Raw genomic sequence first — 57,671 nt, 5'->3', positions numbered from 1 at the left:
TTGTTCGCGAGTTGAAGAATGGTAAACTCATTGTGCAACGTGCGATTGAACCCGGTGCCTTACTTGCTGTTCTGCCTGACGGTAAGGGCGGTTCTACCACCGTTAAATTTGGTAAGAACGGCGCAGCAGCTCCAACCTTTAAGCGTCAACTTGCTGGCAAAGCCACTGCAATTGGTAGGTATGCTGCTGTTTATGCGATCAAGAAGATTGGCTTTTACAGTGATCCGACCTTCTCTAAAGCAACGCGCCTTCACTGGTACACGAAGCAAAGACGACCAAATCGGCCACAGTTTGTTGTCATCGGGTACGCCTGGTCTAAGGCTGGTAGGCTTCGTTACTACGTCCGCGCCGCTAATGGCAAGACTGGATATATCACGGCAAATAGCAAATTCGTCAGCAACACCTACTACAAGTCTCAACCCAAGGCTATCCGTGTCATCGGCAAACACGGCGTCAACGCTTACAACCAGATAACTCTGCACGGTAAGGTTGTCCGCCACTACAAGCGTGGGACTGTACTGACAGTCAAGAAGATTCAGAAGCATAACCTGACAACGCGTTTGGTACTGTCTGATGGCACCTACATCACTGGGAATAAGACACTGGTGATTGCAAAATAGCTTTTGTTGCGTCAAAGTTTATGAGCTCTTTGTCAACGAGTGTTGATAAGGGAATTTAGAGAAGAGAGGTTCAATTCACTTGCGAATTGGACCTCTTTTTTTACCCTGAACTTGACTATAACGTTACGGGATAGTTTAAAATGGTAAGTATGATGAAGAGAACAAAACACAAAGGTGGGCAAGTATGACAACGAGTGAAAAACAACGTGAACATATTAGTGTACGTGGTGGCAACGTCCATAATTTAAAAAATATTGACGTGGATATTCCGTTGAATCAGTTCGTGGCAATCTCCGGTCCCTCGGGCTCCGGGAAGAGTTCGTTGGCCATGGGCATCTTGTACGCAGAGGGGTCGCGGCGGTACCTGGAGGCACTATCCACCTATACCCGACGGCGAATTGGCCAAAGCAAGCGGTCGCAGGTCCAGGAAGTGCGGCACATTCCCTCCGCCATTGCCCTGCGGCAGCGGCCGGGCGTCCCTTCCGAGCGCTCAACGGTGGGCTCCATGAGTGAGCTATTCAACGTCGTGCGCCTCATCTTTTCACGCCTCGGCTCGATGGTGTGTCCCAACGGCCACCGGATTGCGCCCGGCTTGAAAGTCGCCCAGGCCATGGATCTCCCAGGTGGGGCCGACAGCAAGATGGGTATCGTGACATGTCCGGAGTGTGGGGTCGAATTCATGGCGAAATCGGCCGAAGACTTTGCCTTCAATTCCGGCGGTGCTTGCCCCGAATGTCATGGGACGGGGACGGTTCAGACCTTAGACGAGGCGAAGCTGATTGGTGACGAGAGTCTCAGTCTGGCCGAAGGGGTCGTAGCCTCCTGGCATTTGCCTGGCCGAAACTTTATGCCGACGGTGGCGGAAACCTTGGGCGTGCGCATCGACGTGCCCTACAAGGACCTTACCGACCGGGAGAAGGACATTGTCCTCAACGGCGCCAAGAAGCAGTATCCCGTGGACTTCCGGACCTCGACCGGGCGGGTTTTCCATACCGACAACACGCTGTATGAGAACGCCCACGAAGCCGTTTACGATTCCCTGAAGACGGTGAAGAGTGACCGGGCCATCAAGAAGGTCAACGAATTTTTCCACTTCTCCGTGTGCCCGACCTGTCATGGGACGCGGCTGAATCCAGAACTCTTGACGCAACTAGTTGGCGGTAAAAATATTGCCGAAGTGTCTGACCTGACCCTGGGGTCGTTGTCCGAGTGGCAAGCGGCGGCGCAAAAAGAGTTGCCCGCTGAGATGAAGGCGATGGCCGACGTCCTCTTTAAAAATTTAACGGACACGTTGCGGCCATTACTGGAACTGGGGTTGGACTATCTGACCCTATCGCGAAACGGTAATACGCTATCGACCGGGGAGCTCCAACGCCTGCAATTAGCCAAGACCATTCGGACGGAGACGACCGGCGTTTTGTACGTACTGGATGAACCCTCCATTGGGTTGCATCCCGATAACGTTAAGGGGCTTATCCGCATCTTTCGCGAACTGATTGCCCAAGGAAATTCTTTGGTCGTGGTCGACCATGAAGTCGACATCATTTCGGCCGCCGATTGGGTGATTGAGATTGGTCCTGGGTCGGGGGATGCCGGCGGTCAAATCATTGCCGAGGGCACGCCCCGAGACCTAGTGGGGAATCCGCAGTCACTGATTGGGCCCTACATTTCTGGTCAGGCCAAAATCATGCACAACAAGGTGCCTGCTAGTCGAAAGGCCAGCGAGCTCACCACGCAGTTTGAGGTGCAGGATTACTTTAATTTACACGACATCGCCGTGACCATTCCTGGCAACGAGATCACCGCGGTTACCGGGTTCTCCGGTGCCGGCAAGACCAGCTTGATTTTAGACAGCCTGGTGCCGGCTATTCAGGCAGCGAATGCCAAGGCGGCCTTGCCCAAGCAGGTGACGACCCTGAAGACCCATTTGAAAGACGTGGTGTCCGTGGATGCCAAGCCGATCGGGAAAAATGCCCGCTCGACGATTGCCACCTACACCACCATCATGGATAACCTGCGGCGGATGTTTGCCAATCTGCCGGAAGCCAAGGCCAAGAAGTTTGGTCTCGCTTACTTCTCGTACAATAACAAGCAGGGGGCCTGCGAACAGTGTGGCGGCCTGGGCACGATTACCCTGGATATTCAGTATTTGCCGGACATGGAAGAGGTCTGCCCGTACTGCCACGGCGCGCGGTACAAGGACGAGATTCAACAGATTCGCTGGCACGGCTACAACATTGTCGACCTGCTGAACTTATCGGTCCGTGAGGCATTGGACGTCTTTGAAACGGTGCCCAAGATTGAAAAGCAGCTCCAGTTACTGGATGAAATGGGGCTGGGCTACCTACATTTAGGCGAAAGTACGCCGAGCCTGTCCGGTGGGGAAGCCCAACGGTTAAAGCTCATGAGCCACTTGAACAAACGCCAGGGCAAGACGCTGTTTATCTTCGACGAACCCTCTGTCGGCCTGCATCCCCAAGACGTGCAAACGCTACTGGGCGTGATCAACAGCCTGAAGGCCAAGGGCGCCACGATTATCATCATCACGCATGACCTCGACCTGATGACCAACGCCGATTACCTAATCGATCTCGGCCCCAAGGGTGGGCAAGCCGGTGGCCGGTTGATGGCTAGCGGTGAGCCACAACAGCTGATCAAGACGACCAAGAGTCTGACGCTGGATTACCTGAAGGCCCATTTTGAAAAATTCCATTTAGCTAACTAAATCTGTACGACAAAAATACGGTCAGTCCCGCGGGACCAACCGTATTTTTTCGTCGCATAAATTAAAGGAACCAATCCCGCAACCAATCCGTCACGGCCTGCTGGACCTTGCCAGACTGGCTGGCGTCCGCCGTGTCAATTTCGTCGTACAGACTGGCATTGAGCTTCGTCAGGATGCTGGTGAACTGATCCAGCTCGGTATCCGTCAAGGCGTTCAAAAATTCGGGCACCTTGGCCGTTTCCGTGTCCGCGGTGGTGCGGCCCAGGTCCGTCAGGCGGATGATGGTTTTGCGCCGATCCGTCGTGGACTTTTCCTTGGTCACTAGGTCCTTTTTGACCAGTTTGTTGACAAACTCCGCGGTCGATTGCACCGTTAAATTGAGACGCGTCGCCAGCTCTTTTTGTGAGAGGCCGTCGTCTTGCGACAGGGCCAACAGAATCTTGCCTTGCCCCTGAAAGCGCAGTGGGCGCTCGCCCTTGTCCGTGTGGTTGCGGTGGGCTATTTCGTCGGCGGTGTGTCTGACCATGCCGAACTCGATCAGCTTGCCCGCCGCATTTTTTTGTTTTTCTAAATTAGGCATAAGACCGTCCCCCTGTTGCCATTATACCCGACAATGCCGCGAGCAGGCGCAATATTTTTTCGCAAACAGTTGACAAATCCATCAGGGGGCCTTATTATAATTTTAGTCAGGGGGACCTGATTAAAAAGTACACCTAAGAAGGCAATCAATATGACAATTAAAAACGCAATTGAAGTCAGTCATTTAACGAAAAAATTTGGCCAGAAGCTGGCCGTCGATGATGTGTCGTTTAACGTGCGGCAGGGTGAGGTCTTCGGACTGCTCGGACCCAATGGAGCGGGGAAGACCACGACGCTACGCATGCTGACGACGTTACTCAAGGCTGACGCGGGTCAGGTTAAGATCTTTGGTCACGACACGGTCAAGGAGGGGCGGTTGGCCCGGTCGCTGTTTGGGCTGACCGGGCAATACGCCGCGGTCGACGAGGACATTTCCGCGCGGCAGAACCTGATGATTTTCGCCCGGCTCAACGGCCTGTCCCGGCCGGACGCCAAGCAACGCACGACGGAATTACTGCACGAGTTTTCCTTAGAGAATTCCGCGGATAAGGCGCTAAAGGACTTTTCCGGGGGGATGCGGCGCCGGTTGGACCTGGCCGTCAGCCTGATCACGCGGCCGGCCCTGATTTTCCTGGATGAACCCACGACCGGGCTGGATCCGCGGACGCGCACCCAGATGTGGGACACGATTCGCCACCTGGTCCAGCAGGGGTCAACGATCGTGCTGACCACGCAATACCTGGACGAGGCCGACCAGCTGGCCGACAACCTGGCCATCATCGACCACGGCAAGTTGGTGAAAATGGGGACGCCCGCCGAACTCAAGCAACAGATTGGTGGCACGCGCCTGAACTTCACGGTCGACCAGAGCACGCAGGTCGGCGCGGCTGTGAAACTGGTGGCAGCCCAAGTGGCGGATGCCGTGCAGCAGACCGGGCAACAACTGAGCGTGCGGTTAACACAGATGGCCCAGGCGGCCCCCATTTTAACGGCGCTGAACCAAGCTAAAATTACAATCAGCCAGCTGGCCGTTCAGGAACCATCGCTCGACGATGTCTTCTTGAATCTGACCGTCGGCAAGAATTAAGAAAGCGGGTTATTAATATGGATGTACAAACACACAGTGGCAATTTATTCATGAACACAGCGACCATGGCTTACCGGAACCTACTGAAGACCGTGCACAATCCGGATCGATTCATGGATGTGATCATCCAGCCGGTCATGTTCATGCTCATGTTTGGGTATTTATTCGGCGGGGCCATCGCCGGTGGGGTGCAGGCCTACCTGCCGACCATCGTGCCCGGTATCTTGATGCAGACCATGTTGTCGGCGGCTTCCGGGTCGGGCGCGCAAATCAGAGAGGACCTCGACTCCGGCGTCTTTGACCGCTTCAAATCCCTGCCGATGGCCCACGTGGCGCCACTAGCCGGGCAACTCTTTGCCGATAGCCTACGCCTACTGATGGCGACGGTGGCGTCTTTGACCACCGGTTACCTGATGGGTTGGCGGCCAGCCGTCGGGTTCGGTTGGGTCGTTGCCATCGCCGGACTCGCCATCGTGACTGGCTGGGCCTTGTCCTGGCTGTTTGCGCTGTTGGGCCTGCTGGCCAAGAGTGCCGGGGCCGTTCAGAGCGTGTCGTTGATGACGATGCTGGTGCTGTCCTTCATGTCCAACGCCTTCGTTCCCCTGAAGTCGCTGACCAAGCCGCTTCAAGTCATCGCCCACCTGAACCCCGTGACCTACGTGATCACCGCAATTCGCCAAATTCTAGCCACCGGCAGCTGGACGCACGAGGCCCTGTTGGTCTTGGGGGTTGACCTCATCATCGTCGCCATCTTTGCGCCGCTGGCCGTTTGGGCTTATGATCGGAATTGAAGAATCTTGCTAGCAAAAAACGACTAGTCCGAAAATTTCGGGACTAGTCGTTTTGTCGTTGCCATCAGCGTTTAGTAAGCATCCTCACGCATGGATTGCGGCCAGTCCTTGATGGAATGGTGCCGGTCGAATTGGCGGAGACTGTCGATTTCGGCTTGAGTGAGGGTAAAGGTCGTCGCGTCAAAGTTGGATTGAATATGGGCGAGGTTGGTGGATTTGGGGATGGTGACGATACCTTGCTGGGTCAACCAGCGCAGGAGCACCTGGGCCGGGGCTACGTGGTACTTTTCCGCCAGTGCGGTCACGGCGGGGAGGGCCATCATTTCACGGCCAAAGTTTTCCCCCAGTGGCGCCCAGGATTCGTGGACGATGTCGTGGTCCAGCAGGTAGGGATGCATCTTGGCCTGTTGCCAGAAGAGGTGGGTCTCAATCTGGTCGATGACGGGTTTCACTTGCGTGTTGGCCAGCAGGTGATCAATCTGAGCGCTGTTAAAGTTGCTCAACCCAATCGCCCGGACCTTCCCCGCCTGATAGGCTTCCTCCAGGGCGCGGTAGGTCTCCAGACTGTTGGTGGTTGGCCAGTGAATGATGACGAGGTCAAAGTAGTCGTGACCAAAGCGTTGCAGCGAATCGTCTAAGCCCTGAACCGTGGCCGCGTAGCCATCCGTTTGGGTCTTGGTCGTCACGAAAAACTGGTCGCGGGCCAGGTCACTGTGGGCGATAGCGGCGCCGACGCCGGCTTCGGTGCCGTAGACCTGTGCGGTGTCAATGCTGCGGTAACCGATCTGAATAGCCTTGGCGACGTTTTCCTCGGTGATAACCGGGGGCGTTTGGAAGGTCCCGTAGCCCAGGACGGGCATGGTGACGCCGTTGTTGAATGTGATGTTTTCCATGAGAAGCACTCCTTTTAAGCGAATATTTTTTGATTGCCCCTAGATTACACGTAATTCAGCTATAGGTAAAATGCCCAGATTACATAGATGCTATTCGTAAACTGAATACCTGGTGTTTTTGTTCGCCAGTATGAAAAAGCGCTACTCCAGTCTCTTCTATAAGAATAGAGAGCGGGGGTGGCGCCATTTATATCAGGCCGTGGTCGTCGGCATTTTTGCAATTTCAGCGGTCACGGTTTTAACAAATTCCGCCACGGTCGGTGGTAACTGGTGATTCTTCCGGTAAATCAGGGTGTGCTGCGTTTGACTCAGCGGGCTGAACGGCACGAAGGCGAACTGGTCCGCGCTGGTGAAGTCTTGCATGCCATCGATGGAGATATCATAGTAGCCAAACTGCGTGATCAAGGGGAGCACGTTGTTTTCCAGGTTGCGTTCGCCCCGGAGATTCAGGGTGTCCGCGTCAATTTTGAGCCAACTCGACACCTGATTGATGACGATGCTGCGGCGGGCACCTAACAGCGGGAGTCCGGCTAGATCCGCGCCAGTCACGGTCGCGTGGTGGGCGAGCGGCGCATCCTTGGCCATCATGAGGCCCCAGGTCTCGGTCACGGGGATGTGTTGCGTTTCGTACTTCGCCGACTCCACGGGCTCAATCAGAAAGCCAATGTCCAGGTTGCCCTGGTCGATTTGGGTGCGAATAGCGTTGCCATCGGCACTATAGATGGCGAAGGTCACGTTGGGATGTTGGCGCTGAAAGGTTGCGAGCCATTTGGCCACGTAGGCCGAGAGATGGCTTTCCACGCAGCCGATGCGAATTTTGCCCGCCAGACCGGTCTTTTGGGCTTGCAGGTCGCGCTTGGTCTGGTCCAAATAGTCCAGCATGACCTGTGCGCGTTGGGCGAAGAGGCTGCCGGCATCGGTCAGGGTGATGAGCCGTTTTCCCCGGACGAAGAGTTGGGCGCCCACCTCATCCTCGAGCGCCTTTAGCTGGCGGGAAAGACTGGGTTGACTCGTATGTAGGGCTTCGGCGGCATTGGTGATGTTGCCGACTTGGGTCAGCACCAGGAACGCTTGTAGTAAGCGTGTATTCATTGAAAGCCTCCTAGGTATCCGAAAAGTGAATGAAGAACCAGTGAATATTAGCATTTTACATCATTATCGGTTGCTCGTATGCTATTGTCAACGGGCGCAAAATTTTGGCGCCCGATTTGCGTAACCGATGAGGGTTCGAGTGGGAGAGTTTGGTTTTGAGTAGAAACGAAAAGATTCTGGTGACCTTTGCGTTAGTTCTGTCGAACGCCATGGCCGGGCTGGACGGGACGATTGTAAATACGGCCTTGCCCGCCATTATCAGTGATTTTCACGCCATTCAGGATATGGGGTGGATCGTGGCTTGTTTCCTGTTGGGAATGGCCGTGACGACGCCCCTGTGGAGCAAGTTTGGTGAGCGTTACGGAAACAAGGTTGCTTATATCCTGGCAACGGTTATTTTTATGGTCGGGGCGCTGTTCCAGGGTCTCGCGCCCAATATCGCTTGGTTTATTGCCGCCCGGGGCCTGATGGGCATCGGGGCCGGTGGGGTCAACACGATTCCGTTTATTATTTACGCCGAGCTCTTTACGAGTCTGAAACGCCGGGGCCAGGTGATTGGGATTGCCGCTGCCAGCTTCAGTGGGGCCTCCATCATTGGCCCGCTATTGGGCGGCTGGATCGTTGACCAATTCAGCTGGCACTGGGTTTTTTACGTGAATTTGCCGATTGCCGTGCTGTCCATCGTGATTATGCTGGTCTGGTTTAACCTGCCACAGGCCCTGAACAAGGCGGACATTGACTACCTGGGCATCCTGTTGCTGGTCGGCGGCCTCGCTGCCATCTTGGTGGGCGTCCAAGAAATTGGGGTACTGCCCATCGGGTTCACCCTGGTCTTGGTGGGCCTCGGTCTGTTGTTACTAGTCGGGATGGTTTTCGCCGAACGACGGGCCACGGACCCAATCGTTCCCGGTCGGTTGTTTAAAAATGGCCAATTGGTCAGTGACTTTGCGTTGTTTGCCCTACTCTGGGGCGCCTTCGTGGCGTTCAACATCTATGTGCCGATGTGGGCGCAGGGCCTGTTGGGGTTGAGCGCATTGATTGGCGGGATGACGCAGATTCCGGGCGCGTTTGCCAACTTCGGCGGCTCGGAACTGGGGGCCGTGATTCAGCGAAAATTCTGGCGGTACGACATCATTTCCTTGGGAGCGGGGGCGTTTCTGATTGCGTTTATCGGCCTGAGCCTGGCGAACCAGCACACCAGTTATGGTGTCCTGCTGGTGTTGGGCGCGTTTGAGGGCTTCGGCATTGGCCTGAGCTTTAACATCCTACAGGTGGCGGTGCAGTCCGACGCCGAGCCCCGTGACATGCCGATTGCGACCTCCTTCGCGTACCTGGTACGCATCCTGGCCCAGACCTTTATGGCGGCCATCTACGGGGTCATCCTGAATCACGCCTTAGTGACGGGCGTACGCGCCAGCCAGGGGCGGATTACCCTGACCATGATGAACCGCCTGAGTAATTCGCAGACCGTGGGCAGCTTGCCGAAACAGCTGGTACCGAAAATGCGGGCGATTTTCTTTACGGGGCTACACCACATCATGCTGACGGTCTTACTCCTGCTGTTGTTGGTTGCTGGTATCTTAATAGTGCTCTACGCGCGGGGCATTGCGCGTTCGCCTAAGAGCATGTTGCGTTAGCGCTAAAAAATAGAGAAGAAAAACGCGCCTGGAAAATTCCAGACGCGTTTGTTAGGTTAACTTGGCTAGTCAATGGTCTAGTACCGCTGTGTTGGGTGTGGATTGTCTCCCGAAAACAACGTGATCTGTTGCTGGTCATACTGGTCATGTTCAATGATGTCAAGCACCCCTTTGGCAAAGTCAGCATAGGTGATGTAGTCCTGGCGACCGTCGTCAGGGTTTTGGGAACGCGCCGGATGGAAAATGTCGCCGGCAACGTGATAGGTCCCGGTACTGTGGCCAGCGGGATCAAAGTTATACGTCGGCGTCACGTAGGTCCAGTGAACGGTCGTTTCGCCTTGCAAAATGGCCAGTCCTTCGGCATGAACGCTGCACAGATCCTGCATGTAAGCCGGATAATACTGCGGCAATTCCTGGAGGACGTGGGTGCGGGCATCGTTAATGAAGAGCGTACTGGTGGCGCCCACCTTGAGGTAGTGAATCGGGGTGCCCCGCAGTAGGGCGACGATGTGTGCGAGCCCCGCCGCGTGGACAATTTCTGTGGCGGGGGTCCAAGCACCCACGGCGTCCACGATGGCATCGACGCCGACCAGGTCAGCGGGGGCTAGATCAAACAGATCCTTGATAATGACTTGGGGATTCTGCCGCTCGGCATGCTGTCGGTGGGCAATGCCAATGACCTGATGACCGCGCTTGTTAGCGAGATGTAGCACCCGTTCGCCCAGCCGACCATAGGCGCCAATAATCATAATTTTCAAGCGAAGACTTCCTTTGTCTGTTTAGTAAAAGCTGGGTTTCGCACCGTCAGTATTGGGTTCACTGATGCCCACGGATTGATGGATGGCTTGGCTGTCATCCAGAATGAGGCTCGTTAGGTAGGCGGCCACACTCTCACGGGAAACCTCGGTGCCCTTAAAGGCTTGACCTTTTTGCGTCAGTTCGTAGCTCACGACAGGCTTGTCGGAGAACCAAGCTGGCCGGACAATCGTGTACTGGAGGCGACTGGTTTCAATGACCTTGGCACCCGCAGCGTAGGCTGTCAGGGTCGATCCCAGCATTTGCGCGTTCCACTGCCCGTATTTCCCAGGAATCTCGTTGTAAATCCCATTGGCAGAAATCCAAATGATTCGGTCCAGTTGTGCCGCCGTCATGGCCGTCACCACGGCCTGGGCCTGTTGTTTCAAGTTGGCGCCGTACAGGTTGGCATAAACCAGGTCTTGGCCCTGCATGGCAGCGGTCAGTTGCGCGGCATCCTTGACCACGTCGGCCACAACCACGGTGACCCGACTATCGTTGCGAATGTCTGTGGCCAAACGGTCGGGGTGCCGCACCAGTAAGGTGAGTTGGACCCGAGTGTCGTCAAGTAGGTTGCGTGTTACCAGAGTTGCGATGGACCCAGAAGCCCCAAGAATTAAAACTTTTTTCATGATTAAATATCCTCCTAAAATGTCAGCATTTTTACGATTAAAACACCCATGAACATGATTATTAAGCCAATTATTTTAGCGCGGGACAGTCGGGTGACCTGTGAGCCAAACAGCCCGAAATGCTCCACTAAGGCGCTGAAGACTAGCTGGCCAAACAGGGCGAGCACCACGACCTGGCCTGTCCCAATGAGGGGAACCAGCCAGGAGCTGCACAGAACGTACAACGCCCCAATCACGCCGCCGAACCAGATCCACCAGTAACGGGGGCCTTGTTGAAGAGCCAATTTAAGGTTGGCCAGGCGAGCGCGGGTGACCAGGTTTACCAGAATCAGGCAGAGCACGCCGATGCTAAATGAGATAAAGGCGGCGTGAAGCGGCGACTTCAGGACCGTTCCCAGATAACCGTTGATAGCGGTCTGCATGGCCATGAGCATGCCGGCCAGCACGGCGAAAAGTTGATAGAATAGCTGGGAACTACGCTCAGGTTTTGAGGTGGCGGCCTTCAGCAACGGGTCTCGGGGGGCGAAGATGCCGAGTGAGAGCACCACGCCCCCGACAATTAGCAAGAGCCCAATAATTTTGGAGAGGGTCAACGTATTGGTGGGTGAATGAAAGAGGCCAAATTGGTCGATCACCACGCTCATGATGATCTGCCCCATAATGGGCAACACGGTCGTTTGTAGGCTACCGATCTTTTGAAATAGCACGACGTTGCCGGTCAGGGCGATGGCGCCGAAGAGGCCGCCCAGCCAGAGCCAGCCGGGCCCGTGGGTCATCACGGCCCCACTGATCAGGAGTGGTTGGTGGGTTACCCCGCTGAGAATGAGTAAGAACAGCCAGGCTATCAGAAAGGAAAATCCGGATGAGAGGTAGGGCGAGCCGATGAAGCCTCGGAGCTTGGCATTGACCGCTGTTTGCATGGCGAGACCAATACCCATCGCCACTGGAAAAGTTAAGAGTAACACGCAATCACTTCCTTTAATTTTTGAGTCGAGTTCTATCTTACCGGGCGGGATAGCGAAAACCAATTCGACTAACCAATCCAATCAATCGGTTTTTCCGATAGCTCCCGATTCCGGTAGAGTTGCCAACAATCCGGCTCCCGGATGAAGGTGAGCTGGAGGGTGACCGGTGTTGCCTGGTGCGGGTGCTCGGTCAGCCGGGCGGTCAGGTGGACCAGCCCCCGGGTGCCAACTAGCTGGTCCAGCGTTGGCACGGTGAAGTGGTCATAAATTAAGGCCTCGTTTTGAATGGCATCGATCCAATCGTATTTTGCCTGTGGGGGTACCAGTGGTGTGCGGCGTTCGGCCGTGGGGGCGAGGTGGTCGTTGAGCCAACAGATATCCTTGGTTGCCAGGGCAGTGGTGAGATCGTCGCAACAGGTCAATAGCGTGCTTGTTTCGGCTGTCATTACGGTCAACTCCTTTCGTCAATTTACTTACGAGTCCTAGCATAGCGGCTAGGCAACTCGAAACCAATTGCGTCTCACGATTGGACCAATCGGCTAAGACGATGGATAAAAAAAGACCCGCCGGTTAGGGGCGAGTCGGAGGAATTAATCAAATTGGGCTTTTAAAATCTGGGCGAAGGTTTCAATGTAGTAACCGGAATTATCCTTTTTCCAGTAAGCGTAGTAGTGTTGCGTCAGGTCCCGACCGTGGTCGACCAGCTTGAGGACGCGGTTGGCTGTGGCGTTGATCTGTCCGGCGGTGCGGCTATTGACCACGATGTAGCCCTGGCCCGTGGTGGCGAGCATTTGCGCCTCACCAAAGCTAGAGGCAATTTGGAAGGGACTTTGGACGCCCAAGACATCGCGGTAGTAGGCCTGATCCGAGGCGTATTCGTCGGTGCCGGTAATCAGGATGCAGGGCAGGTCGGCGAGCTCGGTGGTGTCGATGACGGTTTGGTCGCTGGCGAAGCTGTGAGGGGCGACCACGACCATGTAGTCGGCAGCGGTCAGAAATTCATTTTCAAATGCCGGCGAGAGCTCGTAGCGTTGGTCGGAAAAATTCAAATCCAGGTGGCCATCACGAATTCGGGTGAACAGCTCGGCGTAGGAGTCACTGTGAATCTGGACTTTGACCTGGGGAAACTGGCGCGAGAACTCGGCGACGGCCTGGAGAAATTCGCGTGACCCAAACTTGCGGAGGTAGCCCAGCTTGAGCGTGTAGGCCTCGGCAGTGTTGGTCGCGATGGCTTGCGTTTGGGTGACGAGCTGGTTGACCTGTTCGAGAAGTACTTGGGCATGTTGATAAAAATAGTCGCCCGCGGCGGTCAGCTCGAAGCTGCGGCCTTTTCGCTGAATCAGGGTGACGCCTAGACTCGTCTGGAGCTCCTTGATCCGTTGGGAGAGGGAGGACTGGGACAGGTGGCATTCGATGGCGGCCTGCGTGTAGCTGTGATTCTTGACAACGGCAATGAAACATTCGATTTGACGAAACACGATACCAGCTCCTTTGACTGGACTTAGTTACTGTTCAGCATACCCGACTGGCAGGGGATTGCCAAGGGGTGTGGGGGTGGCAAGGAGTAGCGAAAAACGGTCAGTCCTGATTGAAAAGGGATTGGCCGTTTTTGCGGGTACCTGATAGGGTGTGAAGATAATTAGGTTAACCTATTTCCCACGCAAAGCCTGGCCATAAACCCAGTAACGGTGTGTGGCGTGGTTGGTGGTCGTCTGGATACGGTACCAGTTATACGGGGTCCCCTGATCGGCCATCAAATCAATTTTGACCTTGCTCCCGGCCTTGAGCTGCGCATGTTTCCAGCTCGTGACCTTGATGTGCGGGTAATCGCTGTTGGGCTGATGATTGGTCAGCTGAAATTGTCGGTAGTTTTGTTTGATGGTCGTCGACCCGTGTGCCTGGTGGTAGCGCACAGCGCCGGTCATGGTGCTGGCGGAGCCGATGACGGGACTTAACCCCAGTGTGGCTAGTCCGACGGTACCTAGAATCGCTGCTGCTTTTTTCATAAAATAAACCCTCCCCAAATTTGTCCCCGTGGAACGCCATTAAATATAGCATAAGTGCGATGCGTTTATGGATACGTGACAGAATGTTTGCCAAATCGTATAGATTCCGTGACGAAAAGGTGCCAAATCATGATTAAGATATTAATACAGGTTGCCAACTAAAAAGCAGTTAAAACGAAAGTCCTGATTTTGAGCCGTTGTGAGCTGAATTAAACGGTGGGGCTATGCTACAATCAACACCAGAAATGATTGTTGGAATCTTGCTAGGCTGGGGGAGTCGGGATGGAGAAAAAACGAATCGTCACGTTGTTTGCTGGATTAGCTATTGGAGCTAGTTTGGGATTAGTTGGACCGTCTGGTGGGTTGTTTACGCCACCAGTAACCGTGCGAGCTGAGCCGCAAGTGACGAAAAACTACAGTGGGACGATGGGAACCAACTGTCAATGGCGGTTGACCAGTGACGATACGGGCCAACATCTGGTTATTGATGGCGGAGACGGGGGAATCTTACCGGATCAAAACTCGGTTTCTGGAGCTAATTATAATGAGGGCGTTATTGTTCAGACACTGTCTAAGGGCCTGCCAGAAAACTTCTGGCTCCAGCTCCAACTGCAGTCAATCGAACTAAAAGGCAAACTTAAAGCACCCCAAGATGCTAGTTTCCTTTTCAGTGGGCTGGGCAAGAACGGCACGTTTACGGGGCTGACCAACCTTGATACGCATGAAACAACGAATATGACGGGGATGTTTAGTAGTGTGCGTGTCCATCAGCTAGACTTGTCTAGCTTAGATACGGGGAATGTGACGAACATGGCCGAAATGTTTCAGTTGTCTGGTCTGACACGCTTAGATTTGTCTAGCCTTGATACAGGACAGGTCACTACTATGAACCATATGTTTGCTGGAACGTCAGTTAAGACCCTTGATCTCAGTCACTTTGATACAGGGAATGTGACGGACATGACCGGAATGTTTCGGTCGTCTGGGCTAACACACTTAGATTTGTCGTATCTTAATACGGACAACGTGACACTGATGCCCGACATGTTTAACCAAATGACGGCATTGAAGGAGTTGAAAATTGGCTTTAACACAGCCAAGGTCACTGATATGGCGAGAATGTTTAATGGTGACAACCAGTTGACAAATTTAGTAATTAATAAGAGCAAATTTAAAACCAGCAACGTTGGTAATATGTCAGACATGTTTAATGGCGATAGCGAGCTACGTTACGTGGATGTGTCCGGTTTTGACACACACCAGGTTCATTTTATGCAGAGAATGTTTGCTGGGATGACGAATCTACAATCTCTAGATTTGAAAAGTTTCAAGACCAAAGAGGTGCAGGACTTTAGTCTGATGTTCAATAAAGACACTAGCCTGAAACGCCTTGATTTAGCGAACTTTGAGACCGACTCGGTCCTCTCAGATCCCACCGATAAGGAGGACGGGCTCAATGGATTAATAGGCATGTTTGAAGGCGACAGCGAGTTGACCAGCTTAGACATTTCTAAATTTAAAGTAACGTTGGATTCTAAGGCAGGCAAATATACTTACACACAAGATATGTTTAAGGATAACGATGCCCTTCGTAGACTGGTTTTGGGTCCCCAGATGCAGTTCTATGCGGAGAATACTTTATCAGCTGTGGGCCTCTTGGGGCATGCGGAGCAAAATCCGCAACTGTCACCCGTACCGATAACGGCCACGTCCACGGGAAAGTGGCAGGCCGTGGGCGCCGGGACCGAGAGTGATCCGCTGGGTGCCAAATATACCAGTGACGGTCTGATTGCGGCCTATACAGGCAATCACCGACCGGCGGGCAGGCAGGTCTACGTTTGGGAACCGGTTAATCGGCCGGTCTATCCCGTCACACCACCGGTCCAGCCGCCACTGCCGCCCGTTAAACCGGCTCCAGAACCCACGCCGGGTGTTGGCAGTAGTCTCACGGGCATTCGCAAACTCGGCCTTTATCGGCAGCCGACGTTTACATCCCGGCAGCGCCTGACCTGGTATAAACGGCAACCTCGAGGCCGGCAACCCCAGCTGGTGGTTATCGGTCAGCGGCTGTCCCGGCATGGACGACCGCGGTATCGGGTCCGCGATGTCAATCATCAGTCACCAACGTATCGGCTGACGGGCTATGTGACCACCCAGCCGGCTTACGTTCAGCCAACCTACTACTCGCCGCGGCAGAGGGCCCGGGTCATCACGGTCATCAATCCGCGTGGAGTCAATCAGTATCGTCGCGCGACTCTAACGGGCAAAGTCCGCCACGTCCGGCAGGGCCAACAACTGCGGGTCAAACGGCTGGTTCGCCATCACCTGACGACCCGGTTTTACCTGACGAACGGCCAGTACGTGACGGCCAATCGTCAACTGGTTCAGACGGGGCGGCAGAGCTATCCCCAGCATATCCGGGCGAAACGGGCGATTGTTCTGTACCGGGACGCCAACTGCCAACAGCGTAAGCGCCGCGTGCCAGCCGGACGGCGGTTAACTGTGCGTGGCTGGGACTTCTCGGATCACGGGACCCGGCGTTACCGCGTGGCTGGCGGGTTTGTCACGGCCAATCCGCGCTTTGTGAAACGCATTTTTAACTAAATCAATCATGACGAAACGTTCTCGACACCACGCCGGGAACGTTTTTTGATTATTTCTGTTCGATAACGGGCAAACGACAAATTGTGACACCGGTGATTGCTATACTTAAATTTGTTAGTTACATAAACATTTATCGTACCTAATAGATGTGCGAAACACGCTAACGGATTTGAAATTAAGGAGGAACACACGATGCGAATGACTCATATTTTTAGCGCACTGATGGTCGCAACCACGATCGGCGCCACGGCGGCGATCACCGGTCCCACCACGGTTCAGGCCCAGGCGGCAAAGACCAGCTTGGCTGCGTTTCCGAAGAGTATCCGGGGAACCTGGTACCACTACGAGGAAAACAATGGGTATTACTATAAAACGGTGACCATCGGGGCCAACAAGATGACGGTGAAGAACTACTTCGATGCCTTTGGTAAGCAGAAGGCCAAATGGATCGGGACGCTACATACGACTAAGGACCAAGAAAACTTTAGAGAAGGCTGGAGCAATAAGAAGCTTCACTGGACCAGCGCCAAGACCGTTAAGGACGGCTATACCAAGGTTGTGGCTTACGGCATGTTTGCGACCAATGGCGGCGGAACTTATAAGGTGATTCACAAGACCTACAAGGGCAAGTCCGTTAAAGTCCTGTACAACAAGGCCGTCGTGAAAAACTGGGGTAAGCAGCTGGGAGACCACTATTACCAAACCAAGGCCCAAGCCAAATTCTTCAATCCAGTTGGTGCGCTACACAAATAAGCGATTCGGAAATAAGGAGGAATACGACAATGAAATTTACCAACATGATGGGCGCAATCGTAGCGTCAGTTAGTTTTGGCGCGGTCTTGACCGTTGCCAATCCCACAGTTGATGCGCAAGCTAGCGCTAAGATGAGTCTGGCTAGCGCGCCGAAGAAGTTTCAGGGAACTTGGTACTATTACCAGAATGGTCATTACAACCGCTACACGATTGCGGCTAAGAAAACTTCGTACCGGAATTTTAAAGGGAAGAAGTGGGATACGGGAACCAACTATATCAAATCTGGTAACCTAAATAAGAATATGAAGAACATCAAAAAGGGACAGCTCGATACCCTGCTGTATATGAGCAAGGGATGGCTACTTGATGAAAATTGGGGAAACCACACGAAGGCCTCTGCGATGGGGACGCCCGGAACGGAAGGCTACAAGATCGTCAGCCGTCATTATAAAGGCAAGACCATCAAATCACTGTATACGAATGCGACGTGGAATGTTGGCAATGGTGAAGTCCATCTGCAACACTACTACAAGACCAAGGGCCAAGCGAAAGCCTTCAACCCAACCGGGGCAAGCGAAGACTTCACTGATTAAGTAGACGTGAACCTGAAAGATGACCAGTCTCCAAGGAGAAATCCTGAGAGCGTGGTCATCTTTTTAATTTGCGCCGGGCCGTGCGTTAACCAATTACGAATGGTAAAATTAGGTTCGTCTAGGAGGAGATTTCATGAACAAAAGATTGTTAGGATTATGTATCGCACTGGTCAGTCTGGGTGGCGGCTTGAGCATCAGTCAACCGGCTTCGGCCAACCAGCAGTATTCGGCGGCTCGGTCACGTTCCGTTCGGTTGATGTGGCGGCGGAGCATGCGCCAGCACAGCTACACGGCAACCACCGGCGCCCGTTACTCGAAGCATCTGGGGCTGCGTTACAGCAATAATGACGTGACGCCGACTGTGGTGTGGACGACGGATGCACACGAAAAACTGTACAACAAGCGTAAGGGGACCACGCCAATTTACTATCACGTCAAATCGGCTGATGGGACGCTGAGTGGGTGGATTTGGCGCGGCTATTTGAAAGCAGCCACGACTGCGACGACGCCAGCAACGACCAAAACTACGACGACGCAACCGACCACAAAGCCAGCGACCAGCACGGATGACCAACTGGCCCTGACGATTGCTAAGAGCCTGGTCGGGGGTGTGAAGCCAGACGCCGCAACCATGGCGCAGGCCAAGCAGGTCGCTTCGCAGCTGGCTGGGCCAACCTACCATTTTTCCCGTTCAACGAGCATTACGCCAGGATTTTTGCGTGGCCCATTGCCTAACTGGTCTGGGGCGTCTGACTATGGTCAATTTAGAAAGCTCTTGGCAGCCAACAATCTGACCTACGGCTTCGGGTATGACAAGACCCTCAGTACGGTGGTCGTCGGTAGCAAGGACGACGTGCTGAACGGCTTGGCATGGGAGACCTGGGTTGAGGATAATATGTTTGACGGCTCCGGGACCGATGGCGTGACGGAACAAAACTTCTACGTTCCCGCCAAGGTCGGGGTCGGTATCAAACAGCTAGCCAATGGGGACTACGCGATGTTTAGTATCGTGCGGGTTCCGGCGTACTATGGCGAAATCGCCTTGTATGATGAATGAGTGATCACCAATTAAATTAGAGTTCAGGATAGGACGTGCTTGCAGTTTGCAGGCACGTCCTTTTAGGTTGCCCTGAGCAACCTAAGGGCCAAAATTCAAGCGACTCTGAACGTCAGAATCTCGACAGGTCATTAGCCGTATATACAGTGAATCGGACACTAAATGCATAAAGTTCATGTTACAGATAATATAAGACGTGATAATAACGATATATTAAGTGTAAACGCCTTGAATGTTTGTTGGGGCGCAACTATACTGTGAGTGCCATCGGGACCCAGTTAACGGTCCTGGCGAGCTTAGTGGCCGAGTTGCCGGGCGCGCGTTAGTCACGAATCGGGGGATGCAGATGACTGGTGGCATAAGGGTTAAACGAATAAACTCGGTGAATTAACGGACAAATCATGACGAATTTGGCCAAGAGGTCTAGGATTCAGGACACTGACCGCCGGATTTTTCGACTATTTTTCAGTAAAAACTTATTTACAGACAGTGTTACTGATTAACAGCAACAATCTCGAATTAATCGGGCGATATACCGTAGATGGGGTTGGAAACGTTTACAGCCACACCTGGTAAGTCAGCATTTAGAGATGATTGATTCGAAACTTACATAAGCACCAAAAAATAAAACTGTTGGGAGGAGGGATTCGATGCTTACCTATCAAGCGGCTTACGCCAAAACAGTCACCAATATTACTGATCGCGTGGTTGACCTACGCAAGACCCTGTTGACGCTGCCTCGTCAGCAACAGCCCGGCACGCGCCACTGGTCCTGGATCTTGGCCCCCACGTGGTCAGCGACGTCGTCTGAGCAAAATCAAGACGGGGAACTCTACGTTGACCTGCAGGTACATTTGGACTATTTAGTCGATTTACTCTTGTTCATCGAACGTGATCAACTCAGCGGACTGTCCGGCGAGATGACCAGTTACTTTGAAAAGCACGACCTGTACTGGTGGCAAAGCGCCCTGAGCCTCGTGGGGAATCCACCGTATTTAGCACCAGAAATAATCGCGCACGACTATTATGTTTTAGCTAATCAAGCACAAAAACGGCACGCGTTGCCGATTCCAGGGGAAATTTAAGCGTGAGCGTTCATTAAAAAGAGAACCTAGTCCGTCGTTGGCTGGAACGACCGCTACCAGGCGAAAAGGAGATCTGGGTCTTGAGACAAAAAATTGCGAATCAAACGGTGAAGAAGCATTTAATTCTGTACAAAGGGCACACTGGGTGGCGGGTGAAGACCCGGCTATTTGGGACGTTACTGGTAAGTCTTTCGGCGGTTGCCATTGCTGAAAGTACGGGCACGATGACCGTACAGGCGGCCACGGAGCCACCAACCACAGCCGTCACACCAGGAGCACCTGTGACTGAGCCGGCAACGACTAAGCCGAAAACCACACCAACGATGAGCACGCCACCAGTGGATACATCAAAGCCACAGGAGCCGACAACGCCTAAGGAACAAGCCCCTGTTAAACCAACCCCACAGAGGGCTGTACGCTATACGGCGGTGACCCCTAATATTGCAGTGAGTCGGACCGATGCCGGGGCGGCAAAGGCCGCGGCTGCGGAAAAGACCTATCCGGTATTGTCTGCGAACAGCGACGTGAGTGTCGGCGCAGATACATCGCAGGTTAATTTAACTGCGGATCAAATTGGGCAACACTTCACGGCAACCGTTGAAAATCGGGGTGGCAGTGATCAGGACGATGATCCGACCGATAATACGACCACACAAACAATTGATTCAGACGGTAGTATTTCACTGACAACCAATGACTACCACAAATACTATTCGTCACCTAATAGGTCAACCAGTATCCAAGGGCATCAGGTAGCCCATGTGTCGTTCGAACATGCGATTGACTTCACACACAACTTTTCTATGACGGGTGCACTGGGAGTTGGGAGTAAAAATAACGGTGGGGCCGATAGTGTGGGCTTCATCTTTGCCCCAGGTAATCCGGAGAAAGCTACGGAAGGTGGTTCTGGTGGACGCTTAGGAATCGCTGGTCTGGATAATGCCTTTGGTTTTGTATTTGATGAGTATAATAATCAGACGGACTTCCGTGATCCTACGGGGAGTCCTTACGTTGGTTGGCGTTATACAGATGGAAGTGGGACTTTACAATCGGCAGGTGACCAAGGTATAGATTGGCGGTATGCTAGCGAGTATAAATTGACGCGTTCCTCTAATCCGGAAAATCCGTTTACGATGAACTATGATGCTACCACACAGATGTTAACGGTTAAGCTAAACAATCTTACACTTTCACGGCATATCGATGATGTTAAAACTGGTTATTCCATTTCAGTAGCTGCTTCTACTGGTGGTAGCATGAACGATTATTCTGCTAAAATTACTAACTTTAGTTATTCGCCAAAAACGATTCCCCTACAGGTTAATCTAGTTGACTCTGCTGATTCTGGCGCTTTACTCGACAAAACCAACGTTAAAGCCATAGCTAACATTGGGGATACGATCTCCATCTTCTCAACGCAGGCTGCGGCTCAACGTGCGGTGGCTGCTGACCCAACCCTTGACCCGTCTTTGATTGCAGTTATCCCGACAGATTCGGCGGGAAATATTTATGTTATTGATGGGAATCAAGTTGTCGCCAACAATAATGGTACGGTTCACTATATTGGTGGCGATGCGTTTAAGAACATCGCGGATGACACCTACTACAGTTATACGGTTACCGATGCAGATAACCAAAACATGACGGTTCCGGTAAGATTGGCATTTAAAGCGACTGTCACGCCAGTTGATTCTGTGACCAGGCAACCCATTGCTGGGTTAAATCCAGTGGAAGTGGTGACCGTTGCGGGGAAACCAGTCTTGGTGTCGATTCCGGGGTACACACCGGCTGAGGTCACGTTAAATACGCCAGGCCCTGGCCAGGTTCTGATTGATGCATCGACTACTGGAACAGCCACGTCGGCACCAGCGGCTAAATCTAATCCAATCGGTCACTACTACACGGCCACTGGCACGACGGTGGACGGTCAGCCAGTTAATGTGCGTGCGACAGTGGGGACCGGTCAGTCGGTAACTGATGGTTTGAACGGGCAGCCGCTTCAAAGCAATGGTGTAAACGTGACTAGTGGTGGTAAGACACCCATCACTAGTGCCGACTACTACTGGTCCCCAGTAGACAATGCCGGTGCGACGGATTCTACAGACGCCAATAGTCCACAAGCTAGTGGGAGCTTACTGTTACCAACGAAAGAGACCCTCACGTACTGGGAGGGCCAAGCCGCTGCGAACCATGCAAAGGCGGAGGACTATAAGAAAGAAGCCAATGACCTTTACGATCAATTTACGGCGTTGGGTGGTTTAACTGCTGATCAAAAGACAGCGGCAGATGCCCTATTTAAGACAATTACCGATGTTTATACTCAGATTTCCGCGACCAACGGGGATGCCAAGACTGCCTTTGAAAGCGCAGCAACTGCCACGATTCCGACGGACATTTGGCAGGACGGTCAAAATGGGTACGCCGCGTTGAAGAAGGTTCAAAACCTACTGGTTAGTTTTAAGGTCAATCTAGACGACCTAACGACGAAAAACCAGGATGCCCAGGATGTATTGGCGACATTTGGCAGTTGGAATCAGGTTTATGGCACGCCACAAGAGTTCCCAAGCGTCCAATTTGGGAAAGATTTTGGCGAGCTTACGGATGAACAAAGAACTAGTTTTAATAATCATCCAGAATACTTTAGCTATGTAAATGTTGATGACCTTGAGACCCCATTGTCTGAACCCAAGGATGTGGGCACGTACGTGATTAACCTAACAGATGCCGGGCGTGCTCACTTAAAGAGTCTGAGCACGAATCCTAATGCGGGGTTATATATTTCTGGGGGCGTTACAATTACGCCCAAAGTGGCGACCGCGACTGTGACTGTGAGTCCGGAAACCGTATACTATGGAGACGTACCGAAATTTTCTGGTAATTTAGGCATTTTAAAGAGTGATGAAACGAAACCTCAATTTCAGCTTAGTCAGGAAGACTTCGAAATCGTCGACGCTGACGGCCAGTTGGTTCAGCCGAAGAACTTGCAGGCTAATGAAAATTACACGATTCGGTATACGACGAAGGCTCAGACTAGGCTAAAGAGCGACCCCAATTATACTTTCACCGAATTTGATACCGCAACACTCACTGTGAACCCACGGAAAATTTATGTGACCGCTGACATTAGAACGAAGACCTATGGTGATAAAGATCCAGCCTTGATCTTGACCAGTGATTCGGCGAATGCCATGGTTAATGGAGATGACATTGCCAAACTTGGGGTGAAATTAGTCCGAGAAAAAGGTGAAAATGCGGGAGATTATGCCATTACTCTGGATCCAACTTCAGCGATTAATCCGAACTACACTGTGATACTTAATCCAGCTTCTACGGCCTTTAGCATTGCGCCCAAGCCAATCAAGGTTCGTGTGGATGATTTAAATATTGTTTATGGCGCGACAACACCCAAACCAACATTTCATATTTCTGGGGGGACCTTGGTCACACCGGACACGCTTGATGCGCTCGGTGTTAAGCTGACGGTGACTGGTACGAGTGCTGGTAAGTATACGATTGCTGCGACTACGGACCCGGGGAATTACGCGGTATCGTTTGATAACGTTGGTACCTTGACCATTGCCCCAGCAAAAGCAAGCGTGACGGTTGCCGATGCTACTATGGTTTACGGTGATGCGTTACCTAATGATTTATCAGCCAAAATTTCCAATCCGACCACGAGCGTTATTAACCAAGATGATTTTGAAATTTGGGATGTTGCGGGGAATCAGAGTGTTCTCGCCGTTGATTTAAAAGCCAATCATGCGTATAAGATTCAGTTAACTCAGTCTGCGCAGAAGCGTTTGATTGATGAAAACCCGAATTACACTTACGCTTACGCGAACTCGTTTGGTACTGGCACACTAACTATTGTTCCCGCCGAGGCGACAATCACCGTGAAGCCAACGACCAGTACGTATGGGGATATTCCTGTTTTGACGGGTATCTCAAACGTTACAGAGCAAGGTCCAATCACCACGGACGCCTTTAAATTTGTAAGTGCTGACGGAGGTGAGGTTAAGCCAGCTGATTTGCAGGCCGGAGAATACACGCTTCAATTAACGCAAGATGCACTGAATAAGCTTGACCCTAACTACACGTTCTCATTGGTTAACGACAAGTTCACGGTCAAGCCTCGGCAAATTACGGTTCAAGTGACAAATCAGGTAAAGGCTGCTGGTGATGATGATCCAGACAATGTGGTGACCCTGACAAGCGGTAGCCTTAAAGAGGGGGATGCATTGACGACTGATGGGCTGAAGCTTACGTATAGCCGACCGGAGAACGAGGCAGTTGGGACTTATTCAATTGATGCCAAGGCGGGCAACCCAAACTACGATGTGACAGTGACCCCAGGAACACTGACTATCTTAGGGGTGACGGTTGATAAGCAAGGGAATAAGACCACGACACAAAAGGACGTAGATGGTAACGTAACTCAGATCACGAAACAGTGGGCTGACAAGAGTACCACGGTCTACAGTTTTGATCCGAAGACCCGGCAAGTGACTATTAGTGAACAGGTCAAGGGGCGGCCGGACAAGACCCAGACGTCAGCCTTGCCCGTAAAGCAAGTGGTCCTCCAAGATGGCAACAATACCTTTACGGAAGTCGACGTGACGGACCCAAACAATCCGCACATCACACACTATCGCGTGAATCCATCAAGCGTCAGCGACCAGCCAACAAAGCCGCAAACGCCAGTTACTACGGATGGTAATACCGTTGATCTAGCGAAATTGGTTGGCGATAATCCATTGTTGACGGACATGCCCCGTGCTGTGGCCCGTAATGGTAAGAAACTAGTTGGTCATGTATCACTTGCGCCAGTGATTAAATCAGTTCGTCCCGGTCGTACGAGCCAGGCTAAGCAGTTGGCAACGGAACAGCGGCGCCTGCACTTAACAAAAGCGAAATCTGGCGTGCATGCTCAGAACCTTGCAGTAACCAGACAGGTTGGCCAGTTACGCCAGCAACAGGTCCGTTTTGACCAGCTGGCGGACCAGGGACAACTCCGAGGAGCATCGACATCGACGGACACGCAACTGGGTAAGCAGGAGAGAACTCAGAAGGCGGGGCAAACCAGCTTGCCACAGACGAGTGAGTCACAGGCCAATGGCTGGCAACTTTTGGGCCTCACACTATTAGGGTGGTTATGCCTGCCGTTTCGGCGTAAGCATCCAATGGAATAACTAGTCAATAGGCATGAATAGAACGGGTCTAATCCTTAGTGATCGTCGTATTGCTTAGGGTGGGGCCCGTTTTATTTTGGTGGTTTCCACTCTCAACTACCAAGCGCTCTCACTTGAACCCACCCCAAAAATCCAGTACGCTTAACGAAAAATAAGCTTTCCAGGAGGGTTTCCCATGAAGCAAATCGTTCCGAGTCTGTGGTTCGCCGACAACAACTGTGACAAGGCCGTGCATTACTATCTCAGTGTCTTTCCCGATTCGACGCTGGACGACGTGACTTACTATCCCGATGCTGACCTCGATGCACATTTCACTGACATGCAGGGGGGAATTTTAAACGCGTCCTTTCATTTAAACGGGCAAAAGTTTTTGGCGCTCGATGGCGGGCCGAGCTTTCGGATCAACGAGGCCATTTCATTTACGATTGAATGCGCTGATCAGGCCGAAATTGATTATTACTGGCAAAAGCTGTCCCACGTGCCCGCAGCCGAACAGTGTGGCTGGGTCAAGGACCGTTTCGGCGTCTCCTGGCAAATCGTTCCGGCAAACATTGGTGAGCTGACCCAGACGCCAGCGCAGGTGCAGGCGCTGATGCAGATGAAGAAGATTGAAATTGCGGTGCTCGAGGCCGCTAAATAGAAGATGTGTCCGCGGTTCAGTCCTGGTACAATGGGATTGAACCGTTTTTTAGTGAGGGCCTGGCCGTCCTAAACCGGATGGTCGCCTATTGTGGTGGCCTCTCAGCGGCGACGGACTTAATCGAGACCTGGCGTCAGGCCTATCCGCGTCGCACGGCCATGCTAGATGAACTCCGCCGGTTTGACGGGTCACCGTCTTAACGACCGACTAGCCAATCCGGTGGTCAGCCCGCTTACATTGGGGGTCGACCACGCACGGCTAAAAGGCCCAACCGACTTCGCTAGGTAGGTCAGCTATTTTGACCTATACTGGTTTCATGGGGGGAAGTAAAATGTCAGAAAACTATACCAATCGCGGTGAATACCGCACTTATAAAATGCTACGCCAGCTTGATAAACGATTCCCGGAGGATAAATTTCATATTTTTGCCAACCTCTACATTGATTCGGACGACAATCGTTTTCCCAACCGGCAAGTGGATCACTTAGTGGTTTGCCGCAAGGGTATTTTCATGCTGGAGACAAAATACTGGACCGGGGCCGTGTACCACAACATCAAGCTCGCTGACCTACTGCGGATGATTGGCGTCGGTAAAGATGGGTCGATGGATGGCCTGTATCTGGTGAAACGACTGCTACCCAAGGAAGTCATGCAGCAGGGGACCGAGAGCTTTACCATGTGCATCAAGAATCCCGATAATATCCAGGTTTATGCGGGCGATGAGAATCCCATCAACCAGGTGATCCTCTCCGGCCTGAGCCTAAACCGGCTGATTCAAAATAAGCTCAATCAATTGGGCATCAAACCCTACATCCACGAATTTGTTTTCTACAATTACGTGAGTGAGGATCCCGATAACAAGGTCATCGATCTGCACAACGTCTTGAACCAACCGTACGACGATGACTACAACAAGTGGGGCGAGGGCTTCTCCAAGCCAGCCCTGTTCCGGAGTTTCTATAGCGAAGTTCACGAAAAACTGCCCGACTGGTTGGGTCTCACCGACGACCAGGTCAATGCGATTGCGCGGTTGATTCATGAGACCGTGGTGCTGGATTAAACGAGAATTTTCAAATATAAAATGATTAAACGTTGAAAAGGTCAGTTCATTTAATGGGCTGACCTTTTCACATCAGAGAAATTCGTGGCCCCTCGCAATTCTTAAAGATTATTTGGTCGCTACTTGGCCCAAAACCTAGTACAATGGGGGTGATTGCCAACGGGTTATTATTAGCGTCAACAAATACTTGTGGGCGTTAATCAATTCCCGTAATGGCGTGCTTTCAAGCCGGCTCAATTTCAGGTGAAAGATGCGGTCAAGAAAGCATATTTGCGTGAAAAATGTTGTCTTGCTTAATTGACTATGGTGGCATAGACTAACCGTATAATAGTAAGTTAAGTTGTAAATTTAAATGATGTCATCGACCAATTGGTCGGGTGACAATTTGTTCTTAGAGGGAGGAGTTTACCTCATGAAGTTGTGGAAGTTAATGATGGCTGGGGTTGTTGCGCTAGGACTAGCTGGCGCAGTCGTCACTGCTGAACCGGCAACGGTGACGGCACAGGCGAGTGATAACATCACGATTGATGGGAAGTTTTCGGATTGGGACAATGCTAATCTAACCGATAGCTACAACGGGTCGACGGCCATGGAAAGTAACGGGCAGTACATTGATGTCTACGTAAAGATGCAAAATGGCCAAGTCCCTGGTTATGGAGATTATAACTTTACGATTGATGGTAAGAATTATTTTGTTTGGTCCGATAATATTCCTGGCAGCGTCGCGAAGGGTGAAAGTAAGGCCGTCACATTTACTGGTGGGACCACAAATGAAGGCCCTCAGTATGGCACGGTTGCGACCGGGTACGTCTCCAACGACGGAGAACATCCTTTGGCAGAGTTTCGAGTTGATTTGAGTAAATTTGGACTGACAGATTCAGCTAATGGTAAAAAGGTTGAAATGACGAACCCCAATATTGGGGGGACAGCGACAACCACCGTTGATGATCTAGGTAGCAAAAAGGTTAGTCCTGATGTAACGGCGACGTCAGGCGTTATCGATGGTAAGGCTGACAGTAGTTCCAAGGCCACCACAACCACCGACAACGATGCGAATAATGATAATGATAACCTCAACATTAAGATTGATGGTAAGTTTGCAGACTGGAAGAACGTCACGTTGACTGAGGGTTACAACGGCTATACGGCCATGGTGACTGATGGCGATAAGGTCTACGTTTATGTCAAAATGAAGTATGGGATGGTTCCTGGCTATGGGGACTACAACTTTGAGTTTAATGGTAAGAAGATTTTTGTTTTCTCGAAGGACATACCATATAATCCGGTTAGCCATGGGAGTGCTACTAAGGTTACTTTCCGGGCAGGTAATTACAATGAAGATACCTCGGATAGCTCCTATGGGACGGTCGGAGACGGTTATGTCTCCAGCGACAGTGAGGGTCATAGCATTGCTGAGTTCCAGATTGACGTCAGCAAGTTAAAGCTCTCCAGCATGACGGGACAAACCATTACCATGTACAACCCTAACATTGGGAAAGAGAAAGTAACCGTTGCTGGTGGGTCCACCGGTCCTTACGTCATTGCCGGTATCGGGGTGCTCATCGCTGGTTTTGGTTACTGGCGACTCAGAAAGTCTGGTAAGCTGAAGCGGCGTCAAAATGATGCTGCCGATAAGTAAACAGCGCAGCAACCGTTTGATAAGTTAACTAATAGGACTGGTATTGATGAGAGTAAGTATTCTACTAGGAATCGTGGTGTGGCTGTACGTACTATCGGTGTTAAAACGAGCTCGGCTATCCGCCTTCTACTTTATTGCGGGGAGTGCCGGACTCTTCTTTATCCTGACATCTATTAGCCGGCCATACTGGGTCTGGTTCTTTACCCATGCAGTGATTCACGGCGTCGCGCTATTTAACGACGTGACCAATTGGTGCACGATTATGTATAAGATGGGCCTGGTTTACATCTCAAATGCGGGTAACTCGGTCATCATGTCAATCGATTATGAATGTTCAGGGATCATTGAGACCTGTGCCTTCATTGCGTTGGTGGCGTTCTTTCCGATGTACAAACGGAAGGAAAAGGTGTTCTACTCGTTGTTTGGCCTGATTTACATCTTTCTCATCAACGTCTTGCGCTTAAGCGTGGTGATTACCTTCGTTCATTTCGGGGGTGGTCAGACGTTCTTTCTGGCCCACTCGATTCTCGGCCGGCTCATCTTTTACGTCTTGATTATTGTCCTGTACTACAACGTGTTTACCTATTCTCAGTTGGCCCAGGGGCTGTATCGAGACTTTGTTGATTGGAGGCATGATAAGCTGTGATGTACTGGATCAATCTAGCACTGACCAGAATGGGATTCTGGATTACGTGGGCGTTAATTCCAATTATCGTGGAAATTATTCCAGCAATTGTTTCGACAATTAAATTAATGCACCTGCATCTCCACCAGCCCAAACTAGTGCCACCAGGAAAATGGCCATGGGTCACAATCATTGTGCCGGTCTACAATTCCGAGGACACTTTATTTGAGTGTATTCGATCCATTAACAATCAGTCGTACCCCAAGAACGCCATGCAGGTTGTTTTGGCCAATAATCAGAGTACGGATGATAGCTTTGGCGCCTATGCCAAGGCCCAAAACACCTTTCCCGAACTGATTTTACGGTATGTCAATACGGACAAAGGCAAGGCCCGGGCGTTAAACACAGCGATTTATGAAAGCATTGGCATCTACGTCATTAACATTGATAGTGACGGGCTGTTAGAAAAAGATGCCGTTAAGAATATGGTGTTAAAATTTGAAAATGATCCCAGTATCGCTGCCATGATGGGGGCAATTCTCCCCAAGTGGCAAATGGTCCAGGGGGTCAAGGGCCTCTGGCACAAGATACTGGCCAAGAACGAGTATTACGAGTACGCCCAGGCCTTTCTGTCAGGACGGACCATTGAGTCGTCCAAGGATCAGCTGTTTACCATGTCGGGGGCGTTCTCTGCGTTTCGACGGGAAGTTCTGATGGAAACCTTCCTCTACGATATTGATAGCATTGGGGAGGACACCGACATGACCTTCCAGATTCGAACCCGGCTGGGCAAGAAGGTGGTCATCTGTGCCGACGCCATTTTCTACGTCGAGCCCATCTCCGGGTTTTCTGAGCTTTACACCCAGCGTCAGCGATGGCAACGGGGGGAGCTCGAGGTTACCGAGAATTATATGACCCAAACTTCCAGTTTGAAACGATTCTTTAACAACTTTTTGGTTCGGCGAATGATTATTGATCACACGTTTGTGTTTCCCCGGATGATCTGGACCTTCGCGAGTATCGTGTTGATTGCCTTTGGGTATTCAACTCTGGTCGTGGGGATGTCTTACCTGCTGATTTACTCGTTGTATGTCTTTGTGGCACTCATCAATTTTGCCAGTGTGGCGATTCTGCTACGAAAATATCCCAGCGAGCAACGTTACTATTTACATCTCTGGTGGGTGACATTGACGCTGCCAGTCTATCAGTTCGTCAACTCGTGGATTCGGTTGGTCGGCATCATTAACGCCATGACCACCAAGGCCACGTGGCGGATGCGGGGAATCAATGAAGAAACGAGCCGATTAGTGGCGGTGCTACGCGATGATGGTAAAACCCTTCGCGAGCAGTACCGGCGGCGTAGGAAAGGAAAATGAGTATGAAACAACGGTCCTATAAAATTAAATCATACGTTAATGCGAGTCACGCGGTCCGGTGGAAGTCCGGAACGGGTAAGAAGCATAATCATACTTGGGAAATCGTCTGTGAGCTTCACGTGTTTGAAGGGATGGTCTCCTTCTTTGATATCGAGAAATCTCTGGGGAAGGCCATCGATGCCTTGTCCGGTCAGTATTTAAATGATTTGCCCGAATTTAAGGTCATCAATCCGACCGTAGAAAATGTCACGGAATACTTGTTTAATGAAATTGATGGCATTTTGCGGCAGAACAACGCGGTTTTGCTGCGAATCGAAGTCAGTGACTCGCCAACTCGGTCATTCTGTATTGATGTGACGGAACGGAAATTCCCGACGGAAGACGAAGTAGCCGCTGAAGTGGCGAAACAGGTAAACGACGATGCGTAGGTTCTATAAGTTCAGTCAAGCAGTGATCAACCTCTTTTGGCGCGTCCTGTTTTTTCTGACACTTTTTTTTGCGGTGACGTCGCCAAACATTATCTTAGGGGACAACAATACCTTTGGGACGAGTACCACGATGTTGACGACGGGCTTGGTGATTGGGTTGGTGGCCGTGGCGGTCGGCATCTATGCCTATCCACGGTTTCGCGCGTGGCTGTACCGTATATTTATTACAGAACGGGTACGGACGGGGACAATTCTCTTACTGATGGTGTTGGTGGGCCAACTGTTCTTCGTCTACTTTGTGCACCCCAATAGTGGGTTTGACTCGGGGATGTTGTTACATACGGCGACGGACCCGACCAGTGTGACGGACCCGGACATCACGTCTTATTTCAGTTTGAACCAAAACAACATGCCCATCATGTTGTTCATGCACTGGATCTCAACGACTTTCAATCAGACTACGTGGGAGTTCTTTGACTTTGTCACGCTGTTTTTCGTTGATTTGTCTGCGGTCCTTAACCTGGTAAGTGTCTGGGTCGTTAAGAAAAAGGCCTTGGGCGCGGCCATGTACATTCACGTCGGTTGGCTCGCCGTCTTTCCAAGTATCATCATGCCTTATACGGATGCCTGGGGACTGCCGCTGGTGTCGTTCTATTTGCTGTGTTACTTTGTCATGCGGAAGTCGTCCATCCATTCATTGATTCGGGCGGCAGCGGCCAATGGTTTTGGCATTAGCGTCATGCTGACGTACTTCATGAAGCCCTCGTCCATCATTCCCGTGATTGCGATTGTGATTATTGAGGTTTTAATGGCGATGGTCAATCATAAACACTTGCACATGGAAGCCCTATTCATTGCCTTTGCCATGGTCCTGTTCGTTGGCCGAAGTGGCTACGAAACTTATCAATACGTGAATCATAAGGTTGAAAATCAAACGTATATTCAGATTGATAAGTCGCGAGGAATTCCCGCGATTCACTTCATGGCCATGGGGGTCTACGGTCAGGGTGGTTACAGTTGGTGGCAAGCCGTTGAAATGACGTTCCTGCCAACCAAGCAGCAGAAGACGGATTACTCCGTGATGATGTTGAAGAAGCGACTGAAGCAATTGGGTCCAGTCGGTTATCTAAAATTTTTGGTAATGAAACAGCGGAATAACACCGCTGACGGGACCTTTGGGTGGTTAAAGGAAGGGCACTTCTTCCTGGAAAATCAAAAGCCCAATAATAAAGGCATAACCAATAAGCTTAAGAACTTTATTTACCTGTACGGGAGGCACATCGCAGACTTCCGGTTTGCAGCCCAGTTGTGGTGGATCACGCTCCTCACAATCATCGCACTGGGCTTTGGGCCGGAGCAGCGGGTCATTCAGATTTTAAAGGTGGCCATGATTGGTGGTTTTGCGTTCCTTCTATTGTTTGAAGGTGGGCGGAGCCGGTACATCATTCAGTACCTGCCGTGCTTGCTATTGCTGGCGACGATTTCCTTCGACCGCGCGGTGGCCAACGTGAACCGGTTACTGAACTGGTACAAAACGAAGTTGGCCGCGGCCATTGCGGCGGATGCTGTTGGTCATGATTAGTGTTTTATCCTATTAGAATCGTTTAAATGGGGACTTGGTCTGTTGAGACTGAGTGCCAACACAAAAGGGATACGTCGTCAGACGTATCCCTTTTGTGTTAACAGACTTTAGATATTATTAGCTACTTCAGTGCCCTAACCAATCGTGGATTAGCGGTAATGTACCCACCGGCAACCCGGTAACGTAACGTTCCGGCGGTTGTCGTATTCTGGCCTTGGGAGTAATCCCAGCCGAGTACTTTGAAGGTGTGGTGCGTCTTCTGTGGATAATGCTGTTTCCGTTGGGTGAGGTTCACGTTAGCGTAGCGGTTGACGGCTGTTTTGGCACGGACTTGGGCAGGCACACGATATTTTCCGGCAACGACAAAGTGGCGGTTTCCCGAAATATATTTGCCATTGGTGAGAAGTAAGCGGGTCGTCTGCCCGTGTGTGACGACCTTCTTGACGGCTAGTTGTTTGCCTTGGGCGTAGGCAACTTGGGGTTGAGACAACGCCGCGGAGCCATAGCCGTTGATGCCACCAGGATTGATGACGGTCACCGTCTGCGGGGCGTTTTGGTAGTAGCTAGCCGTGACGGAGTCGGCCTTAGTGGTGACGTAACCGGTCTCGCCATACGTCTGGGACTGCCGGTTGGTGTCTCTAACCTGATAGCGGTGATTACCAGCCTCAGAAGTCGTGACCCCAGTTACTAAGAAGGTCGGCTGCTTCATCTGTGGTTTTTTGGCAAACCAGGCCAGTTGGTTGGCAGCGCTGAAGTCCTTATTGCTATACAGACCGATTTTTTGGGTCGCTGAGATGTAAAATTGTTGGAAGTCTGCGGTGTCATCTTCCGTTGGTGTGGTTGGTGAGGGAATCGGTGTCGGTGCCGGGATATCGGGTTCCTTGATGGCCATGCCTGGTTGGGGCTCACGCACGTACGTTTGATTGCCAGTGATTCCGTGATCTTCGCCATCATAGAGATTAAGCAATTGTTGGGTACTGTCATTCACCGTTGTGTCTGGATCACCCAGAACGGGGCCCTGCGGATCATAGACCTGATAGTTCTGCAGAAAATCGTCGTAGCCAGCAAATGGCGGTTGGTGGTTTAAGTTAAAGCTGACTTTGCCACTACCGACTTCCTGCCAACGATTAGTGACCATTGCATTACTTCTCGTTAGATTGTAGAGGCCACTCTTATTGAGAATGAGCGTGGGACTGACGGTGAGGCAGTTGATTTGGGCCTTGGGTTCAATATAGTTAGTGTAGTTCGCAGCGAGTTTGTCGGGTGAAGAAAAGTTGCCTAAATTGAGGACCTGTAATGCTGTACAACCCAACGTTAACCCACTCAGGTTGGCAACGTTAGCCGTCTGCATTTTGGAGAGGTCCAAGTAAACGAGCGAACTATCGTTTTGAAACATATTTGCGATGGAGTGGGGATTGTTGGCTGCGAAGCTCGGTGCAGTAAAGGCTGTCAAAGTTGAATTACCGGTAAACATGCCCATGAGACCCGAACCGCCGACAATATTTGTGCTGTCTAAGTTAGTAAGGTCTAAATTATCTAGCCCACTGTAATCGGTTACATTTGTAAAATTAGCAAATAGGTAAGCAGCGTTGTCGCCAACGTTAAGTTTCCCCGTGATGGCAATCTTCGTCACCATGTCTTGGAAATCGGTTCTGGTGAGGATATCTTGATTATCTTCAACAAGGTCAGTCAAAACTTGGCCATTGGGAAGCGTCAGCCAGCGACCAGAAAATTTGCGCAACGTACCACCCTGTAGCGTTAAGGTACCGTTATTTAGGGTCCAGGGAACACTGGTCTCACCGGAGCCGATGGTGCCCGAATAGCTAGTTTCATCGACAGTAGCTGCCCGGGCACTTGGTAAGGAGGGTGTCACGGGCAGATTGCCCTGATGAGGAACGGGAACTAACGGACGCAAACCAATGAGTAATCCTAATCCTAATGCGAGTAAGCCTACTTTCCACTTCATTTAGATGAACCTCCCCGAAATGAATGTGTGCTAACCGAGTCAAACCAATTAGTTGTTCCCACCGTTAGTGTATCATTGAGCAACCTTAATCATGAACGATATTGACTCGTTTAGGGACAAGTATTTAGCAACACTAGTAGAAAATGAAATTTTGGCAGTTCTATCCTATAGAATGGCTTGTATAAGTGCTTGGTCAATTGCGGCTGGGCGTCTTTTCGTTTGCGCTGCCGTCAGAACCTAAAGGATTTCCTAAGCCCCGCCAATTCCTAACAGATTACCGGCAATCCCGAATAGCATTTGCTATACTCGATTCACGTTGAGTGGCTGCCTTCCAGTGAGGGGGCAGGCTAACGTTATCGGCGACCCGTGTGGGCAGATTCAAAAACGGGGGCCGGCCGATGCTAGCTCGAAACCTAATCCGGGCATTTTCAGTAAAAATTCCTATGAAAATTGCGTTCACTGAGCAAACCAATGCGAGATTTTTTAAAAGTCTGCTATACTTTAAGCGCAAATGTGATTTTTAGTTTCATCGCGCGGGAAAGCTTGTTGGGTCAGCAAAGAGAAAGGGTGACCAGCAGTTGAATGCGGGTGAATCGGCGGGCCTTTTTCCAAGGATTCACGCATGAAAATCAATTTATTTTATAATTGGGACGAACCAATTTATAAAAAGGTTGACTTTTTGTGAAAGTTTAGTATGATAAGAGAATAGAAATTAACCTCGATCATTGATGTTGATTTAGATGATGTAACTCAACGACACGAAGGAGTGTATGAATTCATGGCAGTAGATTACGATTCCAAGTCATACTTGGAAAAAGTTGACGCATGGTGGCGTGCCACTACGTACCTTTCCGGTGGTATGATCTTCCTGAAGAGCAACCCATTGTTCTCAGTTACGAACACACCAATCCAAAAGGACGACGTTAAGGTTAAGCCTATCGGACACTGGGGTACTATCTCAGGACAAACTTTCCTGTACGCCCACGCCAACCGTTTAATCAACAAGTACGGCTTGAACATGTTCTATATCGGTGGTCCAGGTCACGGTGGCCAAGTTATGGTAACGAACTCTTACTTGGACGGCACCTACACGGATGCTTATCCTGAAATTACTCAGGACCTCGAAGGGATGTCACGTCTGTACAAGCGGTTCTCATTCCCTGGTGGAATTGGTTCCCACATGACTGCCCAAACGCCAGGTTCCCTTCACGAAGGTGGAGAACTTGGTTACTCACTTTCCCACGCAACTGGTGCTGTCTTAGACAACCCAGACCAAATCGCCTTCACTGTTGTTGGTGATGGGGAAGTTGAAACCGGCCCTGCTATGACTGCATGGAACTCCATCAAATTCTTGAACCCTAAGAACGATGGTGCCGTATTACCAATCCTTGACTTAAACGGGTTTAAGATCTCTAACCCAACGCTGTTCTCACGGATGAGCGATGACAAGATTGCTAAGTTCTTCGAAGGCTTAGGCTGGTCACCACGTTTCCTTGAAAACGAAGATATCCATGATTACATGACTTACCACGAAAAAGCTGCTAAGTTATTTGATCAAGCTATTGCTGATATCCAACAAATCCAAAAGGATGCCCGCGAAAACGGCAAGTACGAAGATGGGACTATCCCAGCTTGGCCAGTTGTTATCGCTCGTTTGCCTAAAGGTTGGGGCGGTCCTACGCACAACCCAGCTGGCGAACCAATCGAAGGCTCCTTCCGTGCTCACCAAGTTCCACTTGGCTTAGCACAAGGTAAGCTTGATGAATTACCAGAATTCGAAGCTTGGATGAACTCATACAAGCCTACTGAATTATTCAATGCTGATGGTTCATTGAAGGCAGAAGTCGCTGACTTCGCTCCTAAGGGCGACAAGCGGATGGCTGCTAACCCAGTTGCCAATGGTGGCCGTGTTCGCGGTGCCAAGGCCGACACGCTCGACCTGCCTAACTGGAAAGACTTCGCTAACGACATCAACGAAAATAACCGTGGGACGCAATTGCCAGATGGTAACAAGAACATGGATATGAACGTTCTGTCAACCTTCTTCGCCGGCGTTGCTACGAAGAACCCTACGTCATTCCGGATCTTCGGACCTGACGAAACGATGTCTAACCGTCTTTGGGAAATGTTTAAGATTACGAACCGTCAATGGATGAGTAAGGTCAAGGAACCAAATGACCAATACGAAGCCCCAGAAGGCCGTATCTTGGATGCCCAATTATCAGAACACCAAGCTGAAGGTTGGCTTGAAGGTTACACCTTAACTGGTCGTACCGGTGTGTTCACGTCTTACGAATCATTCTTGCGGGTTGTCGACTCAATGACGACGCAACACTTCAAGTGGATCCGTCAGGCTGCTGCTGAACCATGGCGTAATGATTACCCATCATTGAACCTGGTTTCAACTTCAACTGTATTCCAACAAGACCATAACGGTTACACCCACCAAGACCCTGGTATGCTGACCCACTTGGCTGAAAAGAAGTCTGACTTCATTCGCCAATACCTGCCAGCTGATGGGAACACGTTGTTGGCTGTCTTTGACCGTGCCTTCAAGGACCGTCAAAAGGTTAACCACATCGTTGCTTCCAAGCAACCTCGTCAACAATGGTTCTCCGTTGCCGAAGCCGAAGAACTGGCTAACACCGGTTTGAAGACTATCGACTGGGCTTCCACTGTTGCTGAAGGCGAAGATGCTGATATCGTCTTTGCTTCTGCTGGTGTTGAACCAACCATCGAAACGTTGGCTGCCATTGACTTGCTCAATGCTGCATTCCCAGCTGTTAAGATGCGTTACGTCAACGTGGTTGAATTAGAACGTCTGCAAAAGAAGAACGGGCCTCTTAACGACGAACGTGCTTTGAGCGATGCTGAATTCAGTTCATTCTTCGGCGAATCCGGGACTCCTGTTGTCTTTGGTTTCCACGGTTACGAAGACTTGATCGAATCATTCTTCTACGAACGTCAACACTTAGGCTTACACGTTCACGGTTACCGTGAAGACGGTGATATCACGACTGCTTACGACATGCGTGTATACTCCGAACTTGACCGTTTCCACCAAGCCAAGGATGCTGTTAACACCTTGATTGCCAAGGGTGTTATTGACGAAGCTGCCGGTAAGGCCTTCGACAAGAAGATGGATGACATCTTAGCTAAGCATTTCAAGGTTACCCGTGACGAAGGTCGCGATATTGAAGAATTCACTAAGTGGGCATGGACGCCACTGAAGAAGTAATTCTTTAGTTAAATCAAAACTTAAACGCATGACTTGCGACTTGTTCGTGAGGCGTGTGATGAAAGGTCAATCCAGTGATGGGTTGGCCTTTTTTATTTGGCTTGGAAATAGAAAAATCCGCAGCCAATTGGTTGCGGATTCTTTGGGGTATGCTTGTGTTAAATCAAAGTCCCCGGACAATCAATTGCCAGAGCGCTTCAAAGCGGGCGGCGTAGTCATCGTCGTTCCAAGTGTCCTTGAAGGTGGGGAGGGCAAAGACGGAAAAGGCTGACAGAATGGTTTCGGCCCGCTCGTGATGCGCGTCATCGTATCCCATAATCGTGTCGATCACTACGTAGGCGCTGGTCAAAACGGCGCGCAGAGCGGTCGGATTGCTATCGATGTAGCGGGTGTTGAGGGCAAACATTTGGGGATGGTCGTTGTAGGCGTGCTTCTTCGCATTGGCAAACGCCCACAGCCAGTCGTGAAGCTGTTCAGCTGGCGTGCCAGTTGTGGGTAACGGAATCTGATTAATGATTGTCCGTTGGAACCACGCAGCGGCCACGGCCTCCCAAAGCGCTTGCTTGTTGGTGAAGTGCTTGTAAATGGCCGCGTGGGTCACGTCGAGTTGTTGGGCAATCTGATCTAAGGTAACGGCCGGTTGTTGGTTCGCGGTGATCAGTGTTTCAGCGGTCGCCAGAATTTTTTCGCGGGTAATTTTAGCCATAATCATAACGGACTGAACGCAAGCGTCACGAGTCCTAACTCCTTTATTTGGTATTTCTTCTAGTGTAACACAAAATGCCAGTAAGTTACTTTATTTGACTTTTGTTACTAAATGATTTATTCTTACTTAGAAGTTACCGGTGAGCGATGTGCATTTGACTGATTAGAATTTTAATGGTCAGACTACATCATGGACAGAACCGAGCACGGAATACTGCTAGAGTGGTGAAAATGGTCAGTGAGGTCAGTGTCAGTGACCAGAGGCGGGCCAAGGTGACCAGCTGTGTCGGTGGTCTTAACTGAGTGTTTTTCTCAGTTTAGAGCACGGGACGACCTTGGAAACTCGCGAACTTTGCGAGGTTTTAAGGCGAGGTGAAGGACCGCCCCACAGGCCGGAACCGTGCCCCACAGCAGGGCGCCTTGAGCCCGCCGTCGGAAACGGAATCACGCGTCACGGTAGACCATTTTAACCAAAACAAAAGATAATAAACTAAAGATACCGACCAAGGTCGGGGAGGAGCCAATAACATGCAAGCAGCCCAATTAGACAAGTATGACAAGAAATTCAAACTCGTGGTGCGGGACGTTCCAACGCCCACGCCCAGCGCCAATGAGGTGTTGGTCAAGGTGCGCTATGCGGCCGTGAATCCCTTAGAAATGTTGATCGGTACCGGGAGCGTTAAGCTGATTCAAGACTACCAGATGCCAGTCACGATGGGGAATGAAATCTCCGGTGAAGTGATGGGCGTTGGAGCCAACGTCGATGATTACCAGATTGGCGATGCCGTTTACGCCCGGTTACCCTTGCCACAACAGGGCGGTTTCGCTGAATACGTGGCCGTGGACCAAGCAGCGTTAGCGCCAATGGCCAAGACCCTCGATTTTGCCCACGCGGCAGCCGTGCCGTTGACTGGGTTGACCGCCTACCAAGGTCTTCACGAAGAGCTGGGCGCCAAGTCCGGTCAATCCGTGATGATCCCGGGTGGTTCCGGTTCCTTTGGTCAAATGGCTATTCCGTTGGCCAAACAGATGGGATTGGAAGTCAGCGTTAGTGGTAATGCCGAGGCCAGAGCGGGCGTCATGGCGTTGGGTGCGACGAATTACTTTGATTTCCGTCAAGAAAATTACTGGGAAAAGTTATCGTCAGTCGACTACGTGATCGACACGCTTGGGCCGAAAGAATTTGCCCATGAACTGCAAATTTTGAAGCCAGGTGGCCGCGTGCTGTCCCTACGGATGGGACCTAACCGGCAATTTGCTAAAGATCACCAGTTATCTTGGTGGAAGACGGCGTTGTTTGCCCTAGCCGGCCGCAACTTCGATAAGCAAGCGGCAAGCGTGGGTGCCGATTACCGATTCATCTTCGTACGCAGCGATGGCGAACAGTTGCGGGAAATCACGCGGGTAGTCGAAGAGAATCAGATTGAACCCGCCATTGACCCCACGGTGTTCCATTTGACTGACATTAACAAAGCCTTGGACTTGGTCGCAAATGGCCGTCCTAAAGGTAAAGTGCTCATTCAATTCGATAAGTAAACGAAGGCGGCGACTCTGCGGGGTGGCCGCTTTTAATTTGGTTGCGAGTTTTCCAGATGTTGCTGGTATAATGAGGGTTAACGAAATTGGGAGAAAGCGGGGTGACGGCACGTGCAGAGTAATCAACGAATTGCAGAGCTCATGGTCCAGTTAATGTCCGGTGAAACGCTGAAGCAGAGCGATTTGGAAACAAAATATCATATCAGTCGACGGACGTGTCAGCGGGACTTTTCATACGTGCGCAGGGCACTGTCGGAGTATGCGGCGGGTGACCTGGTGGAACACGACGGCACCTACCGCCTGGCCCGCCAGAGTGAAGAGACCGACGTGGAAATGGTTTTAACGATGAGCAACATTCTGTTGGGGTCTCGTGCGTTAGACCAAGACGAGCTGACGGCGACCTTGGATTACATCAGCAGTAGCCTATCGCCCGTGATGCAGGCGGTGGTCCGGCAACAATTAATTTTGTCGCGGGGCAGTTACGTGCCGTTATCCCGCGCCAAGCCACTGCTACACCGGTTGCGGGAAGTTGCGGCCAGCATCGTGCGCACGGAGAAAATGGTTTTCACCTACCGTAGTAGCAGTCACAACAATTCTCAACTGCAGGTTCACCATGCCCAGCCGGTGGCGCTATTCTTCGAGACCTACTACTTCTACGTTGCTATGCTGAGCGAAGAGCACCACGGCTACTGGCTCTACCGTCTGGACAGGATGGGAGACATTTTAGATACGCTACCGGGAGATCACCTCGACTACGCCGAACGTTTTTCGCTACAGGAACACCGCAACTATACCTATTTGATAGATTCGGGGGCACTGACGCAGATTCGTTTCGAGTATCATAACTATGTGCAAACGGCGCTGGACCACTTTCCCGGTTCACGGGTCGTCAAGCAAAATGCGGATGGCAGTGTTGTGATCGAGGCCTTCGTTAAAGTTGACGGGGCCTTGCTGTGGCTGATGAGTCAGGGCGCGGGGCTGAAGGTGTTGTCGCCGGTGTCGCTGGTCGACCGCATTAAGTCCGAACTCCACCACACACTGAATCAATACGAGTGAAAAATTTCGTTCCCGGACGATGTCATTGCCGTTCCCGACGGCGGGCTCAAACCGCCCTGCTGTGGGGTCGGTTCCAGCCTGAGAAGCTGGCTTCCACCTCAACTTTGAGCCGAAGAGCGGTCTCAAAGGTTGTCCCATGCTCTAAGTAGAGAAGTTCGCTCTACTAAGACCATCGACACAGCTGGGCAGTTTGGCCCGCCTCTGGTCACTGACATCGACCGGGGACTTTTCACGTCGGGTTGATTGGCTAGCGGGTTATTGATTGAGTTCCCGCCATTATGCAATAGAGTTTAATAGAGTTTAATATCAAATAAATATTTTTCCCAGTATTTTGGGTGCCAAAATAGCGCTACACGTATCTGTTAACAACAGATAACATGTAGCGTTTTTACTTACGTTCTCCTAAACGACAAACTGTGACGCCACCATTTTGTATACTGAACTCATCATCTGGTATCGGACTAGGTGAATTCGTTTGAGGAGGAAACAATGATGAATCGATTAACGAAAATGATTGGCGCAGCCTTGGTGGCGGCGAGCTTGGGTTTAGTGGTCAGCGGGATTAGCCAGGCACCAGAAACCGCTAATGCTGCGGTGAAAACCCACAAACTGACAAGCTTGCCTAAGGCGTTTCGGGGAACCTGGTATACCAGCTACAAGGGTAAGGGTCGCAAAATCAAGGCGAGTGCGAAGAAGTTTGATATCTCAACTTATCGGCATGCCTTGGATCGTAATAGCTATAGTGCTGCCAGTGAACAATACTTTACGCCATATCGATTAAGTGGCAAAAAGATACATAAGCAGACACTGTATCTGCTGAATGGCATAGGATTGAGCACGGTTCGCCGGACGACCATTAAGGGGAAGCCAGTTCTAATTCAATACAATGAGCAAGAACACGGGACTATCTTAACCATCTTCACTAGAACTAAAAAGGCTTCAGTCCAAAAGGTCTATTCTGGTTTTAACCCGTTTGGGATGTCCGTCTACACGCGAAAAGATGCCTTGAAAAATCGCAAGTTTTACCGGACAATTGATCCAATTGTGAGGAAGCAATTTGGTGCAGCGGTGAAAAAGAAAGTCGATAAGGGCGGTAAGACGGGGAAATTCAAGCACATTAACGTGGTTTCCTATACGGCCTATGGTTTTTGGGAAGGCATCGCGAATTAGCCTATGTTAGTCCTCAATCAAGTAAGCTATCTATTATTTTGAATATGGAAAAGACGTTACGTTTATCTGTCAACAACAGACAATACGTAACGTCCTTTTAGTACAACGGCTTAAATTAAGGCCAGACACAGGGCCACAAACCGTCCGCAAAATCAGTGAACCAGTAACGGGCTAACGCCATGTCAGCCACGGTTTAGTTTTCACTAACTCGAAGATCCAGGCTATTGCGCCCGTAACTGTTTCGCGCGTTGTTGTCGGAGCTGTTTCAGAGCTTTTTCTGGCGTCGTGGCGCCGGCACTCAGCTGGTCAGACGCTTGGTTCACCGCGTTCAGATAAGCCGTGTAACCGTAGAAGGTCGGATCCGGTGAAGCGTGGGGCAACGACTGCACGGTCGCCTTGGCTGCCGGGTGCTGGGTCAGGTAACGCCGGTAGTCGCGACTCTTCAAGGCCTGGGTGGTCAGCGGCAGGTAGCCGGTGGCCTTAGCCTATTTGAGCGTCTGTTTTTGGCCCAGCAGGTAGGTCATGAAGGCCGCGGCCCCGCGGCGTTGGGCCGTGGAAGCTGATTTGAACATGACCAGATCATTACCTTGAATGGCACTGACGTGGCGGTTGCCCCGATAGCTGGGCAGCGGCGCCGTTCCCCAGTGAAAGCCCTTAGGCGTGCTGGTTTGGAGCACACCAATCGCGGCCGAGGAACCACTGTAGAAGAGCGTTTTACCCTTGAAAAATTGCACGTTGCCGTAGCCATCCGTCCCCGCTGTGGTGGCCGTCTTGGCCTTTAACATGTCGTAGACCACGTGGGTCGCCGCAAGCATCTTGGGGCTCGTGAGCTTCGGCCGGGGCGTCATCAGCGGCGTACCCGCCTGAGAGGTCAGCGTGTCCCATTCGGCACTGAAATTTTGGTTCAGTGCCAGCCCGGTCAGCCCCTGAGCCTTGACCCGGGTGGCATCGCGCTGGAGTGCCTCCCAGGAGCGGGGCACAGCCGTGTGCGTCTGCTTGAGGAGGTCGCGGTTGTAGAATAACAGGCCGATGGATTTGGAAAATGGCATGGCGTACGTTTGCCCACGGTAATAGCTGACTTGCCGGAGATTGGGGTCGATACGGGCCATGGTGCGTTTCGACAAATAATCGTTTAGTGGCACGATAAATTGACCATGCACGTAGTCGGGCACGTTGGTGTACGTGGTCTGGGCGATGGTTGGCAGGGTGTCAGACTTGGCGGCGGCCATGATTTTTTGTTGGACGTTGGCGAAGTTGCCCTGAGCGCTCGCAACGACGGTATATTTAGACTGAGAGTGGTTAAAGCCGCGAACTAATTCGTTGAGCGTCTGTTGGCTGGAACCGGTCATGCCGTGCCAAAAGGTCAGCGTGACCCGTTTGTGTGGGGACTGGGTCGTGGTCGGTTTGCCGGAACAGGCGGCCAGCGACCCCAGGGCCAGGATAGCGGTGAGACTCAGAAGAAGACGGAAGTGGTGTTTCATGTGATCAGCCTTTCAAACGGGATGCGGTCACCCCGAGAATTAAGTATTTTTGACAAGCAAGATAGAGAATGAATAACGGCAAAATGACGCAAACGGAGGCGGCCATCAGGAGCGGATAGTTGGTGCCCTGGTCGCTGGTGAAGGTCATCAGACCCACCGGCAACGTGCGTAACGCGTCGGTGTTGGTGACGATGAGCGGCCACATGAAGGCGTTCCAGGAGCCAATGACCTGCAGGAGCGCTACAGCCGTGATGATGGGCCGGTTGATAGGCACCAGGACGTGCCAGAGGTATTGCCAGTCGCTGGCACCGTCCAGTCGCGCGGCCAGGTACAGCGTTTGCGGTTGGGCCTTGAAGGCTTGGTGAAGGGCGACCAGCATAAAGGGACTGGCCAGCCACGGCACGATGAGCGCGGCGTAGGTGTTGATCCAGCGGAGGTGGGCCAGGGTGATGAAATTGGGAATGAGCAGGAGCTCACCGGGGACCAGCATCAGCGCCACCATGAGCGCGAACAGCCACCGCTGCCCGTAGAAGCGCAGATGGGTGAAGGCAAATGCCGCCAGTAGGCTGGTAAACAGCTCGCCTGACGTGGTCGCAACGGTCACCAGCACGGAATTCAGGCAGTAACGCGCAAAGGGCGCCGCCTGCCAAACGTGCCAATAGTTGAGCCACCGGAGAGATTTGGGCAGCCAGGTCGTGGTCACGGTCAGTGTTGTTGCGGCCGGTTGCAGACTAGTGATGATCATCCAGCCAAAGGGCAGGAGAATCAGGATGGCGCCCGCCGTTAGCAGGAGGTACCAGAGGGTGGTGCGAATGGGATGGGCCACGTTACCGCCCCCCTAACTGACGTTGCCGGTGGTGGAAGTAGCCGACCGTGATCAAGGTCAGGACACTCACACACAGAAAGAGCACGACGCCACAAGCCGCGGCGACCGCCATTTGATTTTCGACATAAAATTTTTGATAGAGGTAGACCATCAGGGTGAGGTCGGCGTCCCCCGGTCCCGCGGCGCCGTGAAAGAGCGCGTAGACCTGGTCGAACACCTTGAAATTGGTGATGCTGGTGTTGACGATGACCAGAATGGTGATGGGCATCAGCAGCGGCCAGGTCACGTTGGTGAACCGCTGCCAATCGCTGGCACCGTCCAGTTCGGCCGCTCGGGCAAATCGGTGGTCGATGTGGTTCAAACCGGCGAGAAATAAAATAATATTGAAACCCAGCCCCTGCCAGATGCAGACGATAATCAGCGCGCCCAGCGAGTAGTGCGGGTCGTTGAGCCAATCAATGGCGGGGATATGTAGGAGGCTCAGAAGTCGGTTGAGCAGACCACCATCCAGCCGGAAAATCCAGTTCCAGACCAGACCAATGGCGACCGTTGACGTGACAAACGGTAGGAAGTACACCGTTTGAAAAAAGTCGGCGAGTCGCGGAATCTGGTTGATGCCCAGCGCAATGGCGAGGGCCAAAGCCACCGACACCGGCACGGCGACCAGCACTAACAGTAAGGTGTTACGTGCGGCCAGGTGAAAGGTCGGGTCGTGCCAGAGATAGCCAAAATTGGCCCAGCCCAGGGCGCCGACGTGACCGGTATAGTAGTTGTATTTGGTATATAGGCTGATGAGAAACGCGTTCAGTAGCGGCCAGAGGATGAAGACCGCGGTGAGCACCAGTAACGGGGCCAGGTAGAGCAGGGCCTTGAGCGTGGATTTGGCGGTCGGTGTTTGGTTAAGCATCGCGGTCACCTCCCACAAGACTGTGGCCATCGGCGGCGAAGAGCGTGCAGCCGGTCGGGGCCAGCGTGATGGCAAGCGTTGTGGCGGTGGTCGTGGGGATGGCGGTGCTGACGAGCGGGCCCAGCGCCGTTTGTAAATGGGTTTGGACGTCGCGGCCCAATTGAATCTGCTGGATCACGGTCGCGGTCAAGCGGTGGCGGTCGGCCGTTGCCAGGCGGATAGCCTCGCTGCGGATACCCAGCGTGGTGGCTTGGGTTGTGGTTGGCAACAAGGATTTGAACTCGGCTGGCAGAAGGCCTAGCGGTACCACGTTGATTCGAGGCCGGCCAATGAATTGGGCCACGGTCAGGTTGGTGGGGTGCTGATACAGGTCGCCCCCGGACCCGACCTGTTGCAGGCGGCCGTTGGCGAGCACCATGATCTGGTCGGCTACTTGGAGCGCATCCTCCTGGTCATGGGTCACCAGGACCGTGGTCACGCCGGTCGTGCGTTGAATCTGGCGGATGACGCCGCGGAGTTCTTCGCGGAGCGTCGCGTCCAGACTCGACAGCGGTTCGTCCAACAATAAAAGGTTAGGTTGCTTGGCCAGGGCCCGGGCGATGGCGACCCGTTGTTGCTGGCCGCCAGAGAGTTCTTGGGGAAACTTACTCAACTGATCGGTCACCTGAACCAACTCGGCCAGTTCGGCCACGCGTTGGTAGCGGGCGGCCTTTTTGACATGGGCCATTTTCAACGGGAAACCAATGTTATCGCGGACGGTCAGGTGCGGGTACAGCGCATAATCCTGGAAGACCATGCCGATGTTGCGATGCCGACTGTCCGTGGCGGTCACGTCGGTCTGATCGAAGATGATCTGCCCGGCGTTGGGTGTTAACAGGCCGGCTATCAGGTTTAAGAGGGTGGACTTGCCACTGCCGCTGGGCCCCAGGAGCGCCGTCAGCTGGCCGTCTGGAATCTGGCAGTCAAAGTTGGTGAGGATGGGCGGCTGCTGGTCGTAGGCTAGTGTGATGTTTTTTAGGGTGACCCGCATAGGCCCAACCTCCTTTCTAAAAATAAACTGACTGATGTTTTTCGTTCCCGACGGCGGGCTCAAACCGCCCTGCTGTGGGGCCGGTTCCAGCCTGAGAAGCGGGCTTCCACCTCAACTTTGAGCCATAGAGCGGTCTCAAAGGTTGTCCCATGGCCTAAGCTGAGTGGGAAACCTCAGCTAACGCCATCGACACAGCCGGGCAGTTTGGCCCGCCTCTGGTCACTGACACGGTTGCTTATTTTTACAATGCCGTGGATGTCCGAGTCAGCCGCAATTGCGTGATTGATGTTGCCGTTTCTGGCGGCAGGCTCAACCTGCCTTGCTATGGGGCCGGTTCCAGCCTGAGAAGCGGGCTTCCACCTCAACTTTGAGCCGAAGAGCGGTCTCAAAGGTCGTCCCATGTTCTAAGTTGAGTGGGAAACCTCAGCTAACGCCATCGACACAGCAGGGAACCTTGATCCGCCTCTGGTCACTGACACGGTCGTTAATTTTTACAATGCCGTGGGACGCCGAGTCAGCCGCACTTGGATGGGTGATTGATGACGGCTATTTCCATTTTGGTGACTAGTGGGCTGGCGACCCTTGAATCTAACCAGCACCAAATGTATACATTGTGTCGTTGTTTAGATATGTCCCATTATAGCCTATCTGGACAGGCGGTGGTATCAATAATTTTGCGGTGGAATGGTCTTGAGTTGGCGTCGTAAAGCTTAGAATTTGGTTAAGCCGCCTAAGTTAGGGGAGAAATAATGCTAAAATGAAATCACCCGCACTTGAGGTGAATTAAAGCGACGACCTTTCAATTAGTTAATTGATGAGGCGCGCGACCTATCGCGCAAGTTGTTGGTTAGATAGGTGCAATTAAGAACAACTAGGGATGTTTAAGGGGGAGACCACACATGAACGTAACCATTTTGTTAGTCGAGGATGAAGAGGGGCTGCGGACGCTACTGAGTGCCGAGCTGGCGTTTGAGGACTACACCGTGATTCCTTGTGCCAGCGGGGAAGACGCTCTGACGCAGTTTGCGGCCCATCAGAGTGAAATTTCACTGATTATTTTGGATTGGATGTTGCCTGGCATTGACGGGCTGGGCGTGCTGCGGAAGATTCGGCGGCACTACGACGTTCCGGTGATTATGATGACCGCGCGGGATTACGTGGGCGACAAGGTGTCCGGCCTGGATGCCGGGGCCGATGACTACATCACCAAGCCGTTTGACACCGAGGAACTGCTCGCGCGGATTCGCGTGATTCTGCGGCGCAACGTGGTAAAAAATATTAACGATAAGAAATTCCACGTGGGACCACTGGCGTTAGATACCAAGACGCGCCAGGTCTTTGCGGCCGATGCCGAGATTCAGCTGACCCAGCGCGAGTTCGATTTACTCCTGACGTTCATGCAGCATCCCGGAGAGGTCCTGACCCGCGACGACCTACTGGACGCCGTGTGGGGCACCAATTTCGACGGGCAGGTCAACATCGTCGACGTCTACGTCCGCTACCTACGCAATAAATTAAAGGAAAGTGTTGCCAGCCAGATGATTCAAACGATTCGGGGCGTGGGCTACAAACTGGGTGCCGCTGATGAAGAAAACGCTCTTTAATACCAGTGCGGCGCGAATCACCAAGGTGTACGCACTCCTTCTGCTGGGCATCACCGTGATTCTGGGTGGTGTCATCATTTCCGTGGTCGGGGTCAAGCAGGCCGAGGTCCAGCGGCAACAGGCATTGGGCATCGTGCGCGGGCTGAAACGGACCTTCGTGGCCAACCGCGATGACTGGTACTGGTGGCGGATGAGTAGCTGGGCCGACAAGCGGACGACCTTTATCCGCATCAGCGTCACTAAACCTGGCAAGCCGACTAAGCATCTCTATTCGCCCAACACGCAACAGTTCTTGCGGGCCAAAGCCCACGAGACCGTGCACCAGGTGACGCCCAACTTCGGTTACCTGGAAAATTCGGGGCTGTATTATCACGTGCGCGCGTCCGACGTCGCCACGGATAAACGGGACCCGACCGTGCGCTACGACGTGTGGTTGAAGCTCAACGAGGTCACGGATTTGCTCTTGTTGCTGGTGAAATTGATCCTGCTGATTTCGCTAGCGTTTCTACTGATTGGGACCTGGTTCATTTACCTGTTGGCGCGGCAACTGAACCGCCCGCTGGTTGAGCTGACTGGCACGACCAAGGCCATCAACCAGGACATTTCGGAAAATTATCAACGGCAGTTACCGGTGCCGGCGTCGCCTCAGGAAGTTCACGACTTAACGGTCGAGTTCAACCTCCTGCTGCATTCGCTGAGCGAGCAGGAACAGGCCGACCGGCGCTTCGTGGCCAACGCCTCGCACGAATTGAAAACGCCCATCGCGACGATTCGCGGGTACGTTTCCATGGTCAAACGGCGGGGCACGGCGCATCCCGAGGTGATTCCGACGGCCCTGCAGTTCATTGACCAGGAGTCCGAGCGGATGCAACGGCTGGTGGAGAGTTTACTGAAGCTGTCGCGGGCCAATCAGCTGGAGCTAACCACGGCCAGCGTGGACCTGAGCCAATTGGTGACGGAGACGGCCGCTAATTACGGCACGTCAATGGGGCGCGAGGTCATTTTAAACGTTCAACACCACGTCACGGCACAAGTGAACGCGGATAGCCTCACGCAGATCCTCACGAGCTTGTTGAACAATGCTCAGAAGTATTCGCCGACGGACTCGCCCATCACGGTGACGCTGGCGGCCGTGGGCAAGCAGTTGACGGTGGCCGTGGCGGACCTGGGGATGGGGGTGCCGGACGACCAAAAGGCCTTGATCTTCGGCCGCTTTTACCGGACCAGCAACGTGCGCAACAGCGTGGCCGGCAATGGGTTAGGCCTGGCCATCGTTCATCAGCTGGTCACCCTCAGCCATGGCACTATCGTGGTGAAGGATAATCAGCCGCGGGGAAGCGTGTTTGAAGTGACCTTGCCGCGGTGAGTGGGCGTTTCTGAGAAATTCTCAGCAAAGTTTCTTTTTAAATAGATGGAGCCCCTTCACTAAACTGTGTAGAATAAGTCACAGTTAATCAGGAAGGGGTTTTTGATTAACGGGGGAAGCATCATCCCGGCACCATCTGCGGGGGAGCAACACAGCAGAGGCCAGGAGTAAGCAGAATAGAAGCAGGTTGATGGTTATTGGAGTAGCACGGAAAAAATTAAACTGGGCGCCGGACTGTGGGGACAGTGACGACGCCAGAAAGGGGGCAGCCAAGTATGATGCATCCATTAAAGATTCGGGAGCTTCACTATGCAGACGTGCCGGCGTTGGCCAAGATTGTCGGTCAGCTCTGGCAATTCGATCAATCTAATCGCGGGTTAAATGAAGCGGCGGCGCGCGTTTACTTGCGGACGTGCTTGACGCAACAGAATTACGTTCGCGTTGCCGTGTGGCAGCACCAGGTGGTGGGGGCCATCTTGGCGGATACCAAGTACCGCAAGAAGGAACGCTCATATGATCTGTGGCAACTGGCAGTGGCCAAGGCGGCTTTAGCCGTTCGGCCGGGGGGCTGGCAGCTGTTACGGCAATTACGCGAGCGGGGCACGATTGATGATCATCTCTTGTCTAGCCTGCAGCGGCGCGAGTTCTTGGGGGAAATCGTGCTGCTGATGGTCGACCCGGAGTATCAAAACCTGGGCATCGGCCACCAGCTGGTTCAAACAGTTGCTGAGTATTGGGATGCGGCACCGGTTGATAAGGTGTACTTATTTACTGCGGCAGAACGTTTGGGGCGTTTCTACCGTCAGCAGGGCTTTCAGGAAAGCCAACGTGAGCAAGTTGATTGGCCAGCAGCCGACCAGCCGCGCCAGTTAGCCGGGTATTTGTACACGGGCCACGTCAGTGATCTGGCGACTGCCCCCAAGCATCATCTATGCAAGGAATAAGGTCAGGCCTGGGCCGAATGTGGGGACGTTCGCTCGAGGTCAGCACAAGTTTTTCAACTAAATAAACCACGAAGACCGGTTGATTATGAACCGGTCTTTTTGTGTTTTAGGACAATTAGTTAATAGTTATATTAAGACGCCTAGTATAATTGTTTACATAATTCAGCACTTTGGCCATTCTGGTGATAGTTTTCCCGCAATAAATAGCCTAATATTGGACACAGTCAATTAAGTGGTAATAAATTGACTGTGTAGACGAATAATTGGGTCATTTAGAGTAGGTGTTGGGTATCAATTCCCAGCAACTAGGCGTAAATGACCCCTTTAATCAGTGCTACGTGGTCGTTAAACTAGTTATGTGGCTACGGTTTAAAGCCGTGCTGGTTGCTGAGTAAGGCGACCAAGATACACCGAACAGACGATGGCAGGGTGAAAACCAGCCACCGTTTGTGGGTTAAACCAGTGTCAGCCGCAGGGCTGGTGAAACTGAGCCGAGTTGGTCGATGTCAGTGACCAGAGGCGGGCCAAAGTGACCAGCTGTGTCGGTGGTCTTGGCTGAGGTTCTTACTCAGCCTAGCCCACGGGACAACCTTTGCGACCGGTTTTCAGGCGCAAAGTTGAGGTGGAAGCCCGCTTCTCAGGCTGGAACCGACCCCATAGCAGGGCACTTTGAGCCCGCCGCCGGGAACGGCAAGCATCAACCCGCGTCCCGGTTCAGTTTTCACCGGCCCGGAGGCGCTGATAAAGACAGTCGTTAAAACCAGGGCCAAGCGTGGCGCTGGCTATTCACGTAAAAAAATTTAGAAAAGAAGAGGGTTTCGCCATGACGTGGTCTCATTGGCAAGTGCCGCCATTTATCACCAGTGTGTTCTTTGTTTTAGGGGTTTTCACGCTCTATTGGGTCTCATATAACTGGATTGCCTCCTGGGCGCGGAACCACTGCCTAAAAGTTTCAGAGGAATCCATCAACACGTGGTACGGTGTCGCGTACATGATGGCCTTTGCGTTTGGCATCCAGACGTTCGTGGTGGGACAGCCCAATTCCTGGGAGTTCATGAACTTTCAGCTAATTGCCGTTATCTTCTGTGCGTATTTCTTAAATATTCATATCCCGTACTATTGGTTTTTCCCAATTTTGTTGGCGTACATGACGTTCAACGGGTCGCTGGGGTACTGGGAGTCGTGGGGGCACGCGGCCACGATGATGACGTTCTTCATCACGTTAAATGTGATCCGGGTGCGTTATCACAATCACAAGATGGCACCGGTGCTGTACATGGCGGTCGGTATCCCGTTTGGGGGCCTGCTGTGGCTGTGGATGAAACTGAAGTTTGATTTTACCTGGCTGACGTTCTGGGAAGAGTGGGCCTACCTGATTATCTTTGAGGTGTTGCTCTACATTTATGTATCCATGTTGTCACACGATGTCGAGTTAAAATTACGGCTGGCCAAGTTTGCCAGTCACGATGCCTTGACCAAGACGGAAAACTTTGCGGCTTATACGGATGCCATCCAGTATCTGTTTGACGAGCACCAGAACAGTCGTCGGCCGCTGGCCATGATGATGTTTGATATCGATCATTTCAAACACATCAACGATACCTACGGCCATTCGGCGGGGGACGCCGTCTTGCAACAGGTCACCGACACGGTCCAGACCGTGCTAGAGGCTAACGATTCGACGGTCAAACTCTACCGGACCGGGGGCGAGGAATTTAACATTCTCTTCCCAGGGTACGATTTGGTTGAGACCGAGCACATCGTCAAACAGATTTTTACCGCGGTGAACCATTTGGAAATTCACTCCGCGCAGACTATTATTCACGTGACCATTTCCGTGGGGGTCTCGGCGGTTTCTGGGGATGACCAGTCGCCGATTGATTTCTACAACCGCGTGGACCAGAACCTGTACCACTCCAAGCGCAACGGCCGGATGCAGGTTACTGTGGCTTAGCCCTTTTTATACTTGTTTGGGGCGGATTGTGGATGATTGGCCGCCTGCGGCTTCCAGGACTACGCCTGCTGTGGGGCCGGTTTCCGCCGAAGGGCGGGCTCCCACCTCGATTTGAAACCTCGCTGAAGTTCGCGAGGTTCCAAAGTCGTCCCAGGCTGTAAGCCGGCTCAAAAACGCCGACTAACACCCTCGACACAGCCGTCTCCGTCCTGGCTTCCTCCGGCTCCTGGTTGATTTCTGACCGGAAGCTGGTGTTAGGGCCAAGCCCCAGTGACCTGCCTCTGGTGTGTTGGTAGCGTAGTGTGGTAGGAAATTGCTGCTTGCGGCTTTCAGGACTACGCCTGCTGTGGGGCCGGCTTCCGCCGAAGGGCGGGCTCCCACCTCAACTTTAAGCCTTGCTGAAAAGCGCAAGTCTCAAAGGTCGTCCCAGGCTGTAAGCCGGCTCAAAAACGCCGACTAACACCCTCGACACAGCCGTCTCCGTCCTGGCTTCCTCCGACTCCTGGTTGATTTCTGACCGAGAGTTGGTGTTAGGGCTAGACCCAGTGTGGCGGTCGTTGGTGGTATTGGCGACAGTCAGTAGTCAAGTGATGACGGTTATAGTGATTGGTAAAATGGCTGATCCATGTCAGTGACCAGAGGCGGGCCAAACTGCCCAGCTGTGTCGGTGGTCTTGGCTGGGGTCCTTTCCCAGCCTAGCCCACGGGACGACTTTTGAGACCGACCTTTGGCTCAAAATCGAGGTGGAAGCCCGCTTCACAGGCTGGAACCGACCCCATAGCAGGGCGGTTTGAGCCCGCCGGCGGGAACGACTATTGAGCACCCGTTTTCACTTAAAAACAAATTTAACGATTTTAGATAAGTTCAAAGCAGATAGCAAAAGATGCGACTAACGCATGCGGAAGGTTAGTCGCGTCTTTTTGCGCTATTCAGAAATTTGTGTAGGGGATACAGTATGTGACAGCGCCTGAATAGCGCAGTGGCCTAAGCCATCAGGTACGGCACATCTCGGCCGATGGAGGCGCGGATGATTGCTTGAGCCGTGGCCCAGTCTTCCTGATTGACCAGGATTGCCGTTGCGTCGGTGTCAGTTGCATGCACCGTGACGGGATGGTGTTCCAAAGCTGCTTGTTGGATGAATTGATTTAAGTTAGAGTTGTTTTCGGTATTCATATTTTTCATGTGGAGTTCCTCCGGTTTCAAAGACTACAGTCAGGTCGTTTGAAGTTGGTAGCGACTTGCGTTTGAAACGGTATCGCTATCCATGAACCTATCATAGCTGATGGGCCAAACGACTGCACTAGGGTTTGCCTGAAATTTTTCTGATAAATTCTCAGATAAGGCGTAGCGGCGGAAATATGCGGTAGCCGTAATCGGGTGACCACACAAAAATACTGGGTTCTCGGCATTGAGGACTCAGTATTTTTGTGAGATGTGAAAGAATAACTAGTCGGTCAAATCCAAATAGACAGACCAACAACAAATCTAAGCAGGGCCAGTCCAACCAAACACACTTCGGGATAGACCAGCCCAGTTCGTGTTTCGGAGCTACAACCTGTCAGTTAGGCGGCTAGTGAAAAGCGCGGTCGCCGTCAGTGACCAGAGGCGGGCCAAACTGCCCAGCTGTGTCGGTGGTCTTGGCTGGGGTTCTTTCCCAGCCTAGCCCACGGGACGACTTTTGAGACCGTCCTTTGGCTCAAAATCGAGGTGGAAGCCCGCCCTTCGGCTGGAACCGACCCCATAGCAGGGCGGTTTGAGCCCGCCGGCGGGAACGATAAGTTACCGCGAACTTTTCACTAAGACAGTCAGATTGACAGGAAAGCTAGCTTGGGGCGACGGAGAGGGTCCAGGTGACGGTGCTCTGGTAGTCGCCCGCCGTCACCAACGGATCTTGGCTCAGTAAGAGCTGACTGTCGGTGACGTCAAAGTCCTGACCGTCGTAATCGCTGGAGGTGTAAATCGTGGTGGCTTCGTTATTGGCCGGCACGTTTTGGTCCAGCCGGTCGGCAGGGTCGTAGACGTCCAGCGTGGTTGCGCCCAGGTGGCTACTGTTGGTCCCGTCTAACGTGAATTGGGGCAGGGTCGCCGTGAGCGTCCAGTCGCCGCCGGTCTCGCGACTGTCGGTGACGGTCAGGGAGCCGTTGTTGTTGCCATCGTAGTTACTGCCATTGCTGGCGACATCCATGTTGTCTAGGGTCGCGTCGCCTTGGCACAGCGTGGCGGCGTCGATTCCGCCGAAGTTAAAGTTCGGGACCGCCGTCAGGGATAGCAGACCGGTCTTTTCCACGGTTAGGAGCGCTGAGTTGGTGGTGACCGATTTGGTACTGCCGTTTAACGTGTAATTCAGCGTGGCGTAGTACGAGGTCCCGTTATCGCCGGCCACGGAAGCGCTGTTGACGGTGTAACTGGTGTCCGTCGTATTCAGGGCCGTGGCGGTGCCGTCCTCGACGCGGTACCAATTGGAAACGGTCATGCCCTCTGGGAGATCTCGGAGGGTAAATGTGGCGTCGCTACCTTCCTTGACGGTGACGTTTTGTAGCGTCCCAATCATGATTTTGACGGAATCTTTTTTGCCGTTGCTGGACCCGGTAATTGTGACGATGCCGTGGTCGTTGGCCAAGCCATCGGTGCTGCTTGAGGTATCGGCCGCGACGACGTTCCCGTATTCATCGACCGAGGCCAGCGACGGATTACTGCTGGTCCAGGTGATGGGGTCGGTCGCGGTGCTTGGCGTGACGGTCGCGTGAACCGTCGTGATTTCACCGTTGTACAACGCGGTGCTGTCGGCCGTGACTTTGATACTGGTCGTGGGCACCCGGTCGGGCATGATGATGACATCGGCGATCCGCGACCATTCGTTGTAGAACAGGCCGATGCCGGTAAAGTCGTATTGACATTGAAAGTACAGGTGGGTGACGCCACTGACTTGGGGCGCGGTAAACGTATAGGTCGTACTGTTCGAGCCGACCTTACTGTAGGTGTTGCCGCCGTCCGTGGATTCCCACCAGACGTATTTCCGACTGCCAAAGGGGTTGGTCAGAGCTTCCAAAATGTTCCGGGTCCCCTTGGCGGACAACGTCACCGTGTCGCCAGAAATATGGTTGGAGTCGATGGGCTCCTGCGTGAAGCCCCCGGCTAAGTTGATGCCCAGAATCGACGTTGGGGGTGACGTCGGCGTTTGCGGCGCGGTACTGGCCGCCTGAGCGGAAACGCCAATATTGAGGATGCTCAGGCCAACTAGGAGCCCAATCACCAGCCGGGTTAATTGCCGTTGCCATTTGCGCATGTCCAACACCCCCATGTCTTACGCGTGCGTATCGTTTGTTGACTGCGAATCGTCTGAATCATCGTCATCATCATCGTCGCGTGACCGCCGTTTGCCCAGCAGGTAGGCGCCAATGATCAACAGTAAGGACAGGAACAAGAAGAGTAATAACCAGAGCCACCAGTAGGCCGGTTGCTCATCAGATTTGATCACGGAATTGTGTTCCGCGATTTGTTTTCGGGTCAGGGTAAACGTGCCGCTGAAATTCCACGTGCGTTTGCCACTGGTGACGTGGAGCTTCAACGTGTACTTGCCGGCCGTTAGCTTTTTACTGCCAAGGCCGACCTGGTAGTCGAACCAGCTGTTGGGCGCCATGGAACCGTTGTGGAGGTTCTCCGTGGCAATCTGCTTGCCCGTGCTATTTTGCATGACGCGGGCCGCAATATCCATGCGGCCAAATAGGGCGGGTGTCAGGTTACGGATGCGGGCGAACGCCGTTGGATGGGTGTTCGGTTGCCGCACGCCGACACCGGCTAATTTCAACTGGGTGCGGAAGGTCTGATTGGGCTGACACTGAAGCGCCACGGCGGTGACCTCGGCGTAGCGGTTGTTCAGCCGGAAGTCGGAGGCGTCGCCGTTTTCCGTTTGCGCCTTGGTGGCGTGCGGATCGGTCACGAACAGGCCGCCGAGCACCTCACCGGAGAAGCCGGCCGTGGGAATCTGGGTATGAAAGGTGACCGTCTTGCCCTGGCGCGGGGCCAACGTGATAGTGACGGGGCCCGACGTCATCTTGGTAAACGTGGTCTGGGCCGACGCGTCGGTCCGTTTGGACGGAATGTAAACGGCGTTGCCGCTGTCGGCGGTGGTGGCGTTGACCGGAATGACCTGAAGGGTCCGGGTGTTGTCGCTGGGGTTCGTCACCGACAGTTTCAACACCTGGGTCGCCCCGGGCGTGACCTTGAGATCGAAGTAGCCCGCCTTCGTCGAAATCTGATTTTTAGGCAACAGGGGGGTCGCCGCAAAATTGGCGGGCACCTTGGCGGCGGAAGCGGGCGCGGCACCAGCTAGTCCCCCCGTCAGAAGCAGACCAGCGGCGAGGAGGGGGTAAAGCCATTTGAGTTTCATTTCAGCACGACCTTCCTTGATCAGTGAACCGCAGCCGTTGGCGGGGAAACGTCTTAGTGAGGTGACCTTAACTGTTTAGGCGGTTAGGGGGATTCTGCTTGAGTAACTAAGACAAACATTAGTCAGAAGCCGGCGCCAATCGCGACGCAGATGGTTAGTTAGATTAACCGGTTGCGGTAAGTATCGGGTTTAGCTAACGTTTAGTGTTAGTTAAACCCGGACCTACGGGTATTAGACGCCATTCGGCTGTGTAGTCAAACGGCGTCTAAGCCCAGACTATTTAACTGACAAATGACTGGTCCATGACTATTGGGCAGGCGTGGTGGTTGCTGGGGCATTTTGTAAGGCCCAGTAAAGCGTCGCGTCGTAAGTCCCGGCGACGATGGTGGGTTGCTGATCGACCAGTAAGTTACTGCTCGTGGCGGTCGTGGCGCTGTTGTTGCCTTCACCCGTTTCAGCGGACGCGTTCCACAAGGTTTGTGGACTGCTGATCCAGCCGTTGGTGACGGCGGACTGCGTTAATTTCAGACTGCTTGGGGCAGCGGTGGCACTGTTGTCGAGGGTGCCCGGCGTCTGATTCAAGTTCAACGTCGCGTTGGTAATGGTCGATTTGCCCGAGGTAAAGGGACTTAACCCCACGGAAAGTGACCAGCCGGCGTTGTTGCCACGGAAGTCAGTCACGTTCAGGGTACCGGTATTGTTGCCGTCGTAAGCGGTTCCACTAGTGGGTGCCCCACTGGTGACCGGAACCGTGGTGTTGGCCGTGGCGATGTCTTTAACACTGACGGTCCCCAACATGATGTTAGGCACCTGGTTCAGGCTCAACGTCCCGGGGGTCACCGTAAATTCCGCGTTGGACGTGGCTTCGGCATTGCCGGTGCTGTCCGCAACGTAGCCACTGGAAACGTTGGTCAAGTTACTGGTTGCGGTCCCAGGACCAGCGGCGCCGGCAACTAACGGATTCAAGGCCAGCACGGCTGCGGCGACGGCCACAGTACTGCCAACGCCACTCAGTAATTTTAGAACACGCATAATTTTCTCCTCC

The 57,671-nt window shown here is 52.5% G+C and carries 47 protein-coding genes (1 of these 47 only partly in view); 26 read left to right on the top strand and 21 right to left on the bottom strand.

Translation table 11 applies throughout. The features are described 5' to 3' along the window. The coding region annotated (locus tag JUF22_RS04085) for a DUF5776 domain-containing protein (protein ID WP_236000706.1) crosses the window boundary (this coding region is incomplete at its 5' end): on the top strand, window positions 1-620 show 620 of its 1,954 nt. The annotated region extends 1,334 nt beyond the left edge of the window. 184 nt (window positions 621-804) lie between these two features. After that, window positions 805-3,345 carry an AAA family ATPase gene (locus JUF22_RS04080; protein WP_203643629.1) on the top strand — a complete coding sequence of 847 codons (2,541 nt, stop codon included), beginning with the start codon at window positions 805-807 and terminating at the stop codon, window positions 3,343-3,345. A gap of 61 nt (window positions 3,346-3,406) precedes the next feature. Here the strand turns inward: JUF22_RS04080 and JUF22_RS04075 are convergent, their stop codons facing one another. Then, window positions 3,407-3,925, bottom strand: coding sequence for a MarR family winged helix-turn-helix transcriptional regulator (locus JUF22_RS04075; RefSeq protein WP_203643627.1), 519 nt, complete (start codon window positions 3,923-3,925; stop codon window positions 3,407-3,409). Window positions 3,926-4,075: 150 nt separating this feature from the next. On the opposite strand from JUF22_RS04075, the gene JUF22_RS04070 reads away from it, so the two are divergent. Next, complete coding sequence (locus JUF22_RS04070; protein WP_203643619.1) at window positions 4,076-5,011, top strand: ATP-binding cassette domain-containing protein; 936 nt, start codon at window positions 4,076-4,078, stop codon at window positions 5,009-5,011. A 17-nt stretch (window positions 5,012-5,028) separates the two neighbouring features. After that, a complete protein-coding gene (locus JUF22_RS04065) occupies window positions 5,029-5,802 on the top strand; it encodes an ABC transporter permease (protein WP_203643611.1) in 774 nt (257 codons plus the stop codon). Window positions 5,803-5,873: 71 nt separating this feature from the next. Here the strand turns inward: JUF22_RS04065 and JUF22_RS04060 are convergent, their stop codons facing one another. Together JUF22_RS04060 and JUF22_RS04055 are read right to left on the bottom strand one after the other, a co-directional pair. After that, on the bottom strand, window positions 5,874-6,695 hold the full coding sequence (locus JUF22_RS04060) for an aldo/keto reductase (protein WP_203643609.1): 822 nt from the start codon (window positions 6,693-6,695) through the stop codon (window positions 5,874-5,876). Window positions 6,696-6,887: 192 nt separating this feature from the next. Beyond that, window positions 6,888-7,787: a LysR family transcriptional regulator gene (locus JUF22_RS04055; protein WP_203643605.1), complete on the bottom strand. Its 900-nt coding sequence runs from the start codon at window positions 7,785-7,787 to the stop codon at window positions 6,888-6,890. A 155-nt stretch (window positions 7,788-7,942) separates the two neighbouring features. On the opposite strand from JUF22_RS04055, the gene JUF22_RS04050 reads away from it, so the two are divergent. Next, on the top strand, window positions 7,943-9,424 hold the full coding sequence (locus JUF22_RS04050; RefSeq protein ID WP_236000705.1) for an MFS transporter: 1,482 nt from the start codon (window positions 7,943-7,945) through the stop codon (window positions 9,422-9,424). A 77-nt stretch (window positions 9,425-9,501) separates the two neighbouring features. Here JUF22_RS04050 and JUF22_RS04045 read toward each other — a convergent pair whose 3' ends face one another. The 6 genes from JUF22_RS04045 to JUF22_RS04020 form a co-directional block, all read right to left on the bottom strand. Then, on the bottom strand, window positions 9,502-10,173 hold the full coding sequence (locus JUF22_RS04045) for an NAD(P)-dependent oxidoreductase (protein ID WP_236000711.1): 672 nt from the start codon (window positions 10,171-10,173) through the stop codon (window positions 9,502-9,504). 30 nt (window positions 10,174-10,203) lie between these two features. Continuing rightward, window positions 10,204-10,851: an NAD(P)H-binding protein gene (locus JUF22_RS04040; protein WP_203643601.1), complete on the bottom strand. Its 648-nt coding sequence runs from the start codon at window positions 10,849-10,851 to the stop codon at window positions 10,204-10,206. 14 nt (window positions 10,852-10,865) lie between these two features. Further along, a complete protein-coding gene (locus JUF22_RS04035) occupies window positions 10,866-11,816 on the bottom strand; it encodes a DMT family transporter (RefSeq protein ID WP_236000704.1) in 951 nt (316 codons plus the stop codon). Window positions 11,817-11,884: 68 nt separating this feature from the next. After that, window positions 11,885-12,262: a hypothetical protein gene (locus JUF22_RS04030; protein WP_203643599.1), complete on the bottom strand. Its 378-nt coding sequence runs from the start codon at window positions 12,260-12,262 to the stop codon at window positions 11,885-11,887. Between the two features lie 144 nt (window positions 12,263-12,406). Beyond that, window positions 12,407-13,294, bottom strand: a complete 888-nt coding sequence (locus tag JUF22_RS04025; RefSeq protein ID WP_203643597.1) for a LysR family transcriptional regulator — start codon at window positions 13,292-13,294, stop codon at window positions 12,407-12,409. A 171-nt stretch (window positions 13,295-13,465) separates the two neighbouring features. Continuing rightward, complete coding sequence (locus tag JUF22_RS04020; RefSeq protein WP_203643596.1) at window positions 13,466-13,822, bottom strand: hypothetical protein; 357 nt, start codon at window positions 13,820-13,822, stop codon at window positions 13,466-13,468. Window positions 13,823-14,104: 282 nt separating this feature from the next. On the opposite strand from JUF22_RS04020, the gene JUF22_RS04015 reads away from it, so the two are divergent. From JUF22_RS04015 to JUF22_RS03955, 13 genes are all read left to right on the top strand, one after another. After that, on the top strand, window positions 14,105-16,426 hold the full coding sequence (locus JUF22_RS04015) for a BspA family leucine-rich repeat surface protein (RefSeq protein WP_203643594.1): 2,322 nt from the start codon (window positions 14,105-14,107) through the stop codon (window positions 16,424-16,426). Between the two features lie 192 nt (window positions 16,427-16,618). After that, complete coding sequence (locus JUF22_RS04010; RefSeq protein ID WP_203643592.1) at window positions 16,619-17,179, top strand: hypothetical protein; 561 nt, start codon at window positions 16,619-16,621, stop codon at window positions 17,177-17,179. Between the two features lie 29 nt (window positions 17,180-17,208). Beyond that, window positions 17,209-17,772, top strand: a complete 564-nt coding sequence (locus tag JUF22_RS04005; protein ID WP_203643590.1) for a hypothetical protein — start codon at window positions 17,209-17,211, stop codon at window positions 17,770-17,772. Window positions 17,773-17,905: 133 nt separating this feature from the next. Next, a complete protein-coding gene (locus JUF22_RS04000; RefSeq protein ID WP_203643588.1) occupies window positions 17,906-18,829 on the top strand; it encodes a hypothetical protein in 924 nt (307 codons plus the stop codon). A 650-nt stretch (window positions 18,830-19,479) separates the two neighbouring features. After that, window positions 19,480-19,914, top strand: a complete 435-nt coding sequence (locus tag JUF22_RS03995; protein WP_203643586.1) for a hypothetical protein — start codon at window positions 19,480-19,482, stop codon at window positions 19,912-19,914. A gap of 80 nt (window positions 19,915-19,994) precedes the next feature. After that, window positions 19,995-25,103, top strand: coding sequence for a lectin-like domain-containing protein (locus JUF22_RS03990; protein WP_203643584.1), 5,109 nt, complete (start codon window positions 19,995-19,997; stop codon window positions 25,101-25,103). 175 nt (window positions 25,104-25,278) lie between these two features. Next, window positions 25,279-25,743 carry a VOC family protein gene (locus JUF22_RS03985; protein WP_203643582.1) on the top strand — a complete coding sequence of 155 codons (465 nt, stop codon included), beginning with the start codon at window positions 25,279-25,281 and terminating at the stop codon, window positions 25,741-25,743. A 331-nt stretch (window positions 25,744-26,074) separates the two neighbouring features. Continuing rightward, a complete protein-coding gene (locus JUF22_RS03980; RefSeq protein WP_203643580.1) occupies window positions 26,075-26,803 on the top strand; it encodes a nuclease-related domain-containing protein in 729 nt (242 codons plus the stop codon). A gap of 412 nt (window positions 26,804-27,215) precedes the next feature. Then, window positions 27,216-28,442, top strand: coding sequence for a Firmicu-CTERM sorting domain-containing protein (locus JUF22_RS03975; RefSeq protein WP_203643578.1), 1,227 nt, complete (start codon window positions 27,216-27,218; stop codon window positions 28,440-28,442). 46 nt (window positions 28,443-28,488) lie between these two features. After that, complete coding sequence (xrtG, locus tag JUF22_RS03970; RefSeq protein ID WP_203643571.1) at window positions 28,489-29,088, top strand: exosortase XrtG; 600 nt, start codon at window positions 28,489-28,491, stop codon at window positions 29,086-29,088. Then, entirely contained in the window at window positions 29,088-30,443 is a 1,356-nt protein-coding gene (locus JUF22_RS03965; RefSeq protein WP_203643569.1) for a TIGR03111 family XrtG-associated glycosyltransferase, read from the top strand. The genes xrtG and JUF22_RS03965 overlap by 1 nt, the downstream gene beginning before the upstream one ends. Then, the gene (locus JUF22_RS03960; RefSeq protein ID WP_125763734.1) at window positions 30,440-30,871 is read left to right on the top strand and encodes a 6-carboxytetrahydropterin synthase; all 432 of its coding nucleotides are present in this window, start codon (window positions 30,440-30,442) and stop codon (window positions 30,869-30,871) included. The genes JUF22_RS03965 and JUF22_RS03960 overlap by 4 nt, the downstream gene beginning before the upstream one ends. Continuing rightward, entirely contained in the window at window positions 30,864-32,453 is a 1,590-nt protein-coding gene (locus tag JUF22_RS03955; protein WP_203643567.1) for a TIGR03766 family XrtG-associated glycosyltransferase, read from the top strand. Before JUF22_RS03960 ends, JUF22_RS03955 begins: the two co-directional genes overlap by 8 nt. Window positions 32,454-32,574: 121 nt before the next feature. On the opposite strand, the gene JUF22_RS03950 is transcribed toward JUF22_RS03955, so the two are convergent. Then, window positions 32,575-34,419 carry a DUF5776 domain-containing protein gene (locus JUF22_RS03950; RefSeq protein WP_203643565.1) on the bottom strand — a complete coding sequence of 615 codons (1,845 nt, stop codon included), beginning with the start codon at window positions 34,417-34,419 and terminating at the stop codon, window positions 32,575-32,577. Window positions 34,420-34,920: 501 nt separating this feature from the next. Next, window positions 34,921-35,043, bottom strand: coding sequence for a hypothetical protein (locus tag JUF22_RS13815; RefSeq protein ID WP_268890132.1), 123 nt, complete (start codon window positions 35,041-35,043; stop codon window positions 34,921-34,923). Between the two features lie 154 nt (window positions 35,044-35,197). Between JUF22_RS13815 and JUF22_RS03945 the strand changes: the two genes are divergently transcribed. Beyond that, entirely contained in the window at window positions 35,198-37,657 is a 2,460-nt protein-coding gene (locus tag JUF22_RS03945) for a phosphoketolase family protein (RefSeq protein WP_203643563.1), read from the top strand. Window positions 37,658-37,820: 163 nt separating this feature from the next. Here JUF22_RS03945 and JUF22_RS03940 read toward each other — a convergent pair whose 3' ends face one another. Next, complete coding sequence (locus JUF22_RS03940) at window positions 37,821-38,363, bottom strand: TetR/AcrR family transcriptional regulator (protein ID WP_203643561.1); 543 nt, start codon at window positions 38,361-38,363, stop codon at window positions 37,821-37,823. Between the two features lie 527 nt (window positions 38,364-38,890). On the opposite strand from JUF22_RS03940, the gene JUF22_RS03935 reads away from it, so the two are divergent. The 3 genes from JUF22_RS03935 to JUF22_RS03925 all read left to right on the top strand — a co-directional run bounded on the left by JUF22_RS03935 (window position 38,891) and on the right by JUF22_RS03925 (window position 42,124). Further along, window positions 38,891-39,898: an NADP-dependent oxidoreductase gene (locus JUF22_RS03935; RefSeq protein ID WP_203643559.1), complete on the top strand. Its 1,008-nt coding sequence runs from the start codon at window positions 38,891-38,893 to the stop codon at window positions 39,896-39,898. 111 nt (window positions 39,899-40,009) lie between these two features. Continuing rightward, window positions 40,010-40,954 carry a helix-turn-helix transcriptional regulator gene (locus JUF22_RS03930; RefSeq protein ID WP_236000703.1) on the top strand — a complete coding sequence of 315 codons (945 nt, stop codon included), beginning with the start codon at window positions 40,010-40,012 and terminating at the stop codon, window positions 40,952-40,954. A gap of 489 nt (window positions 40,955-41,443) precedes the next feature. Next, window positions 41,444-42,124, top strand: a complete 681-nt coding sequence (locus JUF22_RS03925) for a hypothetical protein (protein ID WP_203643557.1) — start codon at window positions 41,444-41,446, stop codon at window positions 42,122-42,124. 221 nt (window positions 42,125-42,345) lie between these two features. Here JUF22_RS03925 and JUF22_RS03920 read toward each other — a convergent pair whose 3' ends face one another. The 5 genes from JUF22_RS03920 to JUF22_RS03900 are packed head-to-tail and all read right to left on the bottom strand — an operon-like array spanning window position 42,346 to window position 46,368. Next, a complete protein-coding gene (locus JUF22_RS03920; RefSeq protein WP_203643555.1) occupies window positions 42,346-42,570 on the bottom strand; it encodes a hypothetical protein in 225 nt (74 codons plus the stop codon). A 39-nt stretch (window positions 42,571-42,609) separates the two neighbouring features. Further along, window positions 42,610-43,605, bottom strand: a complete 996-nt coding sequence (locus JUF22_RS03915; RefSeq protein WP_203643553.1) for an extracellular solute-binding protein — start codon at window positions 43,603-43,605, stop codon at window positions 42,610-42,612. 4 nt (window positions 43,606-43,609) lie between these two features. After that, entirely contained in the window at window positions 43,610-44,431 is an 822-nt protein-coding gene (locus tag JUF22_RS03910; protein ID WP_373306104.1) for a carbohydrate ABC transporter permease, read from the bottom strand. A gap of 1 nt (window position 44,432) precedes the next feature. Beyond that, window positions 44,433-45,338 carry a carbohydrate ABC transporter permease gene (locus JUF22_RS03905; protein WP_203643545.1) on the bottom strand — a complete coding sequence of 302 codons (906 nt, stop codon included), beginning with the start codon at window positions 45,336-45,338 and terminating at the stop codon, window positions 44,433-44,435. Then, the gene (locus JUF22_RS03900; RefSeq protein WP_203643543.1) at window positions 45,331-46,368 is read right to left on the bottom strand and encodes an ABC transporter ATP-binding protein; all 1,038 of its coding nucleotides are present in this window, start codon (window positions 46,366-46,368) and stop codon (window positions 45,331-45,333) included. The genes JUF22_RS03905 and JUF22_RS03900 overlap by 8 nt, the downstream gene beginning before the upstream one ends. Window positions 46,369-47,267: 899 nt before the next feature. Here JUF22_RS03900 and JUF22_RS03895 point away from each other — a divergent pair. From JUF22_RS03895 to JUF22_RS03880, 4 genes are all read left to right on the top strand, one after another. Continuing rightward, window positions 47,268-47,972: a response regulator transcription factor gene (locus JUF22_RS03895; RefSeq protein WP_203643541.1), complete on the top strand. Its 705-nt coding sequence runs from the start codon at window positions 47,268-47,270 to the stop codon at window positions 47,970-47,972. Continuing rightward, window positions 47,953-49,338: a sensor histidine kinase gene (locus JUF22_RS03890; RefSeq protein WP_203643539.1), complete on the top strand. Its 1,386-nt coding sequence runs from the start codon at window positions 47,953-47,955 to the stop codon at window positions 49,336-49,338. Before JUF22_RS03895 ends, JUF22_RS03890 begins: the two co-directional genes overlap by 20 nt. Window positions 49,339-49,613: 275 nt before the next feature. Beyond that, window positions 49,614-50,282 carry a GNAT family N-acetyltransferase gene (locus tag JUF22_RS03885; RefSeq protein WP_203643537.1) on the top strand — a complete coding sequence of 223 codons (669 nt, stop codon included), beginning with the start codon at window positions 49,614-49,616 and terminating at the stop codon, window positions 50,280-50,282. Window positions 50,283-51,105: 823 nt separating this feature from the next. After that, entirely contained in the window at window positions 51,106-52,236 is a 1,131-nt protein-coding gene (locus JUF22_RS03880; protein WP_203643535.1) for a GGDEF domain-containing protein, read from the top strand. 984 nt (window positions 52,237-53,220) lie between these two features. On the opposite strand, the gene JUF22_RS03875 is transcribed toward JUF22_RS03880, so the two are convergent. The 4 genes from JUF22_RS03875 to JUF22_RS03860 all read right to left on the bottom strand — a co-directional run bounded on the left by JUF22_RS03875 (window position 53,221) and on the right by JUF22_RS03860 (window position 57,658). After that, window positions 53,221-53,418 (bottom strand): hypothetical protein, encoded by a 198-nt coding sequence (locus JUF22_RS03875; RefSeq protein WP_203643533.1) that lies wholly within the window; start codon window positions 53,416-53,418, stop codon window positions 53,221-53,223. A 640-nt stretch (window positions 53,419-54,058) separates the two neighbouring features. Beyond that, window positions 54,059-55,522 carry a WxL domain-containing protein gene (locus JUF22_RS03870; protein ID WP_203643531.1) on the bottom strand — a complete coding sequence of 488 codons (1,464 nt, stop codon included), beginning with the start codon at window positions 55,520-55,522 and terminating at the stop codon, window positions 54,059-54,061. An 18-nt stretch (window positions 55,523-55,540) separates the two neighbouring features. After that, window positions 55,541-56,626 carry a WxLIP family cell surface protein gene (locus tag JUF22_RS03865; protein ID WP_203643524.1) on the bottom strand — a complete coding sequence of 362 codons (1,086 nt, stop codon included), beginning with the start codon at window positions 56,624-56,626 and terminating at the stop codon, window positions 55,541-55,543. 306 nt (window positions 56,627-56,932) lie between these two features. Further along, on the bottom strand, window positions 56,933-57,658 hold the full coding sequence (locus tag JUF22_RS03860; RefSeq protein ID WP_125763705.1) for a WxL domain-containing protein: 726 nt from the start codon (window positions 57,656-57,658) through the stop codon (window positions 56,933-56,935). Window positions 57,659-57,671: the final 13 nt, after the last annotated feature.

This window comes from Levilactobacillus lanxiensis, assembly GCF_016861655.1.
Taxonomy (GTDB): domain Bacteria; phylum Bacillota; class Bacilli; order Lactobacillales; family Lactobacillaceae; genus Levilactobacillus; species Levilactobacillus lanxiensis.
This window is presented reverse-complemented; position numbering and strand designations above follow the sequence as displayed.

What these genes read in the sequence shown, in the direction of transcription:
- JUF22_RS04080 (WP_203643629.1), top strand. Translation starts at nt 805, where the DNA reads ATGACAACGAGTGAAAAACAACGTGAACATATTAGTGTACGTGGTGGC.
- JUF22_RS04075 (WP_203643627.1), bottom strand. Translation starts at nt 3,925, where the DNA reads ATGCCTAATTTAGAAAAACAAAAAAATGCGGCGGGCAAGCTGATCGAG.
- JUF22_RS04070 (WP_203643619.1), top strand. Translation starts at nt 4,076, where the DNA reads ATGACAATTAAAAACGCAATTGAAGTCAGTCATTTAACGAAAAAATTT.
- JUF22_RS04065 (WP_203643611.1), top strand. Translation starts at nt 5,029, where the DNA reads ATGGATGTACAAACACACAGTGGCAATTTATTCATGAACACAGCGACC.
- JUF22_RS04060 (WP_203643609.1), bottom strand. Translation starts at nt 6,695, where the DNA reads ATGGAAAACATCACATTCAACAACGGCGTCACCATGCCCGTCCTGGGC.
- JUF22_RS04055 (WP_203643605.1), bottom strand. Translation starts at nt 7,787, where the DNA reads ATGAATACACGCTTACTACAAGCGTTCCTGGTGCTGACCCAAGTCGGC.
- JUF22_RS04045 (WP_236000711.1), bottom strand. Translation starts at nt 10,173, where the DNA reads ATGATTATTGGCGCCTATGGTCGGCTGGGCGAACGGGTGCTACATCTC.
- JUF22_RS04040 (WP_203643601.1), bottom strand. Translation starts at nt 10,851, where the DNA reads ATGAAAAAAGTTTTAATTCTTGGGGCTTCTGGGTCCATCGCAACTCTG.
- JUF22_RS04030 (WP_203643599.1), bottom strand. Translation starts at nt 12,262, where the DNA reads ATGACAGCCGAAACAAGCACGCTATTGACCTGTTGCGACGATCTCACC.
- JUF22_RS04020 (WP_203643596.1), bottom strand. Translation starts at nt 13,822, where the DNA reads ATGAAAAAAGCAGCAGCGATTCTAGGTACCGTCGGACTAGCCACACTG.
- JUF22_RS04015 (WP_203643594.1), top strand. Translation starts at nt 14,105, where the DNA reads ATGGAGAAAAAACGAATCGTCACGTTGTTTGCTGGATTAGCTATTGGA.
- JUF22_RS04010 (WP_203643592.1), top strand. Translation starts at nt 16,619, where the DNA reads ATGCGAATGACTCATATTTTTAGCGCACTGATGGTCGCAACCACGATC.
- JUF22_RS04005 (WP_203643590.1), top strand. Translation starts at nt 17,209, where the DNA reads ATGAAATTTACCAACATGATGGGCGCAATCGTAGCGTCAGTTAGTTTT.
- JUF22_RS04000 (WP_203643588.1), top strand. Translation starts at nt 17,906, where the DNA reads ATGAACAAAAGATTGTTAGGATTATGTATCGCACTGGTCAGTCTGGGT.
- JUF22_RS03995 (WP_203643586.1), top strand. Translation starts at nt 19,480, where the DNA reads ATGCTTACCTATCAAGCGGCTTACGCCAAAACAGTCACCAATATTACT.
- JUF22_RS03985 (WP_203643582.1), top strand. Translation starts at nt 25,279, where the DNA reads ATGAAGCAAATCGTTCCGAGTCTGTGGTTCGCCGACAACAACTGTGAC.
- JUF22_RS03980 (WP_203643580.1), top strand. Translation starts at nt 26,075, where the DNA reads ATGTCAGAAAACTATACCAATCGCGGTGAATACCGCACTTATAAAATG.
- JUF22_RS03975 (WP_203643578.1), top strand. Translation starts at nt 27,216, where the DNA reads ATGAAGTTGTGGAAGTTAATGATGGCTGGGGTTGTTGCGCTAGGACTA.
- xrtG (WP_203643571.1), top strand. Translation starts at nt 28,489, where the DNA reads ATGAGAGTAAGTATTCTACTAGGAATCGTGGTGTGGCTGTACGTACTA.
- JUF22_RS03965 (WP_203643569.1), top strand. Translation starts at nt 29,088, where the DNA reads ATGTACTGGATCAATCTAGCACTGACCAGAATGGGATTCTGGATTACG.
- JUF22_RS03960 (WP_125763734.1), top strand. Translation starts at nt 30,440, where the DNA reads ATGAGTATGAAACAACGGTCCTATAAAATTAAATCATACGTTAATGCG.
- JUF22_RS03955 (WP_203643567.1), top strand. Translation starts at nt 30,864, where the DNA reads ATGCGTAGGTTCTATAAGTTCAGTCAAGCAGTGATCAACCTCTTTTGG.
- JUF22_RS03950 (WP_203643565.1), bottom strand. Translation starts at nt 34,419, where the DNA reads ATGAAGTGGAAAGTAGGCTTACTCGCATTAGGATTAGGATTACTCATT.
- JUF22_RS13815 (WP_268890132.1), bottom strand. Translation starts at nt 35,043, where the DNA reads ATGCGTGAATCCTTGGAAAAAGGCCCGCCGATTCACCCGCATTCAACT.
- JUF22_RS03945 (WP_203643563.1), top strand. Translation starts at nt 35,198, where the DNA reads ATGGCAGTAGATTACGATTCCAAGTCATACTTGGAAAAAGTTGACGCA.
- JUF22_RS03940 (WP_203643561.1), bottom strand. Translation starts at nt 38,363, where the DNA reads ATGGCTAAAATTACCCGCGAAAAAATTCTGGCGACCGCTGAAACACTG.
- JUF22_RS03935 (WP_203643559.1), top strand. Translation starts at nt 38,891, where the DNA reads ATGCAAGCAGCCCAATTAGACAAGTATGACAAGAAATTCAAACTCGTG.
- JUF22_RS03925 (WP_203643557.1), top strand. Translation starts at nt 41,444, where the DNA reads ATGATGAATCGATTAACGAAAATGATTGGCGCAGCCTTGGTGGCGGCG.
- JUF22_RS03915 (WP_203643553.1), bottom strand. Translation starts at nt 43,605, where the DNA reads ATGAAACACCACTTCCGTCTTCTTCTGAGTCTCACCGCTATCCTGGCC.
- JUF22_RS03905 (WP_203643545.1), bottom strand. Translation starts at nt 45,338, where the DNA reads ATGCTTAACCAAACACCGACCGCCAAATCCACGCTCAAGGCCCTGCTC.
- JUF22_RS03900 (WP_203643543.1), bottom strand. Translation starts at nt 46,368, where the DNA reads ATGCGGGTCACCCTAAAAAACATCACACTAGCCTACGACCAGCAGCCG.
- JUF22_RS03895 (WP_203643541.1), top strand. Translation starts at nt 47,268, where the DNA reads ATGAACGTAACCATTTTGTTAGTCGAGGATGAAGAGGGGCTGCGGACG.
- JUF22_RS03890 (WP_203643539.1), top strand. Translation starts at nt 47,953, where the DNA reads ATGAAGAAAACGCTCTTTAATACCAGTGCGGCGCGAATCACCAAGGTG.
- JUF22_RS03885 (WP_203643537.1), top strand. Translation starts at nt 49,614, where the DNA reads ATGATGCATCCATTAAAGATTCGGGAGCTTCACTATGCAGACGTGCCG.
- JUF22_RS03880 (WP_203643535.1), top strand. Translation starts at nt 51,106, where the DNA reads ATGACGTGGTCTCATTGGCAAGTGCCGCCATTTATCACCAGTGTGTTC.
- JUF22_RS03875 (WP_203643533.1), bottom strand. Translation starts at nt 53,418, where the DNA reads ATGAAAAATATGAATACCGAAAACAACTCTAACTTAAATCAATTCATC.
- JUF22_RS03870 (WP_203643531.1), bottom strand. Translation starts at nt 55,522, where the DNA reads ATGCGCAAATGGCAACGGCAATTAACCCGGCTGGTGATTGGGCTCCTA.
- JUF22_RS03865 (WP_203643524.1), bottom strand. Translation starts at nt 56,626, where the DNA reads ATGAAACTCAAATGGCTTTACCCCCTCCTCGCCGCTGGTCTGCTTCTG.
- JUF22_RS03860 (WP_125763705.1), bottom strand. Translation starts at nt 57,658, where the DNA reads ATGCGTGTTCTAAAATTACTGAGTGGCGTTGGCAGTACTGTGGCCGTC.